The organism is Corynebacterium sp. CMW7794, assembly GCF_001563605.1.
In the GTDB taxonomy this organism is placed as follows: domain Bacteria; phylum Actinomycetota; class Actinomycetes; order Mycobacteriales; family Mycobacteriaceae; genus Corynebacterium; species Corynebacterium phoceense.
The window spans coordinates 1-40,682 of the sequence record NZ_KQ961712.1; the positions used below are offsets into that span (position 1 = coordinate 1).

Consider the following 40,682-nt stretch of genomic DNA (forward strand, 5'->3'; position numbering starts at 1 on the left):
ATATCAGGTGTCCACCAAACAGGGGTCAGGTCCCTCTTCAACCACGGCATCAGCAATGGGGTAACCATACTCACCCACTTCAAATCCAGCTGCACCCCATTTCTTAAGTATTTCCCCCTCCACGGAGTGCGCACCAAACCGTGGATGCCAATAAATGGATCCGCCTTGAAATCGCGAAAATCGCCCAACCCGATCTGGCGTCATCGCCTCATCTGCCACAGGAAAGCCGAGCGTCGAGTTTGTTCCACCTTCAGCCAACCACTTGTCTAAAATTAAGCCATTGATGCTCGCCACTTGGAAGCCTTGAAGTGCCGGACTTCGATAAATCCTGCCGCCTTCAAATTGCTGCATCCAACCTGAAACCTCACCGTCGAGAGCGGTCGCACCGTTGACTGGGTTTTCGCCACTGGTCGGATAACCAAGCCATCCCGCTTCCCAGCCATTGCGCGCCCACACTGCGGCAGTCATTCGAGACACCGCATGCGCACCATGCTCCGGCGACCAGTAAATCCACCCATTAACAAACTGCTGACGGAAACCTCGCCCGTCAGGGTTTTGTTTCTTCACCTCCGTTGGGTAAAGAAGCCAACTCGTCAGACCTCCTAGACGCTCATATTGATCGAGAGTTGCACCGCACACTTCAATACCCGTTGGCCAAAAGGACTCACATCGATATGCTGCCCGCGCCAAGCTATCGACCTGAGAACTTTCCTCTGCAACGGTCACCTCAGCATAATCCGCACGTTGCCGATCAACATCAAGCGGCACCCCATAACGATCCGACCACATGCTACCTTGAACCAATTCACTCTGCGGTTGGCTATCTTCAACTACCCTTTCGAGTAACTCGCGAGTTTGCTCAAGATCCTGCTGTGTCTGGCCCTTCTGGCCATCGACAGTAACAGGCTCATCCTCAGGAAAATAAAACTCCTTCTCGTAATCCTCCCGGTCTTCAGGTGCAACAACACGAAGCCCTGAAGTCTCCTCAGAAATTGGCTGCGATTCCATAGCCGGTCTAACTGGAAAATCGAAATTCGAGCTGTCCGCAGCTAGCGCAGGTAATGCTTGCAACGCCAACAGAATTACAGTACCGAAATGCTCGTTTTCCACCTACTTCGACCAACCAGGCCCTTGTGCGAGCCTTGTGTCACCATTTCGCCTCCTCAGCTTTATGTGATGTAGTTACTATTTTCAGATTATTGTAATTGCTCGCACTTGACATCGTGTTGGAAACGACAACTAAAATTTCCACCACTTCAGCCCAGCCCCTCACTCCGCGAAACTCATCACCTGCCCCTAGGGCTTCAACTAGATCAAGGCCGACTACACCCCATTCAGCCGGGAACTCGAACCAGTACCCCGAGCTCATCCTCGATCCCTACTTCAACCAGACTTGCACAATTTGTCCTAGTCCAAAACCTCATGGACATAACAAATTCTTCCTAGTCCGCGAGTTTTGGCTTAGGCTTTGAGGATTCTGGTGATCAGATTTGTGGATTCTTCGTCGATGTCGGGGTGGGATGTCGTAGCCACTATATAGGAAGCGACGAACGGCATGATTGACCCCGATACTTTTAAGAACGATCGCGACCACCGACTCATCTCCTACGCCGAGCGCGAAAGGTATATCACAGCGGCCACAACGTCACTACCGGAGTCGGTACCCAACGAATATCGAGAATTTTTCACCCAATACGGCGACTTCAGGGCACCGGGTTTCGTACTAGTTTCGCCTCACTACGATCCGCGGGAGATGTACTACATCGATACTGGCTACGGAGCCTTCGGTGACTTGTGCCAGGGCTTTGGCCTCGACTTACAGTACTGGTTCCCGGTGGAACACTATGACGGGTTTTCCTACGCGGTGCATCACCGCCTTCCCGACGGCACAATTGAATTCGGTTCCTACGACTTCTCGAACCAGGCCTATTACCGCGGACCATTCTCATCCATGAAGGAATGGATGGCGTCCCACGCTCGGTCGTCCTAATGGACCGCCATCGGTGGCGACGGCGCACGCCAGGATTTAGGGACAGATTTTAGGACTATGAGGGGTCCGGAACCGCGCGGTTCCGGACCCTTCGTTGTTCTAAACTGCCGTCGCTAGGCGCAACGAAGCCCCGGCATCCTACTGATGCCGGGGCCCGAGCTATCTTAGGTTACTGCTCGCCGCGGAGCTCGCGGAGGCGAGCCTGGACGGCGTCGTCGGAGGCCGTGTTGGGCTGTGCGGCGGCATCGGCAGCCGAGGAGGCGGTAGACGGTGCCTCGATGGCGTCTGCCTTGGTGCCCTCGACGGACTTCGGGGCGTTCATCTCGGCGCGGATTTGCTCGAGACGGGAGTGGCCCGCCATCTGGATGCCCGACTGCTGGACCTCGCGCATGCGGGCGTCGACGGTGTTCTCCGCGAGCTCAGCCTGGCCCAGCGCGTTGGCGTAACGACGCTCGATCTTGTCACGCACAGCGTCGAGCGACGGCGTGTTGGTATTGGTGAGCTCGTTCATGGACTGCAGGGACTCGGAGACCTTCTCCTGCATCTTGGCCTGCTCGAGCTGGGAGAGCAGCTTGGAGCGCTCCTGGACCTTCTCGCGCAGCACGGTGGCGTTGCGCTCGACAGCCTGGCGAGCCGCGGCAGCCTGCTGCAAAGCCTGGTCGTGGAGCTTCTTCGTGTCCTCCACGGACTGCTCGGCGGTGACGAGCTGCGCGGCAAAAGCCTCGGCAGCGTTCTCGTACTCGATGGCCTTGGCCTCGTTGCCGTTCGCGCGCTCCTTGTCGGCGAGTTGAATGGCCTGGCGGGTGTTCGCCTGCAGCTTCTCAATGTCGCCCAGGCGGCGGTTGAGCTGCATCTCCAGCTGGCGCTGGTTACCGATGACGGCAGCAGCCTGCTGGGAGAGCTCCTGGTGCTGGCGCTGGGCCTCGGAGATGGCCTGCTCAATCTGTACCTTGGGATCCGCGTTCTCCTCGATCTTGGAATCAAAGAGTGCCATGAGGTACTTCCATGCCTTCACAAACGGGTTAGCCATAGCTTCTGTGTGGCCCTTTCTCCTAAAGAATTTCGTTTCTAATCCGGCCACCATCCTAGTCAAGCGTTCGGCCGGGCGCCGCCATTCTCCCCTACGGGGTAGGCATTTGTCATCGATTCGCCACCTCATTGCCGGGAAACACACAGGTTCTGGCTCGACGCGCACGAGACGACCCTCGGAGGATAGCCATTCATGCAGGATGCGTCTCTTGGCGTGAATCCGCGAGCAGGGTGAATGACCATCCTCGGAGGGCCAGGTAGGTCCAGATACGCACAAGCACCCGCGCGGAGGCGGGTGCTCTGTGTCCGGGTTTAGGCCTCGGAGGCGGCGGGAGCGGTGTTGGCCAGCTCCTCCTCGACGGAGGGCAGAACCATGTTGCCGGCGGCCTCAATGAGGACCTCCGCCACCGTGGTGTCTAGGCCGTGGCAGACGGCGGCGAGCATCTCCGAGGAGACCTCCTTACGGCCGCGCTCGAGCTCAGACAGGTAGCCGGGCGAGACGTGGGCGATGGCTGCGAGTTCGCGCAGCGTCACGCCCTTGTCCGCGCGGAAGGCACGGAGGGTAAGTCCAAGGGCTTCGCGTAGGAGCGGCTCGGGTGCACGACGGCGCTCGGCCGGAGCCACGGACGTGGAAACGGTCTTATCAAGTAGTGCAGTAGTTGTGTTCATCACTGAGTACAACGGGCCGCGGTGCAAAGTTGTTCCCGCTCGACTCAATTTTCTTTCACGGGTGCTGCTGCCAGGCATTCTGCGAGGAAATCAAAGGCTTGGTCCACGGCGCCGCGGCGAATCTCGGCGCGCGTCCCGCCCAGGCCCACAGCGGCGAATTCCTGACCGTCGTTCGCAGCGTTGTTCCAGATACCGATGTAGACGGTGCCGGGTGCCTTGCCCTCTTGGAGGTCGGGGCCTGCGACGCCGGTGAGCGAGACGCCCCAGTCGGCGCCGGTTTCGCGCACGGCGGCATGGGCCATGACCCGGGCAGTCGCGGCGGACACAACGCCTTGGGCCTCGAGTACTGCGACGGGCACACCCGTGAAGTGACTCTTGACCTCAGTCGCGTAGGTGACAAGGCCGCCGCGGAGGGCGGCGGAGGAACCGGGGGCATCGGCAAGCGTGGCGGCGGCAAGACCTGCGGTAAGGGACTCGCAGAACGCGACGGTCTCTCCGCGGGCGACGAGGAGGGCGAGAAGATCGGCGCTACGCATTTTCACGCCGGCCATCGATGAGGTACTGGATGCCGGTCACGACGGTGACGACGACGGCGAGCAGCATGACCACGAGGTTGGGCACGTCCATCCAGTGCGGCAGCGGGCAGAGGTACAGCCCCACGGCAAGCGACTGGAGCGCGGTCTTGAGCTTGCCGCCCTTGGAGGCCGGCACGACCTTGCCCTGGCGCAGGAGGAACATGCGCCAGAAAGTAATGCCCAACTCGCGCACGAGAATAACGATGGTGATCCACCACGGCAGGCCGTAGGCAATGTTGAGGCAGATGAGCGCGGTGGTCATGAGCGCCTTGTCTGCGATGGGATCGGCGATTTTGCCGAAGTCCGTCACGATATTGCGGGCGCGGGCGATGTCGCCGTCGAGCTTGTCCGTGATCATGAGCAGGACGAAGACGATAAACGCCCACCACTGGTGGTCAGTGAGCGCGAGCCACGCGAAGACAGGAATAAAAAGAATGCGAAGACTCGTCAACAGATTGGGCAGGTTCCAATTCGACGGCTTCTGAGCGGGGCTTGCGGTATTCACGCCAGTTATCCTACCCGTTCCCCCTCCCCGCCCGCGGGCTACCGCCTACACTTGGGGGCCATGAAGTACTTCGCCTTTATCTACGATTACAACCCCAACGACCCCCGCCTCGCCGATGTCCGCCCGAAGCACCGTGACTTCATCAACGATCTCAAGGCACAGGGCCACATTCTCGGCTCCGGCCCGTTTACTGATTCGAAGGGTGGCGCGCTCATCGTCACGCAGTACGAGGACGAGAACACAACCGTCGCCCAGGCTATTGAGCTCATGGACGGCGACCCGTTCCACACGGAAGGCATTGTCACCGCGCGTGCCGTGCGCGAGTGGAACCCGGTGATTAATAGCTTCGAGGACTAAGACAAAAGAAACGCCCCGCGTCATCGCGGGGCGTTAGTGCGTTGTGGGGTTAAGGCAGTTGTGCCTTGGGAACCTCGGAGGCAAAGCCGATGAGGTCGCCCTTCTTGTCGCGGACAATCTTGTTGCCCTCGTCATCCCAGTCGTAGTGGTTGTGGGAGACGCGGATGCCGCCTTGGGCCTCGTCGCGCTTGTTCTTCCAGATAGACAGCAGCACCGTAATGGTGAGGATACTGACAATCGTGATGAGCGAGCCGACGGTGGAAATCTCTGGGGCACCGTGGACGTCCTCGCCGCCGTTGATGAACGGCAGGTTGTTATCGTGGAGGGCGTGGAGCAGGAGCTTGGACCCGATGAAGAACAGGATGAGTCCGAGACCGTAGGGCAGGTAGACCAGACGGTCAAGGAGGCCGTCGAGCAGGAAGTACATCTGGCGCAGGCCCATGAGCGAGAAGGCGTTCGTGGTGAAGACGAGGTAAGCCTCGCTCGTGATGCCGTAGATAGCCGGGATGGAGTCGAAGGCGAACATGACGTCAATGGCTCCGATGGCTACCAGGGCAATGAAGAGCGGGGTAAGCCCCTTCTTCCCGGACTTCTCGTCGCGGTGGGTGAGCTTATCGCCATGGTAGCGCGGGGTGACGTGGATGACCTTGCGGAGCATCTTGATGATGAACATGTCGTTCGGGTCGGTCTCCGGGGCATCGCGAATCTCGTCGATAATGAGCTTCACGGCTGTGTAGAGCAGGAAGATCGCGAACAGGTAGAACACGTCCGACCACGCCGCAATAACGGCAGCTCCGAGCAAAATAAAGACGAGGCGGAATGCCAGCGCGAGAACAATACCGATGAGCAGCACCTTTTGCTGGTACTTGCGCGGAATCTTGAAGACACCCATGATGAGCGCGAAGACGAAGAGGTTATCGACACTCAGCGCCTTTTCCGTCACGTAACCCGTGAGGTACTGCATGCCGTGTTCGTGGTCCCAGACAATCCAGACCATCGCGCCGAAGAGCAGCGCGAGACAGACGTAGAACAAGGTCCACATGCCGGACTCTTTGAGAGTCGGCTCGTGCGGGGTGCGCACGTGGGAGTAGAAGTCAAAGATAAAGAAGCCAAGAATGACAATGAGCGTAACCGCCCATATCCATAGCGCGACGTGCATAAAGACGTATCCTCCGGTCGACGTTGCAAAAAAGACCGGAGGTCTCCCCCGCCCGCCCGCTCCCGCGGGCGCGGAAACTGATGCGGGCCGGCGCGACCGGGAGCCGTGCGACGCTAGGCGCCGCACAACTGACCGTGTTGACGATCAGCGCCGACGGAGTGGGGTACTCCCCTCCAATACTTGGGCTAGCTTACACGAAACCCCGTGGCACTCGTAAGCGCCACGGGGTTTATGGTCACAGCCGGATTAGAACGCGCCGGAGGACGGGTTGTACGTCGCCTCGACGGTCGTCGTCCCCTCAGTGTCCGAGCTCTCCTCGGCGGAGTCAGCCTCCAGGTCAAGCTCCTCCTGGACTTCCTTGGGTGCCTCGGCCGGGTCGGCGCCCTTCAAGTACCACAGCATGGTCTCGAGTTCCTCAGGCTTGGTGAGCACCTCGCGGGCCTTGGAGCCCTCGGAGGGACCGACGATACCGCGAGATTCCATAAGGTCCATGAGGCGGCCGGCCTTGGCGAAGCCGATGCGCAGCTTGCGCTGGAGCATCGAGGTCGAGCCGAGCTGCGAGGTGACGACGAGCTCGACGGCCTCGAGCAGGTCGTCGAGGTCCTTTCCGATGTCCTCGTCGATATCCTTCTTAGATTCGGCCTGCTTGTCCTCAGTGACGCCCTCCGTGTAGTCCGGTTCGCCCTGTGCTTTAGCGGCGTCAACGACAGCCTGGATTTCGTCGTCGGCGACGAAGGCACCCTGCATACGCACGGGGCGACCACCCTGCGGGATGAACAGGCCATCGCCCATGCCGATGAGCTTCTCCGCGCCGCCCTGGTCGAGAATGACGCGAGAGTCGGTGAGCGACGACGTCGCGAACGCGAGACGCGACGGCACGTTGGTCTTGATGAGACCGGTGACGACGTCCACGGACGGACGCTGGGTGGCGAGTACGAGGTGGATACCAGCCGCACGCGCTTTCTGCGTGATGCGGACGATGGACTCCTCGATCTCCTTCGGGGCGGTCATCATGAGGTCGGCCAACTCGTCGACGACACAGACGATGAACGGATACGGGTGCATCTCGCGCTGCGACCCCGCCGGAGCCTGAATCTCGCCGGAGAGGACCTTGCGGTTGAAGTCCTTGATGTGGCGCACGCGCGCGGACTTCATGTCCATGTAGCGCTGCTCCATCTCTTCGACGAGCCACTGCAGGGCCGCCGCGGCCTTCTTCGGCTGCGTGATGATCGGCGTGATGAGGTGCGGGATGCCCTCGTATGGCGTGAGTTCCACCATCTTCGGGTCGACGAGGATGAGGCGCACCTGCTCCGGCGTCGCGCGGGTAAGCAGCGAGACGAGCATAGAGTTCACGAACGCGGACTTACCGGAACCGGTCGCACCGGCGACGAGCAAGTGCGGCATCTTCTGAATCGAGGAGGAGATGAACTCGCCCTCGATGTCCTTGCCCAGGCCGATGAGCATCGGGTCGTCCGAGGCATGCATATTGTCCGAGTCGAGGACCTCACGCAGGCGCACCATCTCACGGTCCGGGTTGGGGACCTCAATACCCACGGCAGACTTGCCCGGGATCGGCGTAAGCAGGCGAACATTCTCCGTCGCCACGGCGTAGGCGAGGTTGGACTGCAGGTTCGTAATCTTCGAGACCTTGACGCCCGGGCCGAGCTCAATCTCGTAGCGTGTGACCGTAGGGCCGCGCGAGAAGCCGGTGACCTGTGCGTCGACCTTGAACTCGTCAAAGACCTCGGTGATCGCCTCGATGATGCGGTCGTTGACCTCCGTACGGGCCTTCGTCGGTGCGCCAGCGGTAAGCAGCGAGGTCTGCGGCAGGTCGTAGTGCGTGTCCGACTGTCCGGCGGCGCCAGACGCCGCGGGGCTTGCCGATGCCGCCGGGGCCGCAGCCGCAGCCTTTCCAGCCTCGGCTTCCGCCTCCACGTTGCGACCGGTCGCCGGGTCCATGCCGGAGCGGGCGATGATGGCCTCACGGATGGCTTCGCGTGACGACGCCTTGGTGTCAGAAACCGGGGCTTCGGCAGCCGGGGCTGCCTTCGGCGGCGTGGAGACGGCCTGGCTGATACGCCCGGTGGCATCGGCAGCAGCAGCGGCCGCACCGGACACGGCCGCGGCGGTCTTGGCGCCCTCGCGCACGGCACCGGTGGCGGCGCCTGCAGCAGCACCCGCCGCAGCACCAGCGACGGTGTTGGCAGCGGTCGTGGCAGTGCGCTTGAGCGAACCGGAATCCTGCTTGCGCGACGAGACAATGTCAGCGACCGACGCCGAGCGCTTGATGGAGCGCGTCGGGGCTTCCGGCTCAGGCTCGGGCTCCTGGGCGGCAAAGGACATCGTGGCCGGCTCGGTAACGGCCGGGAACTCGTCCGTGTCGCCGACGCGCTGGTTCGTGGCCGGGCGGGGGATCTGCTGGGAGCGGCGGCGGGGGCTGCGCGGAACGTCCTCCGTATCCATTGGATGACGGCCAAGCTCCTCCACCGGGTAGTTCTCCATCGGGCTGCGCACGGCGCGGGGACGACGCTCCTCGCTCGGGCGGGAACGCCCCTCGGCGATGGCATCGATATCAGAGTCGGCGCGGCCATAAAGGTCCTCACCCTCGTCGTAGTCTTCGGTACCGCGCTCGGGCAGCCAAGACTTCACGACGGAGACGACCCAATCCCACGCCTGTCGCATGGTGATGCCAGTGACGGTGAGCGCACCGTAGATGATGACCAGGATGAGCAGCGGGATGGCGACGTAGCTGGAGAAACCGGCAGCGAGCAGACCGCCGGTCCAGGCACCCACGGCACCGCCAGCGAATTCGCGGTCCACCCACTCGGTGGGGTTGCCCGCGAAGAGATGGATGAGCCCGAGCATGGACACGATGATGATGGCGGTTCCGCCAATGACGCGGGCGCTCATGACGCCCTCGGGTCCATGGAGGTCGAGCATGAGCACGAGGGCTAGCGCGATGAGAGCGACGGGCAGCACGACGGCACCCGCACCGATGGCCAGGTGTGCTGCGGTCGCGATAGCTGCGCCGATGGGGCCCGCGATATCAAGCCACACGGACGCGCCGAGGACCGCAGCCAGACCGATGAGGACTAAGCCCCAGGCGTCCGGGTTCTCCACGTGCACGCCGCGCGGGGCGTGGCGGCTGGCAAGGTTGTCGAGCTCCGCGTCGACGGCAGCCTGCGTGTCGTCCTGCTTCTTCCCTGCCTTGGATGTAGCTCCGGACCGGGACGTGCGACCAGAAATGGTGTCTGACTCCTCTGCTTCAAAGTTGTCGTCGAACTCGTCGACCTCGTCATAATCGTCATAGCTGTCACCACGCCGCGCGGCGCTGGCTATGCCACTGCCCAGCCCACGGGTAAGTGAACCCACACCGCGGGCCGTAAAACCAAACGCCGCGCCGAGACCGTGGCCTACCGCACGGAAAGCGCTACCGGTCCGCTCGTCGGCGGACACGGCAGCGCGGTGCGAGGAGGTGACGGACAGCGTTTCGGGCGCGCCGGAACGCGCCCGGCCTGCAGGACGCGAGCGCGACGCTGAGGCCCCGGCTGTTTGGTTACGGCGCGCGGAACGATGGGTGCTCGACGCACCCTTCTTGCCCCGCGCGCCTCGCGAAGCAGCATTTTTGACAGACATAGTCGCCACTTTAGCGACTACGACCCCAATAATCACACGCGCCACACGGGCGACAGGATGTTTTCTCTATATATGGCGCTCTTTTCCGCGGCACACGTGATTGTCAAGCGATTGGGCTTGACTTAGAGGCTGGCGCGGTGGATGGCAGACGCATCACCCTCGATGGTGACCTCCGCGGCGTCGCGGCCGTAGGTCCACAGGATGAGCTCGCCCACCGTGCCAGACACACGAACGACGGCGCCGCCGTTGGCCGCCACGCCGTGCTTATCCGCGACGAGGATGCGCGGGTAGCCCGCCGCGAAAAGCGCGACCGGCTGCGCAGACTTGGAGAGCATACGCTTGGCGAGCATGCCCAGAGTCGAATACATCTCGTCGCTGACCGCGTCCGAGAAATCCCGCGGCGTAGTCTGCCCATTGGCGCGGCGCACATCTTCCAAGTGAATGTAGTGCTCCGCGAAATTCACCTTCGAGTCGGCGTAACGCAAAGGATTGTACTTTGAGGCTCCCCTCCCCCACGCGTCCACAAGCTCATCGAAGTCGCGCCCCTTGGCCTGCGCCATGGCGTTGTCGAGGCGACCAGCGAGTGCCGGCACGAACATGCCTGCGGCGGCATCGGGGCGGTTCTCGCGCACCCACAGGTGTGCGGCGAGATCGCGCGTGGTCCATCCTTCGCACAGCGTGGGGGCATCCGGACCAAGTTCATGGAAGAGCGCCACCAAGCGGGCGCGTTCAGCAGACGAAAAAGACATGAGCCCCAGCATAGTCGCGCACTACCCACGCGAACGCGCCTCACGCACACTCACCGAATCTGTACAGGAATTCGGCGTAACTTCACAGTTCTGTGAAAACGCCGAGCGCCCCAGCCGGGCTGCGGCTGGGGCGCTGTGCGCGGTGTCGCTTAGAGCGATTCGAGGGACGCGTGGACCTCGTCATCATCGGCGACGACGTTGCCCGACGCGGTCGGGACGATGGTCGGCAGGATGACCGGCTCGCGCTTGTACTTGGACTCCATGAGCTTGGAGACCTTGCGACGCAGCTTCTGGACCATGCGGTAGGTGTCGTTTTCGCCTTCCGCGGCCAGATCGTTCATGGTGTTCTCCACGAGCTTGGCGACCTCCGGCACGAGGGCACGGTCGTCGTCGGAGAAGCCCGTCGTCGCGACGGTCGGGTGCTCCATGAGGCGCATCGTACGATTGTCGATGACGCAGGTGATGGAGACAACGCCGCCGGCACCGAGGTTGGTGCGGTCAGCCAGGGTGTCAGCGTCGACTTCGCCCATGGACACGCCGTCCACGTAGAGGTTACCGACCGGAATCTGGCCGACGACCTGCGCGCGGCCGTGGCGTAGCTCGACCACAACGCCGTTCTGTGCGAGAACCACGCGATCCTCCGGAACGCCGGTGGAGATAGCCAGCTGCTTGTTCGCACGCAGGTGGCGCCACTCGCCGTGGACCGGCATAGCGTTCTTCGGGCGTGCCGCGTTGTACAGGAAGAGCAGCTCGCCACCGTAGCCGTGACCCGAAGCGTGGACCTTGGCTTCCTTGTTGGTGATGACCTCAGCGCCGATCTGCGAGAGCATGTTCATGACACCGTAGACGGCTTCCTCGTTGCCCGGGATGAGCGAGGAGGAGAAGATGATCATGTCACCTGCGCGAACGGTGATCTGGCGGTGTTCACGGCGGGCCATGCGCGACAGCGCCGCCATCGGCTCGCCCTGCGTACCTGTCGTGATGAGCAGGACCTTGTGCGGGGCCATCTTTGCGGCCTCATCAATCGGGATGATGGTGCCGCGCGGAACCTTGAGGAAGCCGAGCTTCTCCGCGATTTCCATGTTGCGCATCATCGAGCGACCGTTGAAGGCGACCTTGCGGCCGGCGTAGACGGCGGCATCGATAGCAGCCTGCACGCGGTAGACGTTCGAAGCGAAGGACGCGATGATAACGCGCTGCTTCGCGCCCGAGACCAGGCGACGGAAGGTCGCCGGGATGTCGCCCTCAGAGGCCGAAACGCCCGGGATGTTCGCGTTCGTCGAGTCACAGAGCATGAGGTCCACGCCCTCGTCGCCGTAGCGGGACAGCGCCGGCAGGTCGGTGGGACGGCCGTCGAGCGGCGTCTGGTCCATCTTGATGTCACCCGTGTGGATGATGTTGCCAGCCGGGGTGCCAAGCATGATGCCCAGCGCGTCCGGGATGGAGTGGTTGACGGCCCAGAAGCGCAGGCGGAACGGGCCGTAGTTGAGATCCGACTTCTCGTTGACCTCAACGAACTTCGGCTTCTGGCGGTGCTCCTTGCACTTCGCGGCGATGAGCGCGATGGTAAAGCGCGAAGCGATGATCGGCAGATCTGCGCGCAGCTTGAGCAGCCACGGGATCGCACCAATGTGGTCCTCGTGCGCGTGGGTCACGACCAGAGCCTTGACCTTCTTGAGCTTCTTCTCAATCGGGCCGAAGTCCGGCAGGATGAGGTCGACGCCCGGCTCGCCCGAGGACGGGAAGAGGACGCCCGAGTCGATGATGAGGATGTCATCGCCGTACTCGAAGACCGTCATGTTGCGGCCGATTTCGGAAATGCCGCCCAGCGCGTAGAGACGCAGTGCGTCCTTCGGCTGCTTCGGCGGTTCCGGCAGGCGCTGGGTCAGGTCGGCGCCCTGCATCGACTTCGGTACGTTGCGGCGACCGCGGCCATTATTCTTGCCGCCATTGTTGCCGCCGCGACCACGGCCACGGCCACGGTTGTTGCCGCCGTGGTTTTGGTCGCCACCGTTGTCATTGCCGTTATTGTTGTTATTGCCGTTGTTGCCACGGTTGTTTCCGCCGCGGCCACGGCCGCCACGGGAACCGCGCGAGCGGCGGCGGCCGTTGCCCTCGTCGTCGTTGGAGGACGACGAGTGAGCCTCGTTGGAGGCGTTGTTATTCGCCGCAGAAGCCTGCTCGGAGGGAGCCTGGAAAACCGGCGAAGCCGCCTCGTTCGAGGCCGCTTCGTTGGTTTCTGCCGGCGGGCCCGCCTTGCGGGTCACCTTCCGGGCACGTTTTTGGGGTTCAGTCATTCTTAAAGGACTCCAGCCTTTTCCATATCTAGGCGCAGAGCAGCAATCTCGTCCTCATTCGCTCCGAGGACCGGAAGACGCGGCTCTCCGCAATCAATGCCCTGCAGTCGCAGGGCCGCTTTTGCCATGGTTGCTCCACCCAGACGCGCCTGTGCGTGAATGAGCGGGGTCAAGATCTCGGCGTTAATCTCGCGCGCACGCGCCAGATCGCCGGCTTCAAACGAAGTATAAAGTTCTGCGAGAGCCTGCGGCGCGGCGTGGCCGACGACGGAGATAAAGCCCGATGCACCCAGGGCGACCCAGGGCAGGTTGAGCGGATCATCGCCGGAGTACCAGGCCAAACCGGTCTCTCGCATGAGTTCGGCGCCAAGTCCAAGGTTGCCCTTGGCGTCCTTGACGGCACGGATGGTGGGTAGCTCCGCCAAGCGACGCAGAGTATCTGCCTCGATGGCGATGCCAGAGCGGCCAGGGATGTCATAGACGCAGATCGGAGTATCCGTTGCATCCGCGATAGCAGCAAAGTGGCGGTAGACGCCCTCCTGGGAGGGCTTGGAGTAGTACGGTGCCACGACGAGGAGACTGTCAACGCCTACCTCAGTGGCGGCGCGTGCCATCTCGATGGACACGGCCGTGTTATTCGTACCGACGCCCGCGCAGATCTTCGCGCGGTCGCCAACCTCGGCCTTGACGGCCTTGAGCAGGTCTACCTTCTCCGCCGGCGTCGTCGTCGGCGATTCGCCCGTCGTTCCTGAGATGACCAGCTGGTCAATCCCGCTATCGACGAGATGAGCGGCAAGGCGTCGCGCGCCCGGCAGATCGAGGTTGCCATCCCCGTCAAACGGGGTGACCATAGCAACTCCGACGCGTCCGAACGTCTCAACGCCATTCTTTGCTGTCATACCTGTGCTCATGGGGTACAAGGTTACCCGCTCATGGCCCTCATGTGGACATCGGGCCGCGAGTGGCGTCTAAATCCGATCCGCCAGCCCACGCTCACGCGAACGGGCTCGACGCCATCTCCGTCCCATCCGGCAGCTGCGTGATGTGGAAGTCGTCAAAGAGCGTCGGCGCCTGCTCGCGCAGAATCTTCAGGCATTCCACTGCAACGGCCCGCAGCTCCGAGTCAGCATGCTCCGTCGCCCGCGCGCCAATAAACTGGCGCCATGCCCGGTAATTGCCGGTGACCACAATCCGCGACTCAGTCGCGTTAGGCAGCACCGCGCGCGCGGCTTGGCGGGCCTGTTTCTTACGCAGCAACGCATTGGGCTCGTCCTCGAGCTTGTCCTCGAGCGCGCGCAGCAGCTCCTCGTAGACGAAGCGCGTTTCGTCCACGGCCTGCAGCATCAACCGCGTGAGCTCCGGATCCGCTGCCACCAAGTTCGGCAGCACAACCTCCGCTTCCTCCGAGTGGACGAAGCGCTGGCTCAACTGGCTAAACGAGAAGTGACGGTGGCGCACCAGCTCGTGCGAGGCCGAACGCGAAATGCCCCGGATGTAGAGCGTCGCCGTGGCGTGCTCGAGCAACGCATCGTGGCCGACCTCCATGATGTGGTGAAGGTACGTCTCGTTTGTCGCCGTGCGCGGATTGGGCTTATCGAAGGACTCGTAACATGCGCGTCCCGCGAACTCGACCAACGCCTCCGCGTCCGTGGCGGAGTCATCCGGCGCCCAGGACACATCGGCTGGCGCGTGGAATGCCGTGGCCGCGATGAGCTGGACGTCGAGCTTCTTTTCTTTCGCCATTACAGATCCAGGTAGTTATCGAGGCCCACCACGAGACCCGGGTGCTCCGCGATATTGCGCACGCCCACGAGCACGCCCGGGGTAAACGAGGAACGGTCGTAGGAATCCTGGCGGATGGTGAGCGACTGGCCCTGGGCACCGAAGATGACTTCCTCATGCGCGACCATGCCACGCATGCGCACCGCATGCACCGGCACGCCGTCGACGTCCGCACCGCGGGCGCCCTCCAAGGACTGCTCCGTAGCGTCCGGCATGGCGCCCAACCCGGCCTCCTTGCGTGCCGCAGCAATGCCCTGCGCGGTGTGGATGGCCGTGCCCGACGGTGCGTCGAGCTTCGTCGGGTGGTGGAACTCGATGACCTCGGCGGTCTCGAAGAACTTCGCAGCCTGCTTTGCCAGCGTCATGGTAAGCACGGCCGAAATGGCGAAGTTCGGCGCGATGAGCACGTGACCCGCCCCCTCGGCCTTAGTCCACTCCTCCACCTTGGCCAAACGCTCAGCATCAAAACCAGTCGTACCAACCACGGCGTGGATGCCATGCTCGACCACGAACTTGAGGTTATCCATCACCACGCCCGGCTGCGTGAAGTCCACGACAACCTCCGCGCCGTTATCCACGAGCTCCTGCAGCGGGGTGTCGCGGTCAATCTCCGCCACGAGCTCCAGGTCGTCCGCTGCGTTCACACCCTCTACGATGGCTTGCCCGACGCGCCCCTTCGCGCCCAAAACCCCGACCTTGATTGTCATGTGCGACCTCCATACAACGCATTACGGCTACTTTTACTCGTTTCGCCATCCTACTCGTCTCGCACGCGCTCGCTTTTATAACGCCACCAGTCCCACCGCGAGGGCGCCACCGACCGCCCCAGCAAAAGCTAAAGGGACAAACCGGAGCACGAACCGGCGACCCCACACGCCCCATTGCAGGGCCACCAGCTTGAGATCCACCATCGGTCCCACTGTGAGAAACACCAGTTGCGCAACCGGACTGACTCCCACGAACGAGGCTGCAATGAAAGCATCCGCCTCAGAGCACACGCTCATGATGATGGCCAGCATCGCCATCGCAGCAATCGCCAGGAGGGGTTGGCCTGCCAGCGTTTCCAGCCACTGTGCGGGTAGGAGCACCTTCAATGTCGCTGCGATCATCGCGCCGAGCACGAGGCAGCCACCCGCGGAAGCGAAGTCGTCCACGATGTGTCCCGCAACGTGCCGCCATCGGTGCTCGCCTGGGACACGGTGATGCTCATGGCTGCCATGACGGGAGTTTTCGGCGACTGTAACGCCCACGCGTTGCCAAGCCCAGCCCACGATGCTCGCCGCAACCAGGCCCGCTGCGAGACGCGCCCACGCCATCGCAGGCGCATCGGGGAAAGCTACGGCCGTCGCGACGAGCACCACAGGGTTGATAGCGGGGCTGGCCAGCATAAACGCCAAGGCTCCACTCGCAGGCACGCCCCGGCGCATGAGCGTTGCGGCCACTGGCACCGCGGAACACTCGCAGCCAGGCAAGATAACCCCGGCCGCGGCCATCCCCGGCACCCCAGCGCGCCCGGCGCGCAGGAATACCGAATCCGGGACAAGCACAGCCAGCACCGCAGAAACAACCACGCCCGCAACAAGGAACGGTGCGGCTTGGAAGACAATGGCGACCAGAAGCGTGGCCCAAGCGTCGAGCGCGCCGTGCAGACGTAACGGTCCCCCAACCCCAAGCTGCAAAGCCACGCCTAGGGCACAAATGACGACAGACCACACGCCGATCTGCCGCAGGCGCGCGCTAGTTTCAACAAGCTCCGGATCAACGTGGTGCGGGACTCTAGTGCTCATACGGATCCTCCGGCACCCCAATAGCGGAGATGTCGCGAGAAGCTGCCACGGCTAGCACCGGTTCTTGGCCCGGACTCACTGCGCCGGTCACCTCATACCAGGCGTCCTCGCTCAGCGCGGCGTTGGTATCCAGCCGCACCGAATAGGCCATGGCATCGGCCGCACAGCAAGAAATGGTGAAGCGGGTCAGGCGCCATCCGTCCTCCGCACGCACGGCGAACCCGCGCACCGTTACCTTTTTGCCAGCAATGTTCTCCGGCTCCAAGTGTGCGCGCACGTTCAACTCACGGATTCCCGCGGTCTCCCCCAGCGGAGCGAACGCAGATTTCCCGCGCAACTCTGAGGCCGCAGGCTGCCGGGCGCCTGCGTGATTCTGAGCGACCGTCGAGCCCAACTGATGCGGCTGCGCGAGCCACACCAGCGCCAGAGGAACGAGCAACAACCATGCCATGCGCGGCACGGGCCGATCCGCCCGCGCAACTATCGCCGCTCCGAAAAGCACCACACCGGCTGCAATGAGGAGCCAGCTAAACCGTGGCGCAAGGTAACGGGCCACGTCTCCGACTGCGACCAGCCACACCAGCCCTAGAGCGAACACGCCCACGAGCACCACGCCACATTGCCGCACTCGCACCTCACCCATACTTCTACGCCGTTATTGAAACCGCCCTACTATAACCCGCTTTCCGCCTAGACTGGAAGACATGAGTACCACACGCCACTTCCGTTACTCCGCTCTCCTCGCGCTGCCGTTAATCGTGGCTGGCTGCTCAAGCACCGAGCCTTCCGATGCCCCCGCCTCCTCCCCCGCAGCAACCTCCAGCTCGGGAACCACTAGTGCAGCAACGTCCAGTACCGAATCCAGCGCCCTGGCATCGAGTCCGGAGTCGCCCACCACGAGCACCGATCCCGAAGACACCGCCGGTTCCGCACCCGCCGGTTTCCTCGGCACCCCGTCGCTCGCGGACCAGCCGCTCACGCAAGCCGAAGGCGCCGAACTCGTCCCCGTCGCCGTGCGCGTCGGCTCGCACGAGGGCTACGACCGCGTCGTCATCGAATTCACCGGCCCCGGAAAGCCTGGCTGGTACACGCAGTACACCAACTCCCCCGCAGCCCAGGCCTCCGGCAAGCCCGTCGCCTACGACGGGGCCACCGCCCTCGTCCTCGGTATCGAAGGCACCCCGTGGCCGTCTACGCCGCAGCTCCAGCAGCAGTACGCCGAGTTCACCACCTACCCCGGCGCAGGCGCCGTCACCGGAGTCAACTTCGTCAACGCCTTTGAGGCGCAGTCTCAATTCGTCATCGGCCTCGACCGCCAGCTGCCCTACTCCGTGACCTTCCTCGAGGGCCCGCCGCGCGTCGTCGTCGACTTCCAGACCTCCTAGCCCCGCGCGCCTGGATTTCAGAACAACAAAGCCCCAGATTGAACTGCGCCCCGTTGTCCTGAAAACCGCGAACGGCCCGCACGGAACGAATCCGTGCGGGCCGTGTGAGCGTCAAGCGCTCATCCGATGAGGACTAGTCCTCCTCGACCGGGACGAGGGAGATCTTGCCGCGGTTGTCGATGTCCGCGATCTCGACCTGAATCTTGTCGCCGACATTGACGACGTCCTCGACGCGCTCGATGCGCTCGTCGCCGCCCAGCTTGGAGATGTGGATAAGACCGTCGCGGCCCGGCGTGAGCGAGACGAAAGCACCGAAGGCGACCGTCTTCACGACGGTGCCGAGGAAGCGCTCGCCGACCTTGGGAAGCTGCGGGTTGGCGATGGAATTGATGCGCTCGATGGCGGCATCGGCAGCCTCGCCCGTGGTGGCGGAGACGTACACGGTGCCGTCTTCTTCGATGGAGACGTCCGCGCCGGTTTCCTCAGTGATGGCGTTGATGGTCTTGCCCTTCGGGCCGATGAGCTCGCCAATCTTGTTCATCGGGATCTTCACGGACGTGATCTTCGGGGCCAGGCCGGACATCTCGTCCGGACCCTCGATGACCTCAGCCATGGTGTCCAGGATGGTGGCGCGGGCATCACGTGCCTGTTCCAGAGCCTGCGCCAGGACCTTAGACGGAATGCCGTCCAGCTTGGTGTCGAGCTGCAGCGCGGTAATGAACTCGGAGGTACCGGCGACCTTGAAGTCCATGTCGCCGAATGCATCCTCGGCGCCGAGGATATCGGTGAGCGCGACGAACTTCTCCTTGCCGTCGACCTCGCCGGAGACGAGGCCCATGGCGATACCGGCGACCGGAGCCTTGAGCGGCACGCCCGCGTTGTACAGGGACAGCGTAGAGGCACAGACAGACCCCATGGAGGTCGAACCGTTGGAGCCGAGAGCCTCAGAGACCTGGCGGATGGCGTACGGGAAGTCCTCACGGGACGGGATAACCGGGAGCAGGGCGCGCTCGGCAAGCGCACCGTGGCCGATCTCGCGGCGCTTCGGGGAACCGACGCGGCCGGTCTCACCGGTGGAGTACGGCGGGAAGTTGTAGTGGTGGATGTAGCGCTTGGAATCGACCGGGGTGAGCGAGTCGATTTGCTGCTCCATCTTGAGCATGTCCAGGGTGGTCACACCGAGGATCTGGGTCTCACCGCGCTCGAAGAGCGAGGAACCGTGGGCGCGCGGAACGAGGTCGACCTCGACGCCCAGGTCGCGGATGTCGGTGACACCGCGGCCGTCGATACGGAAACCCTCAGCCAGAATCTTGGAACGGACGATCTGCTTCATCACGGCGTTATACGCAGCGCGAATCTGCTTGGAGGCATCCTCCAACTCCGCGAAGCGGTCGAGGAGATCCTCCTCGATGTCTTCCATGTACTCGTTGGTCGCGTCGTCGCGGTCCTGCTTGCCTGGGATGGTGAGCAGCTCGCCCAGCTTCTTGGAGGCCTTCTTTTCCACGGCCTTGAACACGTCATCGGTGTACGGCGGGAAGAGCGGGAACTCCTGGGTTTCCTTTGCGGCGCGCTCGGCCAGGCCAGCCTGTGCCTCACACAGCGTGCGGATGAACGGCTTAGCGGCCTCGAGGCCCTCGGCCACGGTGGACTCCTGCGGTGCCGGGGCACCGTCCTTGATGCGCTCGGCGACGTTCTCGCCAGCACCTGCCTCGACCATCATGATGGCGACGTCGTCCTTGCGGCCCTTCTTCACGATGCGGCCGGCGACGACCATCTCGAAGAGAGCTCGCTCGTGCTGCTCGGCGTTCGGGAAGGCGACCCACTGGCCCTTCGGGTGCTTATCATCGGCGATGAGCGCCATGCGTACGCCGCCCACGGCGCCGGAGACCGGCAGGCCGGAGAGCTGCGTCGCAGCAGACGCGCCGTTGATGGCGACGACGTCGTAGTACTCGTCCGGGTCCATGGACATGACGGTGATGACGACCTGGACCTCGTTGCGCAGGCCCTTGACGAAGGTCGGGCGCAGCGGGCGGTCGATAAGGCGGCAGGCCAGGATGGCCTCGGTGGAGGGACGACCCTCGCGGCGGAAGAAGGAGCCCGGGATCTTGCCCGCGGCGTACATGCGCTCCTCGACGTCGACCGTCAGCGGGAAGAAGTCAAAGCCCTCGCGCGGCTGGTTCGACGCGGTGGTCGTGGCCAGCAGCATGGTGTCGTCATCCAGGTAAGTGGTGACGGAGCCGTCCGCCTGACGGGCCAGCTGGCCGGTCTCGAAGCGGATGGTGCGGGTACCGAAGTCCCCATTGTCGATGGTGGCAATCGCCTCGGTGATGCCAAATTCCTCATCAACGTTAAATTCAACAGCGTTCTTAGCGCTCAAAGTTTTCTACTCCTTGTAGCCCGGCGATCATCGGTGCCGCCGGTTGAAAAATCGTTGGGTTTTCTACAACGAGTAGCGATTTTAGCAGCTTTCCTGGGATTATGTCGAACATCACGCTCCCTGACTCGCGGTACAGGCTTAGGCTTAAACCATGGTCATGTTCGTGTTGTGGTCGCTGCCCACGCTGGTGTTTCTTCTTCTCCGGCGCCAGCCCGTGACCGTCGGACTCGGGCGGCCGCAGGCGCACGGCTGGACGTGGGCCGGCATCCTGCTGCTCGTGTTGCTGGTGCTGAGCTACCTCGTGTTGTTGCCTGTGCCGGCGGAGGTTGTCGCCCAGACCACGACTGCAACAACGGCAATGGGATTCCTCGCGATGGCGCTGCGCGCGGTGGGCGAAGAAATCTTCTTCCGCGGTTTCCTACAAGGAATTATCACCCAACGCTGGAATGCCGGCGCGGGAATTACAGTGCAGGGTCTCCTCTTCGGCCTCATCCACCTACCGCTGGCCATGATGGATGTCGCCCTCATCCCGCTCTTTGTTGTGCAGATTGCCACCGGCTTCGCCCAGGGTTGGCTGCGCGAGAAAAGCGCTTCTTTATGGCCCGGCGCCGCCGTGCACGCTGCCATCAACATCCTCACGGCAATGCTCCTCGTGTAGCCCACGCGCGGGACTAGGCGAACGGGTCGCGCCCTCCCAGCTTCATGTCGAAGCGCGCATAGTCCTCAAGCGACGCAAAGTGGCGCGCATAGAGGTCCACGTCTCCCTCGACCGTGCCGTAGAGTGCAGGCGCGACATCCACGATGTGGCGCATGACGATCGTGGGATGCTCTGCCGATTCTTGGCTACGCGCCAGCGCCATGACCTTCGCGCGCGCCTCATCGTCGTCTGTGGCACGGACGAGGACAATATCTTCGCGGAAATACGACGGCGCGCTGGGCTCTACCGATTCAAGTTCAAAAACGACAATGCCGATATACGGTTCCATGGTGCCAAGCTACCGTCTCAGGGGCCGCGATACCTGCTTCGTGATCACGACGGCCCTAGAAAGCAACACACCCCGTCCGAAGACGGGGTGTGAAAGCAACCGGAAGGCTTAGCGACGCAGGCCCAGGCGGGCGATCAGGTCACGGTAGCGGTCGATGTTGGTGGCAGCCAGGTACTTCAGCAGGCCACGACGACGACCAACCATCAGCAGCAGACCACGACGGGAGTGGTGATCGTGCTTGTGGGTCTTCAGGTGCTCGGTCAGAGTGTTGATGCGGGAGGTGAGCAGAGCAATCTGCGCCTCCGGAGAGCCAGTGTCGGTCTCGTGCAGGCCGTACTCCTTGAGGATTTCGGCCTTCTTCTCAGTGGTCAATGCCATGAGTATTACTCCTCGTTTTATTTCAGTCCGCATGAAATGTCGCGCCGCGAAAGGCGCGCCTGCAACTGCTGCGAACCGCAGTACACAGACTTCGGAAGATATTACAGGTCAGCGCTGGATTTACCAAAAAGCTCGGCCATACGTGCCATGAGGTCGTCGACGAAGCGGTCGATATCCACACCGACTGCCGCGCGCGAGGTGACCTCCGTGTGGAAGCGGGCCGGGTCTCCCGTGGTGCGGCCTTCGTGAGTGCACATCATGTTGATGGGCAGCCAGTCGATGAGGCTCGGGGTTAAGGCGGTCGCGACGGCGAGCGGATCATGCAGGCCACAGCCGCCCAGCTCCGGCTCGGACTTCGCGTAGGCGTCGATGTAGTAGTCGAACATGTCGGCGTAGATGTCCCCTACCAGGGTTCCACGCCACTGCGCGGTGTGCTTCTTCGTGAGCACGGTGCGCGTCGTGACATCGAGACCCACCATGGACACGTTCGTACCGGTACGCAGCAGGAAGTCCGTTGCCGCGGGGTCTTGGATGACATTGGCCTCGGCCAGCGGCGTGACGTTGCCGGGGACGGTGAGGGCTCCGCCCATAAAGACCACGGGGGCATCGGCAAGCTCGGGTGCCTCACGCATCGCCGCGGCGATGGTGGTCGACGGTCCCGTGGGAATCATGGTGAGATCCGCGCCGTGGGTGCGGTAGGCCTCGATGAGGAAGTCGACCGCATCGGTGGTGATGATCTGCTCCGGGGCGGCGGGCAAGGCGACGTTGCCCACACCGTTCGAGCCATGAATGAACGAGGATATCTCGAGGACCTCGAAGCCGGGCTTCTGCGGGCCCGGGATGACAGGAATCTCGGGGTGTCCCAGCAGCTCGAGAAGCGCGCGAGAGTTGGCGACACCCTGCTCGACGTCGACATTGCCGTAGGTACCCGTCACCGCCAGTAGCTCGGCCTCGCCACGCTCGTGGGCGGAAATCGCATAAGCCAACGCGAGCGCGTCATCAATACCGGTGTCGAGGTCGAGGATGAGCTTCATCTAGCCCTCCTTGAGGAAGTACTGGTCGGGGGTCCAGCCACGGGCGGCGGCATCGGCAGCCAAGGCAACGCGCGCGGCGGCGACGTCGCGGTGCATATTCTCCAGCAGCTCGTCCACGGAGTTGAACTTCACCATGTCCCGCAGGTGAGCGACGAATTCGACGGTGGCCTCGTGGCCGTAGAGATCAGCCTCGCGGTCGAGTACGAAGGACTCGATGGAGCGCTCCTCGTCGCCGAAGGTGGGGTTCGTACCCACGGAAATCGCGGCGGCGTAGGCGCGGCCCGGTTCCATGTTGCCGTCCACACGCGCGGCGGTCGGGTCGATGTAGAACCAGCCTGCGTAGACGCCGTCAGCAGGCAGCGCGTGCGTATCCGGGAAATACTGGTTGGCGGTGGGGAAACCAAGTTCCTTGCCGCCGCGGCCGGCACCGCGGACGACAGGGCCGTTAACACTAAACGCGCGGCCGAGCGCCCAGTTGGCGTGCTCCACGTTGCCTTCGGCAAGCTGAGAGCGCACGTAGGTCGAGCAAATATCCACGTCGTCGTCGCTGAGCAGCGGAATGACGGTGACGTCGAATCCTTGTGTCTTTCCTAACGCAGTGAGCAGTTCCGGCGTGCCGGCGGCGTTCGCGCCGAACGAGAAATTCTGGCCCACGACCACACCGCGGGCGTGGAGGGCGTCGACGAGGAGCCGGTCCACGTACGCCTCTGGGCTCAGGCCGGCGAGTTCTTTGGTGAAGTCGATAACGAGGACGCCGTCGACGCCGTAGCTCTCCAGCAAACGCAGGCGCTCCTCAAGGGTCGTCACGGCCAGCGGCGCGCGCTCCGGCAGGAAGACCGACACGGGATGCGGGTCGAAGGTGACGACGACGGCCGAGCGGCCCTCGGCGTGGGCACGTTCCACGGCGGCATCGATAAGCAGCCGGTGGCCGCGGTGTACGCCGTCGAAAACGCCGATGGTCACGATGCTGCCGTGCGAGCACTCGACCTCGCTGAGTCCATACCAAATATCCACGCGCACCATGTTAGTTCACGCGTGCCCCGTCGCTTAGACTAGCGGACATGACTGATGCACTCGCCACCTCCGGCCTCGTTGTCGTTGACAAGCCCGCGGGCATGACCTCCCACGATGTCGTGGGGCGTCTGCGCAGGTTCTTCCACACGAAGAAGGTGGGCCACGCGGGCACGTTGGATCCCATGGCGACGGGAGTGCTCGTCCTGGGCCTCGAGCGCGGCACGAAGTTCCTCGCGCACATGGTCGCCTCCACGAAGGCCTATGACGCCACCATCCGCCTGGGCCAAGCGACCTCCACGGATGACGCGGAGGGCGAGACCATCTCTTCTGCGGACCCGTCCGCGCTTTCCGATGCCGCCATCACCGACGGCGTCGCCGCGCTCACCGGAGACATCATGCAAAAGCCCGCGGCAGTCTCCGCTATCAAGATCGACGGCAAGCGTGCCTACGAACGCGTCCGCGCCGGCGAAGACGTCGAGATTCCCGCGCGTCCTGTAACGATTTCTCGCTTCGACATCCTGGAGATTCGCCGGGGATCGTTTGTAGACGTCGACGTCCACGTGGAGTGCTCCTCGGGTACGTATATCCGCTCGCTGGCCCGCGACCTCGGCGAAGCACTCGGCGTGGGCGGGCACCTCACGGCCCTGCGGCGAACCGAGGTCGGGCCTTTTACCTTGGCCGACGCACGCACGCTGGAGGAACTGGAAGAATCCCCTACCTTGTCGCTGTCTCTCGACGAGGCGCTGGCGCGCTCCTATCCGGTCCTCGACGTCACGGAAGAAGAAGCGGCGGCGCTGGCCATGGGCAAATGGCTCGAGCCACGGGGCTTGAAAGGCGTGCACGCGGCCGTGGACCCGTCCGGCAGGTCCGTTGCGCTCATCAAGGAGAAGGGCAAGCGCCTCGCGACGGTCTTCGTGGCGCGGCCGTCGACGCTCTAAGTCGAAGTATGAATGAGTCACGGAGTTTCTTGCCGAAAACCCATGACTCATTCACGTTTGAACCCGCACGCGAAGTGTCAGAGGGTATGCGGCACCACGGTCGAGACGATGACGTAGCCGTCGCGGATGACCCAGCGGCCCTCGATGAAAGGCACGGGCGTGGGGCGCGCCAAGATATAGGAGATGAGCGTGCCGTCCGCGCGCAACGAGATTTCCGCTTGGTCGAAGTCGAGCCAGCGCTGCGTCATGGGAAACCACGCCTTGTACGTGGCCTCCTTCGCGCAGAAAAGCAAGCGGTCCGGGCAGGTCACGCCGGCGGCGACGAGCTTGGACATTTGGGGCACCTCGCTGGCCCGGGCGATGGCGTCGAAGACGCCTTCGGGGAGGACATCGGCAGGCTCGGCGTCGATGCCAATCGACCGGACGGAGGAATAGGGTGCCGCAACGGCCGCGCGAAAGCCCTGGGTGTGGGTAATGGAGCCCACGAAACCGTCCGGGAAGAGCGGCATGCCGCGTTCCCCTCTTAAGACGGGCCCCGTCGCGCCGAGCTCGGAGAGGGCTTGGTGGGCGCACCAGCGGGCGTCGCCGAATTCGGCCTTGCGCACGTCCACGGCTTGGCTAACCAGGGTGCGCTCGAGGGGATCGAGGCCGTCATAGTTTAAAAGGTCGGGTTCCGAGGTGCGCACGTAGCAAAAGCGCGCGGAGTCAGGGAAGAGCACGTTATCGATCATGAGCCCATCACCTTGTACGGCCAGACCTGTCCGTCGCGGCTTTGCCATTCGCGCGGGTAGCCCAGGGAAACCTCGGCGTGCGTGACGCCGTCGATCTCCTCGACCACCGGGATGTGGAGGTGACCGTAGATGACCTGCTGCGCGTGGTAGCGCTTCGGCCACGCGCGGGTATGGCGGGTGCCGCACCACAGGGCGACCTCGGGATAGCGCATGCGCTGCGTGGGCTCTTGGACGAGCGGCCAGTGGTTAATGAGAATCGTGGGCCCGTCGATCCGGGACAAGCGCTTAATCGAGTACGCGAGGCGGTCCCAGCACCACGCGCGGATATCAACGAAGGGGGCGATGGCCACCTCGTCGGTCATCATGATGCCCTTCTCCCCCGCCGCGGAGACGGCGTCCTCGGCCGAGACACCCGGCGTGCGGAAGCTGTAATCGTAGAGCGTAAAGAGCGGGACGATGGTCACCCCGTGGAAGACGGGGTACGGGTCCTCTGGCGTAATGACGCCCAGGCGGCGGCAGCCGGCCACGAGCTTGGCGTACTTCGCGCGGCCGCGGAAGCGGTCCTGGCTGCGGGCAAAAAGCTCGTGGTTGCCAGGAACCCAGATGACGGTGGCATAGCGCGACGCCAGCTCGCCGAGGATCTCCAAAATGAGGTCAGTGCGCTCCGCAACATCGCCAGCGACGATGAGCCAATCACTTGGATCGGAAGGCTGCAGCGCCTCGATGCGGGGCCGGTTTGCCTTGGCCGCCGCATGCAGATCGGACACGGCCCATAGGGTTGCCATCTACAGCTCCTTTCTGGCCCACTTCATTGACTTAAAACGATAAATCACGCCCACGGTGCGGAGGGCGATAAACGCCGCGAGTCCGGCCCACACGCCGGTAAGCCCCCAGTCCAGGGCATAGGCGAGGAAAACGCCGGGCAGATACCCCAGGATAACGGAGGCAAGGGTGAGCGTGCGCAGGAAGGCGGCATCGCCCGCGCCGAGCAGCACGCCGTCGAGTGCGAAGAGCACACCACCCGTGATGACCATGGCAACCATGACCCACCACGGTCGCGCAAGCGCGTCGAGCACCGCGGAGTCCTGGGTGAAGATCCGCGGAATGAGGGAGGCACCCACCGCGAAGACGACCGCGAGTGCCACCGCGAAGCCTGCCGAGTAGCCCACAATCCGCTGCCCCACTCGCTTGGCGGAGTGACCAGCGCCGAGGGCCGCACCGATAAGCGTCTGCGCCGCGATGGCGAGCGAGTCGAGGACGAGTGTCAGGAAATTCCACAGCTGCGTCATAATCTGATGCGCGGCCAGGGGCGCCGTGCCGAAGCGTCCCACCACGGCCGTCGCGGAGAGCATCGCCACCTGGAACGCGAGCGACCGCACGATGAGGTCGCGGCCGAGCACCAATTGCTTGCCGATGACCCCTCGGTCCGGGCGCCAGTCCCCCTCATGTTCGCGGTGGAGCTCACGCAGGAAGCACGCGGCGATGATCCCCATGCCCAGCACGGTCGCCGCCGCGGAGCCGAGAACGCCCCAGAAGTGCACGAAGATGGGCACGGCGATGGCACCCGGGATGAGCCCGGCCAGGGTGAACAACAGCGGCTTGCGGGTATCTTGGACGCCGCGCATCCAGCCGTTGCCGGCCATTTCCACGAGGGTAAGCGGGATGGCGAGCGCCGCGAGGCGCAGCCACTCGGCGGCTAGGCGCGCGACTTCCTCGGAGCCCGTCATGAACCTGCCGATGCTCCCGGCGAAGACCCACATGAGGGCCATGAGGATCGCTCCCACGCCCAGGGCCACCCAGGTGGCCTGGACGCCCTCAGCGACGGCGGCCTGGCGGTCGCCACGGCCGTAGAAGCGGGCGGAGCGCGCCGTGGTGCCATAGGACAGGAAAGTCAGCTGGGTGGTGACGACCGATTGCACGGTCGCGGCGGCCCCCAGGGCCGCGAGCGCCGTGGCACCCAAGCGTCCCACGACAGCGGTGTCGAGGAGCAGGTAGAGCGGCATCGCGGCCAGCACGCCCAAGGCGGGCAGGGCTAGGCCGAAAATCCGTCGCGCGGAAACTGTCTCCTCGGTCATTCTTCGGCGAGCAGGGTGACGAGCTGGTTGATGATCTCCCCCTCGTCACCGTACGTGGTGTAGCCGGCGGCCGGCACGTGTCCGCCACCCCCGAGGCGGCCGGCGATCTCGGCGCAGTTGACCGTGGACGAGCGCAGGGAGACCGCCCACACGCCGCGGGACTGTTCCTTGAAAACGACGCCAATATCAGAACCGTCGAGCGCGCGGACGAAGTCGACGAGCGACTCCACGGAGCCCTCGGCCGAACCTTCAGCGAATTCGAGCGAGGCGACGAGGATGCCCAGGTGGTGCGGGCCCGCCGGCAAGATGCGCAGGCCAGAGAGCACGCGGCCGACCATCTGCAGGTCATCCGCATTCGTGGAGTCAATGAGGTCCACGGCGATCTGCTTGGTGTCGAGCCCGTATTGCATGTAGCGGTGGGCGTACATGTGCATGGCCGGACGGCCCCAGCGGAAGGAGCCGGTGTCCGTCATCAGGCCGGCGTAGAGGCCGTGCGCGATCTTCGTATCGAGCTGGACGGAGAGCAAGTCGAGCACGCGCGTCAATACGACCGTCGTGGACTCGCACTCATCGAGCACGAGGTTGATGGAGCCAAACCCTTTGTTCGAGGAGTGGTGGTCGATGCACACGAGGTTGTCGACCGTCGCCACGTCGTCTTCGAGCAGACCCGTGCGGTCGATGGCGCCGCAATCCACCGTGACGTAGACGTCATAGTTTTCCGGCAACGAGGAGGCGAGCTGAATGCGCTCGGAGCCCGGAATGGTGAGCAGGTTCTCCGAGACCGGGCGGCGCTGGCCGATGACGATGGTCGACTCCTTGCCCAACTGATCCAGGCCGAGGGCGAGTGCCGAGGCCGAACCGACGGCATCGGCATCCGGGCGCAGGTGTGTGATGATGCAGACGCGCTGCGCCGCCTTGAGGGCGTCAACAACCGCCTGGAATTGTGCTTCAGTTCCGGCCATCTACTCCTCCTCGCCCGACGTCTTGTACGGGTTCGCGTCGCCCGCTGGACGCGCGTTCTCCTTGAGCTTGGCCAGCTCCGCGTCGCGCTGACGAGCGCGCTCAAGCAGCTCCTCCATGTGCGCGGAGGCCTCCGGCACGGCATCGAACTCGAAACTCAGTGTGGGCGTAAAGCGCACGGAGAGCTGATCGCCCACGATCTTGCGCAACTGACCCTTGGCGCGGTGGAGCGCCTCGGCCGCCTGGTCCAGATCCGGCTCGGAGTTCAGGTCCTTGCCACGGACGGTGTAGTACACCGTGGCGTCGTGCAAATCGCCGGTGACGCGGGTGTCCGTGATGGTTACCAACTCGAGACGGCGGTCTTTAATCTGACGCTCGATGGCACTGGCGACGATCTCCTGAATGCGCTTGGCCATACGGGCCGCGCGGGCGTGATCAACCATGGCTACTCCTTCATGCTTACAGCTTGCCGCAGACGCGGCGTTCAACCAACCAAGTCTAGAGGACAAGCCCTCCCTCGCGCACCTAGCGGGGCGGGCACGCGAAAGCCCGCGTTTCCTCAATTCAGGAAACGCGGGCTCAGCGTCGAATTATTCCGGTATAGAACTCACGCGACTAGTCGCGCGGAACCTCGACCTCTTCGTAGGCCTGCAGGATGTCGCCCACCTGGATATCCGGGTAAGACAGGACAGCACCGCACTCGTAACCGGCGTTCATCTCGGTGACATCGTCCTTCTCGTGACGCAGAGACTCGATCTTCGCGTCGGAGGAAATGACGTTGCCATCGCGGACCAAGCGCACCTTGCCGTTGCGCTTGATCTTGCCCTCGGTGACCATAAGGCCGGCGATGGTACCCACCGCAGAGGACTTGAACAGCGCGCGGATCTCGGCCGCACCAGTGTCGCGCTCTTCGTAGATGGGCTTGAGCATGCCCTTGAGAGCCTGCTCAATCTCTTCGATGGCGCGGTAGATGATGGTGTAGTAACGGATGTCCACGCCTTCGGCGTTGGCCTCCTCCGTTGCCTTACCCTCAGCACGCACGTTGAACGCGATGATGATGGCGTCCGAGGCAGCCGCGAGCGAGACGTTGGTCTGCGTGACAGCACCGACACCGCGGTCGATGATGTTGAGCTGGACCTCGTCGTCGATCTCCAGGTCGAGCAACGCGTCCTCGAGGGCTTCCACCGAACCGGCGTTGTCGCCCTTGAGAATGAGGTTGAGCGTGGAGGTCTCCTTGAGCACGGCATCCAGGTCTTCGAGAGAGACGCGCTTGCGGGACTTCGCCTGCAGAGCGGAACGCTTGCGGGCATCACGCTGCGCGGCAATCTGACGCGCGACACGGTCGTCCTCGACCACGAGCAGGTTGTCGCCCGCACCCGGCACGCCGTTGAGACCCTGGACCTGGACCGGGCGCGACGGACCCGCCTCGTCCACGTCGTTGCCGAACTCGTCGAGCATGCGGCGCACACGGCCATGTGCGTCACCCACGACGATGGAATCACCGACGCGCAGCGTACCGCGCTGAACGATGACCGTCGCGACCGGGCCACGGCCACGGTCGAGGTGGGACTCGATAGCAACGCCCTGGGCGTCCATGTTCGGGTTCGCCGTGAGCTCGAGCGCCGCGTCCGCCGTAAGGATGACAGCCTCGAGCAGGTCCTCGATGTTCGTGCCGGCCTTCGCAGAGATGTCGACGAACATGGTGTCGCCGCCGTACTCCTCCGGGATGAGGCCGTACTCGGTGAGCTGGCCACGAATCTTGTCCGGCTGTGCCTCGGGCTTATCGACCTTGTTCACCGCAACGACGACCGGGATGTCCGCAGCCTTCGCATGGTTGATGGCCTCCACCGTCTGCGGCATAACGCCGTCATCGGCAGCGACAACGAGGATCGCCAAGTCCGTGGACTGGGCACCACGCGCACGCATGGCGGTAAACGCCTCGTGACCCGGGGTATCCAGGAACGTAATCGTGCGCGGGCCATCTTCGAGCTCCACCGTGGTCTGGTAGGCGCCGATGCCCTGGGTGATGCCGCCGGCCTCACCCTCGCGCTCGTGCGTCTTACGGATGGTGTCGAGCAAGCGGGTCTTACCGTGGTCGACGTGGCCCATGACCGTGACGACTGGGGGACGCTTCTCCTGGGCTTCCTCGCCGCCTTCGTCCTCGCCAAACTGGAGGTCGAAGGACTCGAGGAGCTCGCGGTCCTCGTCCTCCGGCGAGACGACCTGCACCTCGTAGTTGATCTCAGAGCCGAGCAGCTGCAGCGTGTCCTCGGAGACGGACGCCGTTGCGGTCACCATCTCGCCGAGGTTGAACAGAGCCTGGACGAGCGCTGCCGGATCGGCACCGATCTTCTCAGCGAAGTCAGCGAGCGACGCGCCGCGACGCAGGCGAACGACCTTGCCGCCGCCGTCGGGCAGGCGGACGCCGCCAACCTCGTGCTTCTGCTGCTCTTCGTACTCATGGCGCTTCTGACGCTTCGACTTCTTGCCGCGACGCGGAGCGCCACCCGGGCGTCCGAATGCACCCGCGGTGCCGCCGCGACGACCGCCGCGACCGCCGCCACCACGGAATCCGCCGCCACCAGCAGCGTGCTGGCCCGGACGGGAACCGCCGCGGCCGCGTCCGCCGCCACCGGCGTTGGAGGACTTGGACGGCATCGTAGCCGGATTCGGGTGCGCCGGCATCATGGCCGGGCTCGGACGACGACCGCCGCCCTGCTGGCCACCCGGACGACCCTGGCCGCCCTGCTGGCCGCGGTTCTGACCGCCACGGTTCTGGCCGCCCTGGCCACCGTGGCCACGACCTTCGCCGCCCTTACCTGCGCGCGGGCCCTTGGAGCCACCCGGACGCGGGCCCGGACGGTCGCTCGAACCCGTGGAGAACGGGTTATTCGCCACACGACGCGTGCCGCCCGGCTTCGGCATAGAACGCGGGGTCGGTGCGCCCGGCTTCGGGGCAGCGGACTGACCCGGCTTCGGGGCGCCCTGCGCCGGTTTCGACGCGGGCTGGCCCGGCTTAGCGGCGTTAGACTTCTCTGCACCCGGCTTGGGTGCGCCCGGCTTCGGTCCCGACTTCTCCGCGGGCTTGCCCGGCTTCGCCTGCGCAGACGGGGCCTGCTGGCCCGGCTTGGGGTTGCCAGCGCCCGGCTTCGGGGCAGCAGACTGTCCCGGCTTGGCAGCACCCGACTTGGGCGCGCCACCCTTCGCGGGCTGCTGGGCGTCATCCTTGGCGCCCTGCGGCTCGTAGAAGGCACGCATCTTCTTCACCACCGGCGGTTCGATGGTGGACGATGCGGTTTTAACGAACTCGCCCTGGTCCTTCAGGGTCGCGAGCAGTTCCTTGCTGGTTACTCCGAGCTCTTTCGCGAGCTCGTGAACGCGTAGCTTTCCGGCCACTTGTCTCCTCTTGGTTGTTACTTGAGGATGGCCGCGAAAGTGGCGGCCACCGTCAAGAGTTGTTGTTGACGACTTTCATCGCTGATGCTTCATCGTTGTGCGCTCATCAGTGTGGGGTCTTCCTTTATGCAATCTGGGTCCGGCACCACGTTAGGGCGCCGCGACCGACTCCAGGTACGAACGTACTTGACCTGTGTCCACGTGGGTAGACGTGCGCAGCGCGCGACCGAAAGCTCGGCGGCGCTCCGCTAGCTCATATGCGCCCACATCCGGCGTGAGCCACGCTCCCCGTCCGGGAAGGCGGCGGTGCGGATCGGCCACGACGCGAGTTGGATCTGCGGGGTCGAGGACCACGCGGAGCAGCTCGGTATCGGGGCGGCGGTCGCGAGTGGCAATGCACGTACGCACACGGGGTGACGTCATAGCGAGGTCAACTCCTTCGTGCTCGTGCACGCTCCGATTCAGGGCGTGCGGGATTACCACCGGTGTCCACCGGCACATGAGGGCCGTTCCTTAGTCTACGCGACATGACGCAGAATTTGAACTTAGGGTAAACGCGCCGCCACGCAAGCGTGGTGACGCGACACCAAAATTACGCGGCGCGACACCACAATTTACTCTGCAGACTCCGCGTCCGAGTGGATGTCGATCTTCCAGCCGGTAAGACGCGCGGCGAGACGAGCGTTCTGGCCCTCCTTGCCGATGGCGAGCGAAAGCTGGTAATCCGGCACGGTGACGCGGGCGATCTGCGACTCCGGATCGAGGACGTCGACGCGCACGACCTTAGACGGTGCAAGCGCATTGCCCACGTAGACGGCCGGGTCCTCGTTGAAGTCAATAATGTCGATCTTCTCGCCGTGGAGCTCACGCATGATGTTGTTGACGCGCGCCCCCTTGGGGCCAATGCAGGCGCCCTTGGCATTAAGGCCCTTGGCCTTGCCCTGCACGGCGATCTTCGTGCGGTGGCCAGCCTCGCGGGCAATGGAGATGACCTCCACGGAGCCGTCGCCAACCTCCGGGATCTCCAGCTCGAAGAGGCCGCGGACGAGCTCCGGGTGGGTGCGCGAGAGACTCACCTGCACGGCAGCGCCGTTCTTATGCACGTCGACGACATACGCCTTGACGCGGTCACCGTGCTTCAAGGTCTCGCCCGGGATCTGCTCGGCGGGCAGGAGGATACCGTCCTGGGCGTCGGCTTCGGTGCCGAGCTGGACCACGACGATACCGCGCTCGTTGGCGCGCGCGTCGCGCTGCACGATGCCGGAGACCACGCGACCGGTGAGCGGCGTGTAGGAATCAAAGGTGCGGTCGGCCTCAGCCTCACGCATGCGGCGCAGGATGGCGTCGCGCACGGCGTGGGCGCCCACGCGGCCGAAGTTGGCTGGGGTGTCGTCATATTCGGTGACGACCTCGCCGGTCTCCGGGTCGGTCTCGGTGACGATGACGGCCACGGCGCCGGTGTCTCCGTCGATGTCCACGCGGGCCTTGACGTTCTCGTCCGGCTCCGTCGCGCGGTATTCGCGGTAGGAGAAGAGCAAAGCGGATGCGATGGTCTGCAGCAGATCACCCACGGGGATGCCCTGCTGCGTCTGGATGGTGCGCAATGCCGCGATGTCGATATTCACTTATTAGTCCTCTCGGTCAGCCTGCTCGGCTGCTTGTTCAAACGATTGCTCAGTCACTCGAAGCTCGTCTTCGGGTGCGCGTGCGAATTCAATTTCTACCACCGCACCAGCCAGATTTTCCAATCGTGCGACGCTCACGCGCAGCTCTTTCTTCGCGCGCGCGACGAGGATCACCGAGGACTCGTCAGGAGACAGCGCTCCCAGTCGGCCCACGGTCTTCCCCTCCAGCGAAATAACACGGCCACGGTTGCGACGGAAATGGCGCGGCGCGGTGAGCGGCAGATCCACGCCCGGCGTGGAAACCTCCAGCGTGTAGCCTGCGCCGAAATTGAGATCGCCGCGCGCCTCTAGGTCGTCGAAAAACGTGGAGATCTCATCGGAGACCTCCCCCAGCAGATCCGAGCTCGGGCGTTCGTCGCCATCGACGCGGATAACCACCTGGGACTTCTTGCCAGCCGGAGTTGCCTTGACGTGCTCAAGGTCAAGCCCGCGCGCGGCCAACAGCGGGGTAAGCCGCTCGGTCAAAATCTGTGGAGTGGGAAAAGCCATGCGTTCTACCCTAGCCGCTTCCCACGTCTCGCAGGCGCGCTAAGGTTGACTGCGTGTTACGCCGAATGCTCATTGCCGCCGTCTTGCCCGCCGCCCTGCTCACCGCCGGGTGCGCGCCTGTCATCGACTACTTCGGCCCGCGGCCGGACCCGACCCTTATCGAACTCGCCGCGCAAGCGCAGTCCCAGGGCAACGCAGAGCATGCCGATGCCCTCTGGGCCGAGGTCGCCCGCACCTGCGGGTTCGCCGAGGACGGCACCTCCCCTGGCTCCTGCCAGGTCGACCGCGACGCCGCCGTGGCGGAGTACTCCACGAAGCACGCCGAGCCCATCGATCCGCTCACCGCCGCCGTCCCCGTCGAATCCCGCGCGCTCATCGTCTCCCACGCTATTGACGATGCCGCCAGCGCCGCGCCGCAGCTCGCCGAGCCGGACCTTATGCTTACCCCAGCCGAAATCGACCAGGCAAAGGATCTCCTCGCGTGGGAATACGAGACCATCTGGGGACTGGACACGGCGAAGGCATTTGCGGCGGGCGATCAGGAGGGGCGCATCGGCAGCCTCATCGCTGACCACGAGCAGATCGCCGCATGGCTGCGGGGCCTGCTGGCAGACGCCAAGGCCGAGGCCCCGGCGCAGGCCGCGGCCTACACTGCGACGGACCTGCCGCTGCCCACAGACACGGCGAGCTCCGCAGACTACGTCACGCAGTTAAACGCACGCACGCAGGAACGCTGGACGCAGGCGGCGACAATCGCGGGCCGGGACGAAGCCACAGCTGCCGCGACCACCGAGGCGACGGATGCGACCGCGTGGCTGCGCTGGCTCGTGGGGACCGCCGCCTGGGCGCGCACCGTCTAGCGGGTAAGGTGGGCGGCTATGACCGCTTCACGCCAGAAGTCCGCACGCTGGCTCGCTCTCCTCTTACTCATCCTCGGTATCGGGGCGATGTCGCTGGGAGGTGTGGAGCAGCCCAACGCGGGTACTCATTCCCTGCCGAGCGACGCGGAGTCCACCCGCGTCGCCAACATCCAGGCCGAGGTTCAGGAGGCCTCGGGCGCCGGCGGATCTCAGGCGGCCATCGTCTTCTTCAGCGGTGACGTGCGCACACACATGGACGAGTTGCAGAAACTCGCCGGTGACTTGGGCCCCGTCATTCCGAATGAGGCCGGCGACGGTGCCATCGTGCCCTACAACGTGGAGTCCACGAGCTCCTCGCAGAACGCCACCGAGGTCGAAGACCTACGCGCGCGCCTCACCGACGGCGCACCGGAGGGCGTGACCGTCCAGGTCACCGGCCCGGCCGCGATCCGCGCTGACCTCGCCAGCGTCTTCGAAGGCGCCAACTTCCTGCTCCTTGGCGTCACCGCGGCCATCGTGGCGCTCCTGCTCATCGCGACGTATCGCTCCCCCATCCTGTGGATCCTGCCGCTGCTCGTCATCGGCATCGCTGACCGAGTCGCCGCAACCATCTATACCTACGTCCTCGACGCCACCGGCCTCGCCTGGAACGAGTCGACCTCCGGCATCCTCTCCGTCCTCGTCTTCGGCGCGGGCACGAACTACGCGTTACTGCTTATCTCGCGCTACCGCGATGAGCTCACGCGCCACGAGGACCGCTTCGCCGCCATGGCCGCCGCCTGGCTGCCCACGCTCAAGGCTGTCACCGCCTCGGCGACGACCGTGATCCTCGGCGTGCTCTGTCTGCTGCTCTCGTCCGTCCCCAACACCCGTGGCCTGGGCCTCGCGTCCGCCACGGGCATCATCATCGCGTGGCTCTTCGCCCTGTTCGTCCTGCCCGGCGTGCTCGTGACCTTCGGTCGCTGGATCTTCTGGCCCCGCCGCCCCGAAGTCGGCACCGAGCCGAACCACAAGCTCTGGGACCGCGTGGGCGGCCTTGTGGGCGCACGCCCCAAGCTCGTCACGGCCGTCTCCCTTCTCCTGCTCGCCGTGTGCGCTTCCGGCTACGCCCACATTTCCACGGGGCTGACCCAATCCGACCAGTTCCTCGACACCCCGGAATCCATCTCCGCTGGCACCGAGCTCGAAGAGAAATTCCCCGAGCAATCCGCCACTCCGACCATTATCGCCACCCGCGACGCGGACGCGGTGAAGGAGGCCCTCCCCGACGCTCAAGAGACCGGCGCCGGCAACGGCTGGACGCTCTTCCAGTCTTCCGCCCATTTCTCTGAACTACGCGGGCAGCTGCCGGGCGAGACCTACGTGGGCGGCTCCGACGCTCAGCTCGCGGACGAAGAATCCGCCGCAGCCGACGATCGCCGCACCATCTTCCCGCTCGTCCTCGCTCTTGTATGTGGCGCGCTCATCCTCATGCTGCGCTCCCTGCTCGCGCCGCTCATCATGGTCGCCTCCGTCTTACTCACCAATGTCGCCGCCCTGGGCCTGGGCTGGTGGGTAAGCTACTACATCTTCGGCTTCGACCGCTTCGCCTCCACGACGCCGCTTTTCGCGTTCGTCTTCCTCGTCGCCCTCGGCATCGACTACACGATCTTCCTCATCACCCGTGCCCGCGAGGACGCCCGCAGTGTTGGCACCCTCCGCGGCGTGCTCACCGCGCTCTCGGCCACCGGCGGCGTCATCACCTCAGCAGGCATCCTGCTGGCCGCCGTCTTCGCCGCACTCGGCGTCCTTCCCCTCGTCGTCCTCGCGCAGCTGGGCATCACGGTCTTCATCGGTGTCCTCCTCGACACTCTTATCGTGCGTACCGTCCTCGTGCCCGCCCTCGTCCAGCTCCTCGGCGAGAAATTCTGGTGGCCCGCCCACCCGGCCGGAAAATCCGACTCGGAAACGGTTTCCCTTAAATCTGCCGAATCCCCCGCTGCACAGCGCTCCTGATAGAAGCCTGTCCTCCGCTCAGCGGAAGGACAGGTAATTATGCGTTGATTTTCATTGCACATACTCGCATGGACTCCTACGTTGGGTCGGCATGGACGCGGCAGGCCCTCCTCCCGCTGCTTTCAAGAATCTGACCTCAACCATGCAAAGGAGCACTAACTCCATGCGTTCTATGACGAAGACTCTCGCAACCTTCGGTGCCGCCACAGCGCTTACCACAGCGCTTACCGCCGTCGGCGCCCCCGCCGCTCACGCCGCCTCCACCGCGGCCTGGGACCAGGTCGCCGCGTGCGAGTCCGGCGGCAACTGGAATATCAACACGGGCAATGGCTACTACGGCGGCGTCCAGTTCAGCTACGACACGTGGGCCGGCTACGGCGGTCAGCAGTACGCGCCCACCGCAGACCAGGCCACCAAGGCCCAGCAGATCGACATCGCCGAGCGCGTCCTCGCTGGCCAGGGCGCTGGCGCCTGGCCCAACTGCGGCGGCCCGCTGACCTACTAGCCGCTAGCGCGTGAGCCGATAGGCCGCACGCATCATGAGCAGCTGCGCCGGAAGGCGCAGCGCGTGATAGGCCTTCTTCCCCCACCCCGCGCCGGTCTTCAAATCGCGCGCGGCGTGATAGAAGTTCGCCGGCCACACGGCCGCGAGCAACCCGAGCGCTGACCACCCGCCCACAGGGCGGGTTTTCTTATTGATTACTGCGGCACCCGTCCCCAACTCCCACACGCCCGAGACGTAGTTGTACAACCGCGCCGTGCCCGGCAACTGCGGCGGCACGATGGACTCAAACTCCTCCTTCTTTACGAAGTGGAGGGTGCCCATGGTGAGCATGACCGAACCGAACGTCAACGCGCGGGCTTCATTCCAATCGATGTTCATACCTCGAGCCTAGCCCCACCAACCGTGGTGACGCACGCACAAGGAAACCACCAAAGGTAAACCACACATCTCCCAGACCCGCTCGGTTTACTTCCTCTGGTTTCCTTTTACATAGTCGTTACACAGTCGAACAAAAGGGAGCCTCACAAGATCCCTTCTGTCCCTCCACAATCACGAACGCCCCACCGACACACGTCGATGGGGCGCCTCGCGCAACGAAAACTAACCGCGCACGAGCGAGGTGAGCTTCTCCACAATCTCCGCAGCCGGGACCTCGAGGGTCTCGCCTCCGCGGATACGCAGCTCAATAATGCCATCCTTGAAGGAGCGGCCCAGGATCGCGATGAACGGCATGCCCAGCAGCTCGGCGTCCTTGAACTTCACACCCGGGGAGACCTTCGGGCGGTCGTCGAAGAGGACCTCGATACCGGAAGCATCCAGGTCAGCCACGAGCTTGTCGCCCGCCTCGAGAGCCGCCTGATCCTTGTTCGCAACGACCACGTGCACCTGGTACGGCGCGACGTCAATGGGCCAGTTGAGGCCCTTCTCGTCCGAGCGCTGCTCGGCGAGAACAGCCATCATGCGGGAGACGCCGATGCCGTAGGAACCCATGGTCGGGACGGCGCGCTTGCCGTTCTCGTCGAGGATCTGGACGTCAAAGGCCTTCGTGTACTTGCGGCCCAGCTGGAAGATGTGGCCCAGCTCGATGCCGCGCTCCAGCGTCAGCGTGCCCTGCCCCTCCGGAGCCGGGTCGCCTTCCTTGATCTCCGCTGCCTCGATGAACTCGTCGACAGTGAAGTCACGGCCAGCCACGCACCCCACCACGTGGCGGTTCTTCGCATCCGCGCCCGTGATCCAGGAGGAGCCGTTGACCACGCGCGGGTCAGCGTAAACCTTGACGCCATTGGCATTAAGGGCACGCGGCCCCACGTAGCCCTTGACCAGGAACGGGTCTTTCTTAAAGTCGGCATCCGACGCCAGCTCAAACTCGACCGGCTCCAGCGACGCCTCGAGACGCTTCTCGTCCAGCGCGCGATCGCCCGGGATGAGAACCGCAGCGAGCTCCCATTCCTTCTCTTCTTCCGATGCCGCCGGCGCGGCAGTCTTGATGACCATGCACTTGAGCGTGTCTGCGCCCGTCACGGCGCGACCGTCGATCTCGATGCCCTCGCCATTCGCCCAGTCCACGAGGGTGTCGATGGTCTCTGCATCCGGGGTCGTGTACTCGGTCGCCTCCGGCTGGCCCTCGATGGGGGTCTCCGCCGGAACCGGGGTGACAACGGCCTCGACGTTCGCCGCGTAGTCGCCATCAGTCGCGCGCACGAAGGTATCCTCGCCCGCAGGCGACACGGCCAGGAACTCCTCCGACGCAGAGCCGCCCATGGCACCCGAGGTCGCCTTGCAGATGGCGTAATCGATCTTCAAGCGGTTAAAGATGTTTTGGTACGCCTTTCGGTGACGCATGTAGGACTCGTCCAAGCCCTCATCCGTCATGTCGAAAGAATAGGAATCCTTCATCACGAACTCGCGGCCACGCAGAATGCCCGCACGCGGACGCTCCTCGTCGCGGTACTTGGTCTGAATCTGGTACAGGGTGACCGGGAAGTCCTTGTACGAGGAGTACATGTCCTTGACGGCAGAGGCGAACATTTCCTCGTGCGTCGGGCCCAGCAACATGTCTGCGCCCTTGCGGTCCTGGAGACGGAAGAGGTTATCCCCGTACTCGGTCCAGCGGTCCGTGAGCTCGTAGGGCTCGCGCGGCAGCAGCGCCGGGAAGAGCATTTCCTGGCCGCCGATGGCATTCATCTCCTGGCGGACAACATCCTCAATCTTGCGCAGCGTGCGCAGACCCAGCGGCAGCCAAGTGTACACACCAGGCGCGGCACGGCGCACGTACCCCGCGCGGACCAAGAGCTTGTGGCTGGTGACTTCGGCGTCGGCCGGATCCTCGCGCAGAGTGCGCAGGAAGAGCGTAGAAAGGCGTGTAATCATGGTTCCCAACTTTACCCCGCTGGGCCGGGCGCTACGCTAGTGGCATGCTCATCGTCCTCCCACCTTCTGAAACCAAGGCGCCCGGAGGCACCGGCGCCCCGCTTGACCTGGACTCTTTGTCCTTCCCGGAACTTAACCCGGCGCGCCGCGAAATCGCGGAAGTCTTAAGCTCCCTGGACCCCGACGAGGCGCTCAGCATCCTCAAGATTTCGCAGAAGCTGCGTGGGGAGGCCGTCGCCAACACGGAGCTCTTTACCTCCCCCACCATGCCCGCCCTTGAGCGCTACACCGGCGTCCTCTACGACGCTTTGGACGCTCCCTCGCTTTCCGATGCCGCCCGCTCCCGCCTCGCCGTCGGCTCCGCCCTCTTCGGACTCGTCCGCGCAGGCGATCTCATTCCCCACTACCGACTGTCCGGCGGCACGAAACTCGAGGGCCGCACCATGAAATCGCGCTGGGGCTCGCTCATCACAGACGCGCTCACAAAGGTCCAGGATGAAGAACTCGTGGTCGACCTGCGCTCCGGCACGTACCAGCAGCTCGGCCGGCTCCAAGGCGCTGTGACCGCCCGCGTCGAGTCCGTGCAGGAGGACGGCTCCCGCAAGGTAGTCTCCCACTTCAATAAGCACTACAAGGGCCAGCTCGCCCGCGTGCTCGCGACCGCACCCTCGGAGGCCTACTCCATCGACGACGTCGCCGCCCTTGCCCAGGCCGCAGGACTCACCACCGAAACCCGTCGAAACGAGCTCGTCCTCGTCATCTAAAACTCGTCACCATTTACCCCATTGCGCTGTGCTTTCACCATCCAGTGAATAAAATTAATGGTATGACACGGCGTAAGAAGTCTCTGGTGTGGCTCAGTTCGATCCTCGCGGTGCTCGTAGTCATCGCGCTTCTCGCGGGGTACTTCTCCGCGCGGATCATCCTGCACTTTCTCGGCTCTTCCGGTTTTAGAGTGCATTGATTTTG

Annotated in this window: 40 protein-coding genes; 9 read left to right on the forward strand and 31 right to left on the reverse strand. The window is 64.1% G+C overall.

Annotated features, from left to right (window positions below; all coding sequences use genetic code 11):
* Window positions 1-3: 3 nt before the first annotated feature.
* Window positions 4-1,110, reverse strand: a complete 1,107-nt coding sequence (locus HMPREF3227_RS12725) for an LGFP repeat-containing protein (protein ID WP_156452946.1) — start codon at window positions 1,108-1,110, stop codon at window positions 4-6.
* A 445-nt stretch (window positions 1,111-1,555) separates the two neighbouring features.
* Here HMPREF3227_RS12725 and HMPREF3227_RS01450 point away from each other — a divergent pair, with 445 nt between their 5' ends.
* Window positions 1,556-1,990, forward strand: coding sequence for a hypothetical protein (locus HMPREF3227_RS01450; protein WP_066486609.1), 435 nt, complete (start codon window positions 1,556-1,558; stop codon window positions 1,988-1,990).
* A 169-nt stretch (window positions 1,991-2,159) separates the two neighbouring features.
* On the opposite strand, the gene HMPREF3227_RS01455 is transcribed toward HMPREF3227_RS01450, so the two are convergent.
* The 4 genes from HMPREF3227_RS01455 to pgsA all read right to left on the reverse strand — a co-directional run bounded on the left by HMPREF3227_RS01455 (window position 2,160) and on the right by pgsA (window position 4,768).
* Window positions 2,160-3,020 (reverse strand): PspA/IM30 family protein, encoded by an 861-nt coding sequence (locus HMPREF3227_RS01455; RefSeq protein WP_066509621.1) that lies wholly within the window; start codon window positions 3,018-3,020, stop codon window positions 2,160-2,162.
* 311 nt (window positions 3,021-3,331) lie between these two features.
* Window positions 3,332-3,688 carry a helix-turn-helix domain-containing protein gene (locus tag HMPREF3227_RS01460; RefSeq protein ID WP_066509623.1) on the reverse strand — a complete coding sequence of 119 codons (357 nt, stop codon included), beginning with the start codon at window positions 3,686-3,688 and terminating at the stop codon, window positions 3,332-3,334.
* A gap of 44 nt (window positions 3,689-3,732) precedes the next feature.
* Entirely contained in the window at window positions 3,733-4,224 is a 492-nt protein-coding gene (locus HMPREF3227_RS01465; RefSeq protein ID WP_066509625.1) for a nicotinamide-nucleotide amidohydrolase family protein, read from the reverse strand.
* On the reverse strand, window positions 4,217-4,768 hold the full coding sequence (gene pgsA, locus HMPREF3227_RS01470; protein ID WP_231725011.1) for a CDP-diacylglycerol--glycerol-3-phosphate 3-phosphatidyltransferase: 552 nt from the start codon (window positions 4,766-4,768) through the stop codon (window positions 4,217-4,219). Before pgsA ends, HMPREF3227_RS01465 begins: the two co-directional genes overlap by 8 nt.
* Before the next feature lie 60 nt (window positions 4,769-4,828).
* Here pgsA and HMPREF3227_RS01475 point away from each other — a divergent pair, with 60 nt between their 5' ends.
* On the forward strand, window positions 4,829-5,125 hold the full coding sequence (locus tag HMPREF3227_RS01475) for a YciI family protein (RefSeq protein ID WP_066486632.1): 297 nt from the start codon (window positions 4,829-4,831) through the stop codon (window positions 5,123-5,125).
* 49 nt (window positions 5,126-5,174) lie between these two features.
* Here HMPREF3227_RS01475 and HMPREF3227_RS01480 read toward each other — a convergent pair whose 3' ends face one another.
* The 9 genes from HMPREF3227_RS01480 to HMPREF3227_RS01520 all read right to left on the reverse strand — a co-directional run bounded on the left by HMPREF3227_RS01480 (window position 5,175) and on the right by HMPREF3227_RS01520 (window position 17,178).
* Window positions 5,175-6,284, reverse strand: coding sequence for a TerC family protein (locus HMPREF3227_RS01480; protein ID WP_066509633.1), 1,110 nt, complete (start codon window positions 6,282-6,284; stop codon window positions 5,175-5,177).
* Window positions 6,285-6,530: 246 nt separating this feature from the next.
* Window positions 6,531-9,920 carry a DNA translocase FtsK gene (locus HMPREF3227_RS01485; RefSeq protein ID WP_066509635.1) on the reverse strand — a complete coding sequence of 1,130 codons (3,390 nt, stop codon included), beginning with the start codon at window positions 9,918-9,920 and terminating at the stop codon, window positions 6,531-6,533.
* A 122-nt stretch (window positions 9,921-10,042) separates the two neighbouring features.
* On the reverse strand, window positions 10,043-10,681 hold the full coding sequence (locus tag HMPREF3227_RS01490; protein WP_066486646.1) for a TIGR03085 family metal-binding protein: 639 nt from the start codon (window positions 10,679-10,681) through the stop codon (window positions 10,043-10,045).
* A gap of 137 nt (window positions 10,682-10,818) precedes the next feature.
* Window positions 10,819-12,966 (reverse strand): ribonuclease J, encoded by a 2,148-nt coding sequence (locus HMPREF3227_RS01495; RefSeq protein ID WP_082750214.1) that lies wholly within the window; start codon window positions 12,964-12,966, stop codon window positions 10,819-10,821.
* A gap of 2 nt (window positions 12,967-12,968) precedes the next feature.
* Entirely contained in the window at window positions 12,969-13,877 is a 909-nt protein-coding gene (gene dapA / locus HMPREF3227_RS01500; RefSeq protein WP_066509637.1) for a 4-hydroxy-tetrahydrodipicolinate synthase, read from the reverse strand.
* An 82-nt stretch (window positions 13,878-13,959) separates the two neighbouring features.
* Window positions 13,960-14,709 carry an FAD-dependent thymidylate synthase gene (gene thyX, locus HMPREF3227_RS01505; protein ID WP_066486650.1) on the reverse strand — a complete coding sequence of 250 codons (750 nt, stop codon included), beginning with the start codon at window positions 14,707-14,709 and terminating at the stop codon, window positions 13,960-13,962.
* On the reverse strand, window positions 14,709-15,455 hold the full coding sequence (gene dapB / locus HMPREF3227_RS01510) for a 4-hydroxy-tetrahydrodipicolinate reductase (RefSeq protein ID WP_066486652.1): 747 nt from the start codon (window positions 15,453-15,455) through the stop codon (window positions 14,709-14,711). The genes thyX and dapB overlap by 1 nt, the downstream gene beginning before the upstream one ends.
* Window positions 15,456-15,530: 75 nt before the next feature.
* On the reverse strand, window positions 15,531-16,535 hold the full coding sequence (locus tag HMPREF3227_RS01515; RefSeq protein ID WP_070539889.1) for a permease: 1,005 nt from the start codon (window positions 16,533-16,535) through the stop codon (window positions 15,531-15,533).
* Entirely contained in the window at window positions 16,525-17,178 is a 654-nt protein-coding gene (locus tag HMPREF3227_RS01520) for a TIGR03943 family putative permease subunit (protein ID WP_066486661.1), read from the reverse strand. The genes HMPREF3227_RS01515 and HMPREF3227_RS01520 overlap by 11 nt, the downstream gene beginning before the upstream one ends.
* A gap of 61 nt (window positions 17,179-17,239) precedes the next feature.
* Here HMPREF3227_RS01520 and HMPREF3227_RS01525 point away from each other — a divergent pair, with 61 nt between their 5' ends.
* Complete coding sequence (locus tag HMPREF3227_RS01525; RefSeq protein ID WP_066486663.1) at window positions 17,240-17,920, forward strand: AMIN-like domain-containing (lipo)protein; 681 nt, start codon at window positions 17,240-17,242, stop codon at window positions 17,918-17,920.
* 133 nt (window positions 17,921-18,053) lie between these two features.
* On the opposite strand, the gene HMPREF3227_RS01530 is transcribed toward HMPREF3227_RS01525, so the two are convergent.
* A complete protein-coding gene (locus tag HMPREF3227_RS01530; protein WP_066509644.1) occupies window positions 18,054-20,297 on the reverse strand; it encodes a polyribonucleotide nucleotidyltransferase in 2,244 nt (747 codons plus the stop codon).
* A 151-nt stretch (window positions 20,298-20,448) separates the two neighbouring features.
* Between HMPREF3227_RS01530 and HMPREF3227_RS01535 the strand changes: the two genes are divergently transcribed.
* Window positions 20,449-20,955, forward strand: a complete 507-nt coding sequence (locus tag HMPREF3227_RS01535) for a CPBP family intramembrane glutamic endopeptidase (RefSeq protein WP_066486668.1) — start codon at window positions 20,449-20,451, stop codon at window positions 20,953-20,955.
* Window positions 20,956-20,968: 13 nt separating this feature from the next.
* Here the strand turns inward: HMPREF3227_RS01535 and HMPREF3227_RS01540 are convergent, their stop codons facing one another.
* The 4 genes from HMPREF3227_RS01540 to HMPREF3227_RS01555 form a co-directional block, all read right to left on the reverse strand.
* On the reverse strand, window positions 20,969-21,283 hold the full coding sequence (locus HMPREF3227_RS01540; RefSeq protein ID WP_066486671.1) for a DUF4288 domain-containing protein: 315 nt from the start codon (window positions 21,281-21,283) through the stop codon (window positions 20,969-20,971).
* Window positions 21,284-21,391: 108 nt separating this feature from the next.
* Window positions 21,392-21,661 carry a 30S ribosomal protein S15 gene (gene rpsO / locus HMPREF3227_RS01545; RefSeq protein WP_066486675.1) on the reverse strand — a complete coding sequence of 90 codons (270 nt, stop codon included), beginning with the start codon at window positions 21,659-21,661 and terminating at the stop codon, window positions 21,392-21,394.
* A gap of 101 nt (window positions 21,662-21,762) precedes the next feature.
* The gene (locus HMPREF3227_RS01550) at window positions 21,763-22,695 is read right to left on the reverse strand and encodes a nucleoside hydrolase (RefSeq protein ID WP_066509646.1); all 933 of its coding nucleotides are present in this window, start codon (window positions 22,693-22,695) and stop codon (window positions 21,763-21,765) included.
* Window positions 22,696-23,718, reverse strand: a complete 1,023-nt coding sequence (locus HMPREF3227_RS01555; RefSeq protein WP_066509648.1) for a bifunctional riboflavin kinase/FAD synthetase — start codon at window positions 23,716-23,718, stop codon at window positions 22,696-22,698.
* A 38-nt stretch (window positions 23,719-23,756) separates the two neighbouring features.
* On the opposite strand from HMPREF3227_RS01555, the gene truB reads away from it, so the two are divergent.
* Window positions 23,757-24,647 (forward strand): tRNA pseudouridine(55) synthase TruB, encoded by an 891-nt coding sequence (gene truB / locus HMPREF3227_RS01560; protein WP_066509655.1) that lies wholly within the window; start codon window positions 23,757-23,759, stop codon window positions 24,645-24,647.
* Window positions 24,648-24,724: 77 nt separating this feature from the next.
* On the opposite strand, the gene HMPREF3227_RS01565 is transcribed toward truB, so the two are convergent.
* The 9 genes from HMPREF3227_RS01565 to rimP all read right to left on the reverse strand — a co-directional run bounded on the left by HMPREF3227_RS01565 (window position 24,725) and on the right by rimP (window position 33,983).
* Window positions 24,725-25,378 (reverse strand): 4'-phosphopantetheinyl transferase family protein, encoded by a 654-nt coding sequence (locus HMPREF3227_RS01565; RefSeq protein WP_066486690.1) that lies wholly within the window; start codon window positions 25,376-25,378, stop codon window positions 24,725-24,727.
* Window positions 25,375-26,163 (reverse strand): metallophosphoesterase family protein, encoded by a 789-nt coding sequence (locus HMPREF3227_RS13450; RefSeq protein WP_066509656.1) that lies wholly within the window; start codon window positions 26,161-26,163, stop codon window positions 25,375-25,377. Before HMPREF3227_RS13450 ends, HMPREF3227_RS01565 begins: the two co-directional genes overlap by 4 nt.
* Entirely contained in the window at window positions 26,164-27,453 is a 1,290-nt protein-coding gene (locus HMPREF3227_RS13455; protein ID WP_066509664.1) for an MATE family efflux transporter, read from the reverse strand.
* A complete protein-coding gene (locus tag HMPREF3227_RS01580; RefSeq protein WP_066509665.1) occupies window positions 27,450-28,415 on the reverse strand; it encodes a DHH family phosphoesterase in 966 nt (321 codons plus the stop codon). The genes HMPREF3227_RS13455 and HMPREF3227_RS01580 overlap by 4 nt, the downstream gene beginning before the upstream one ends.
* Complete coding sequence (gene rbfA, locus HMPREF3227_RS01585) at window positions 28,416-28,856, reverse strand: 30S ribosome-binding factor RbfA (protein ID WP_066486702.1); 441 nt, start codon at window positions 28,854-28,856, stop codon at window positions 28,416-28,418.
* A gap of 172 nt (window positions 28,857-29,028) precedes the next feature.
* Window positions 29,029-31,809 (reverse strand): translation initiation factor IF-2, encoded by a 2,781-nt coding sequence (gene infB / locus HMPREF3227_RS01590; RefSeq protein WP_066509667.1) that lies wholly within the window; start codon window positions 31,807-31,809, stop codon window positions 29,029-29,031.
* A gap of 150 nt (window positions 31,810-31,959) precedes the next feature.
* Window positions 31,960-32,232, reverse strand: a complete 273-nt coding sequence (locus tag HMPREF3227_RS01595) for a YlxR family protein (protein ID WP_066509669.1) — start codon at window positions 32,230-32,232, stop codon at window positions 31,960-31,962.
* 191 nt (window positions 32,233-32,423) lie between these two features.
* Window positions 32,424-33,434 (reverse strand): transcription termination factor NusA, encoded by a 1,011-nt coding sequence (nusA, locus tag HMPREF3227_RS01600; protein ID WP_066509671.1) that lies wholly within the window; start codon window positions 33,432-33,434, stop codon window positions 32,424-32,426.
* Between the two features lie 3 nt (window positions 33,435-33,437).
* Window positions 33,438-33,983: a ribosome maturation factor RimP gene (gene rimP, locus HMPREF3227_RS01605; RefSeq protein WP_066486707.1), complete on the reverse strand. Its 546-nt coding sequence runs from the start codon at window positions 33,981-33,983 to the stop codon at window positions 33,438-33,440.
* Window positions 33,984-34,036: 53 nt separating this feature from the next.
* Here rimP and HMPREF3227_RS01610 point away from each other — a divergent pair, with 53 nt between their 5' ends.
* The 3 genes from HMPREF3227_RS01610 (at window position 34,037) to HMPREF3227_RS01620 (ending at window position 37,343) form a co-directional block, all read left to right on the forward strand.
* The gene (locus tag HMPREF3227_RS01610) at window positions 34,037-34,843 is read left to right on the forward strand and encodes a DUF4439 domain-containing protein (RefSeq protein ID WP_141759208.1); all 807 of its coding nucleotides are present in this window, start codon (window positions 34,037-34,039) and stop codon (window positions 34,841-34,843) included.
* A gap of 18 nt (window positions 34,844-34,861) precedes the next feature.
* Window positions 34,862-36,838 (forward strand): MMPL family transporter, encoded by a 1,977-nt coding sequence (locus HMPREF3227_RS01615; protein ID WP_066509673.1) that lies wholly within the window; start codon window positions 34,862-34,864, stop codon window positions 36,836-36,838.
* Between the two features lie 163 nt (window positions 36,839-37,001).
* Window positions 37,002-37,343, forward strand: a complete 342-nt coding sequence (locus tag HMPREF3227_RS01620; protein WP_066486726.1) for a transglycosylase family protein — start codon at window positions 37,002-37,004, stop codon at window positions 37,341-37,343.
* Window positions 37,344-37,346: 3 nt separating this feature from the next.
* Here the strand turns inward: HMPREF3227_RS01620 and HMPREF3227_RS01625 are convergent, their stop codons facing one another.
* On the reverse strand, window positions 37,347-37,721 hold the full coding sequence (locus HMPREF3227_RS01625; RefSeq protein ID WP_066509676.1) for a DoxX family protein: 375 nt from the start codon (window positions 37,719-37,721) through the stop codon (window positions 37,347-37,349).
* Between the two features lie 222 nt (window positions 37,722-37,943).
* Window positions 37,944-39,713, reverse strand: coding sequence for a proline--tRNA ligase (locus HMPREF3227_RS01630; protein ID WP_066509678.1), 1,770 nt, complete (start codon window positions 39,711-39,713; stop codon window positions 37,944-37,946).
* 44 nt (window positions 39,714-39,757) lie between these two features.
* Here HMPREF3227_RS01630 and yaaA point away from each other — a divergent pair, with 44 nt between their 5' ends.
* Window positions 39,758-40,477 (forward strand): peroxide stress protein YaaA, encoded by a 720-nt coding sequence (gene yaaA / locus HMPREF3227_RS01635; protein WP_066509681.1) that lies wholly within the window; start codon window positions 39,758-39,760, stop codon window positions 40,475-40,477.
* Here the strand turns inward: yaaA and HMPREF3227_RS13640 are convergent.
* Window positions 40,474-40,682 (reverse strand): hypothetical protein (locus HMPREF3227_RS13640; protein ID WP_231732304.1); only part of this gene is annotated, 209 nt, incomplete at its 5' end. The two genes, yaaA and HMPREF3227_RS13640, sit on opposite strands and share 4 nt — an antisense overlap.

Coding starts and splice junctions, on each gene's coding strand:
- HMPREF3227_RS01525 (WP_066486663.1), top strand. CDS start 17,240: ATGAGTACCACACGCCACTTCCGTTACTCCGCTCTCCTCGCGCTGCCG.
- HMPREF3227_RS01520 (WP_066486661.1), bottom strand. CDS start 17,178: ATGGGTGAGGTGCGAGTGCGGCAATGTGGCGTGGTGCTCGTGGGCGTG.
- rpsO (WP_066486675.1), bottom strand. CDS start 21,661: ATGGCATTGACCACTGAGAAGAAGGCCGAAATCCTCAAGGAGTACGGC.
- thyX (WP_066486650.1), bottom strand. CDS start 14,709: ATGGCGAAAGAAAAGAAGCTCGACGTCCAGCTCATCGCGGCCACGGCA.
- HMPREF3227_RS01620 (WP_066486726.1), top strand. CDS start 37,002: ATGCGTTCTATGACGAAGACTCTCGCAACCTTCGGTGCCGCCACAGCG.
- HMPREF3227_RS13450 (WP_066509656.1), bottom strand. CDS start 26,163: ATGGCAACCCTATGGGCCGTGTCCGATCTGCATGCGGCGGCCAAGGCA.
- HMPREF3227_RS01625 (WP_066509676.1), bottom strand. CDS start 37,721: ATGAACATCGATTGGAATGAAGCCCGCGCGTTGACGTTCGGTTCGGTC.
- HMPREF3227_RS01485 (WP_066509635.1), bottom strand. CDS start 9,920: ATGTCTGTCAAAAATGCTGCTTCGCGAGGCGCGCGGGGCAAGAAGGGT.
- HMPREF3227_RS01630 (WP_066509678.1), bottom strand. CDS start 39,713: ATGATTACACGCCTTTCTACGCTCTTCCTGCGCACTCTGCGCGAGGAT.
- HMPREF3227_RS01580 (WP_066509665.1), bottom strand. CDS start 28,415: ATGGCCGGAACTGAAGCACAATTCCAGGCGGTTGTTGACGCCCTCAAG.
- HMPREF3227_RS01465 (WP_066509625.1), bottom strand. CDS start 4,224: ATGCGTAGCGCCGATCTTCTCGCCCTCCTCGTCGCCCGCGGAGAGACC.
- HMPREF3227_RS01450 (WP_066486609.1), top strand. CDS start 1,556: ATGATTGACCCCGATACTTTTAAGAACGATCGCGACCACCGACTCATC.
- yaaA (WP_066509681.1), top strand. CDS start 39,758: ATGCTCATCGTCCTCCCACCTTCTGAAACCAAGGCGCCCGGAGGCACC.
- dapA (WP_066509637.1), bottom strand. CDS start 13,877: ATGAGCACAGGTATGACAGCAAAGAATGGCGTTGAGACGTTCGGACGC.
- HMPREF3227_RS01550 (WP_066509646.1), bottom strand. CDS start 22,695: ATGAAGCTCATCCTCGACCTCGACACCGGTATTGATGACGCGCTCGCG.
- HMPREF3227_RS01460 (WP_066509623.1), bottom strand. CDS start 3,688: ATGAACACAACTACTGCACTACTTGATAAGACCGTTTCCACGTCCGTG.
- HMPREF3227_RS01615 (WP_066509673.1), top strand. CDS start 34,862: ATGACCGCTTCACGCCAGAAGTCCGCACGCTGGCTCGCTCTCCTCTTA.
- HMPREF3227_RS01565 (WP_066486690.1), bottom strand. CDS start 25,378: ATGATCGATAACGTGCTCTTCCCTGACTCCGCGCGCTTTTGCTACGTG.
- HMPREF3227_RS01515 (WP_070539889.1), bottom strand. CDS start 16,535: ATGAGCACTAGAGTCCCGCACCACGTTGATCCGGAGCTTGTTGAAACT.
- HMPREF3227_RS01495 (WP_082750214.1), bottom strand. CDS start 12,966: ATGACTGAACCCCAAAAACGTGCCCGGAAGGTGACCCGCAAGGCGGGC.
- truB (WP_066509655.1), top strand. CDS start 23,757: ATGACTGATGCACTCGCCACCTCCGGCCTCGTTGTCGTTGACAAGCCC.
- HMPREF3227_RS01480 (WP_066509633.1), bottom strand. CDS start 6,284: ATGCACGTCGCGCTATGGATATGGGCGGTTACGCTCATTGTCATTCTT.
- HMPREF3227_RS13455 (WP_066509664.1), bottom strand. CDS start 27,453: ATGACCGAGGAGACAGTTTCCGCGCGACGGATTTTCGGCCTAGCCCTG.
- HMPREF3227_RS01475 (WP_066486632.1), top strand. CDS start 4,829: ATGAAGTACTTCGCCTTTATCTACGATTACAACCCCAACGACCCCCGC.
- HMPREF3227_RS01535 (WP_066486668.1), top strand. CDS start 20,449: ATGGTCATGTTCGTGTTGTGGTCGCTGCCCACGCTGGTGTTTCTTCTT.
- dapB (WP_066486652.1), bottom strand. CDS start 15,455: ATGACAATCAAGGTCGGGGTTTTGGGCGCGAAGGGGCGCGTCGGGCAA.
- HMPREF3227_RS01490 (WP_066486646.1), bottom strand. CDS start 10,681: ATGCTGGGGCTCATGTCTTTTTCGTCTGCTGAACGCGCCCGCTTGGTG.
- rimP (WP_066486707.1), bottom strand. CDS start 33,983: ATGGCTTTTCCCACTCCACAGATTTTGACCGAGCGGCTTACCCCGCTG.
- HMPREF3227_RS01595 (WP_066509669.1), bottom strand. CDS start 32,232: ATGACGTCACCCCGTGTGCGTACGTGCATTGCCACTCGCGACCGCCGC.
- HMPREF3227_RS01455 (WP_066509621.1), bottom strand. CDS start 3,020: ATGGCTAACCCGTTTGTGAAGGCATGGAAGTACCTCATGGCACTCTTT.
- rbfA (WP_066486702.1), bottom strand. CDS start 28,856: ATGGTTGATCACGCCCGCGCGGCCCGTATGGCCAAGCGCATTCAGGAG.
- HMPREF3227_RS01540 (WP_066486671.1), bottom strand. CDS start 21,283: ATGGAACCGTATATCGGCATTGTCGTTTTTGAACTTGAATCGGTAGAG.
- HMPREF3227_RS01555 (WP_066509648.1), bottom strand. CDS start 23,718: ATGGTGCGCGTGGATATTTGGTATGGACTCAGCGAGGTCGAGTGCTCG.